64 protein-coding genes and 1 riboswitch (2 of these 65 cut by a window edge) are annotated in these 54,471 nt (G+C 55.8%); of the genes, 31 read left to right on the top strand and 33 right to left on the bottom strand.

The window, feature by feature from the left end; translation table 11 throughout:
- Together CDI07_RS04885 and CDI07_RS04880 are read right to left on the bottom strand one after the other, a co-directional pair.
- On the bottom strand, positions 1-199 hold the 5' end (the start) of the coding sequence (locus CDI07_RS04885; RefSeq protein ID WP_088180537.1) for a cytochrome c biogenesis protein CcdA. 1,097 nt of this gene lie to the left of the window's left edge; the window shows 199 of its 1,296 coding nt (coding positions 1-199); its start codon is at positions 197-199; the stop codon falls past the left edge of the window.
- A 57-nt stretch (positions 200-256) separates the two neighbouring features.
- Positions 257-817: a nitroreductase family protein gene (locus CDI07_RS04880; protein WP_088180536.1), complete on the bottom strand. Its 561-nt coding sequence runs from the start codon at positions 815-817 to the stop codon at positions 257-259.
- Between the two features lie 132 nt (positions 818-949).
- On the opposite strand from CDI07_RS04880, the gene CDI07_RS04875 reads away from it, so the two are divergent.
- The 10 genes from CDI07_RS04875 to CDI07_RS04830 all read left to right on the top strand — a co-directional run bounded on the left by CDI07_RS04875 (position 950) and on the right by CDI07_RS04830 (position 11,095).
- Positions 950-1,918, top strand: a complete 969-nt coding sequence (locus CDI07_RS04875) for a ThiF family adenylyltransferase (RefSeq protein WP_088180535.1) — start codon at positions 950-952, stop codon at positions 1,916-1,918.
- Positions 1,919-2,016: 98 nt separating this feature from the next.
- Positions 2,017-2,760 (top strand): Fe-S cluster assembly ATPase SufC, encoded by a 744-nt coding sequence (sufC, locus tag CDI07_RS04870; RefSeq protein ID WP_088180534.1) that lies wholly within the window; start codon positions 2,017-2,019, stop codon positions 2,758-2,760.
- Positions 2,738-4,165 (top strand): Fe-S cluster assembly protein SufB, encoded by a 1,428-nt coding sequence (gene sufB, locus CDI07_RS04865; RefSeq protein ID WP_088180533.1) that lies wholly within the window; start codon positions 2,738-2,740, stop codon positions 4,163-4,165. The genes sufC and sufB overlap by 23 nt, the downstream gene beginning before the upstream one ends.
- Positions 4,165-5,328, top strand: coding sequence for a SufD family Fe-S cluster assembly protein (locus tag CDI07_RS04860; RefSeq protein WP_088180532.1), 1,164 nt, complete (start codon positions 4,165-4,167; stop codon positions 5,326-5,328). Before sufB ends, CDI07_RS04860 begins: the two co-directional genes overlap by 1 nt.
- A 50-nt stretch (positions 5,329-5,378) precedes the next feature.
- Complete coding sequence (locus tag CDI07_RS04855) at positions 5,379-5,933, top strand: DUF998 domain-containing protein (RefSeq protein ID WP_088180531.1); 555 nt, start codon at positions 5,379-5,381, stop codon at positions 5,931-5,933.
- A gap of 50 nt (positions 5,934-5,983) precedes the next feature.
- Complete coding sequence (locus CDI07_RS04850; RefSeq protein WP_168169237.1) at positions 5,984-6,970, top strand: PHB depolymerase family esterase; 987 nt, start codon at positions 5,984-5,986, stop codon at positions 6,968-6,970.
- Between the two features lie 71 nt (positions 6,971-7,041).
- A complete protein-coding gene (locus CDI07_RS04845; RefSeq protein ID WP_088180529.1) occupies positions 7,042-7,521 on the top strand; it encodes a hypothetical protein in 480 nt (159 codons plus the stop codon).
- Positions 7,460-8,599, top strand: coding sequence for an SLC13 family permease (locus CDI07_RS04840; RefSeq protein WP_226996616.1), 1,140 nt, complete (start codon positions 7,460-7,462; stop codon positions 8,597-8,599). The genes CDI07_RS04845 and CDI07_RS04840 overlap by 62 nt, the downstream gene beginning before the upstream one ends.
- Positions 8,600-8,672: 73 nt before the next feature.
- Positions 8,673-9,029 carry a helix-turn-helix transcriptional regulator gene (locus tag CDI07_RS04835; RefSeq protein ID WP_088180528.1) on the top strand — a complete coding sequence of 119 codons (357 nt, stop codon included), beginning with the start codon at positions 8,673-8,675 and terminating at the stop codon, positions 9,027-9,029.
- Positions 9,029-11,095 (top strand): heavy metal translocating P-type ATPase, encoded by a 2,067-nt coding sequence (locus CDI07_RS04830; protein ID WP_088180527.1) that lies wholly within the window; start codon positions 9,029-9,031, stop codon positions 11,093-11,095. Before CDI07_RS04835 ends, CDI07_RS04830 begins: the two co-directional genes overlap by 1 nt.
- On the opposite strand, the gene CDI07_RS04825 is transcribed toward CDI07_RS04830, so the two are convergent.
- The gene (locus CDI07_RS04825; RefSeq protein ID WP_088181547.1) at positions 11,070-11,720 is read right to left on the bottom strand and encodes an N-acetyltransferase; all 651 of its coding nucleotides are present in this window, start codon (positions 11,718-11,720) and stop codon (positions 11,070-11,072) included. The two genes, CDI07_RS04830 and CDI07_RS04825, sit on opposite strands and share 26 nt — an antisense overlap.
- Before the next feature lie 51 nt (positions 11,721-11,771).
- Between CDI07_RS04825 and CDI07_RS04820 the strand changes: the two genes are divergently transcribed.
- The 5 genes from CDI07_RS04820 to CDI07_RS04800 all read left to right on the top strand — a co-directional run bounded on the left by CDI07_RS04820 (position 11,772) and on the right by CDI07_RS04800 (position 16,314).
- Entirely contained in the window at positions 11,772-12,695 is a 924-nt protein-coding gene (locus tag CDI07_RS04820; protein WP_226996615.1) for a hypothetical protein, read from the top strand.
- A gap of 86 nt (positions 12,696-12,781) precedes the next feature.
- Positions 12,782-13,267 carry a DUF302 domain-containing protein gene (locus CDI07_RS04815; protein WP_088180526.1) on the top strand — a complete coding sequence of 162 codons (486 nt, stop codon included), beginning with the start codon at positions 12,782-12,784 and terminating at the stop codon, positions 13,265-13,267.
- 252 nt (positions 13,268-13,519) lie between these two features.
- Positions 13,520-15,442, top strand: coding sequence for a heavy metal translocating P-type ATPase (locus CDI07_RS04810; RefSeq protein ID WP_088181545.1), 1,923 nt, complete (start codon positions 13,520-13,522; stop codon positions 15,440-15,442).
- Between the two features lie 107 nt (positions 15,443-15,549).
- Positions 15,550-15,852 carry an SHOCT domain-containing protein gene (locus CDI07_RS04805; protein WP_088180525.1) on the top strand — a complete coding sequence of 101 codons (303 nt, stop codon included), beginning with the start codon at positions 15,550-15,552 and terminating at the stop codon, positions 15,850-15,852.
- A gap of 147 nt (positions 15,853-15,999) precedes the next feature.
- Positions 16,000-16,314, top strand: coding sequence for a hypothetical protein (locus CDI07_RS04800; RefSeq protein WP_088180524.1), 315 nt, complete (start codon positions 16,000-16,002; stop codon positions 16,312-16,314).
- Positions 16,315-16,331: 17 nt separating this feature from the next.
- On the opposite strand, the gene CDI07_RS04795 is transcribed toward CDI07_RS04800, so the two are convergent.
- Positions 16,332-16,925, bottom strand: coding sequence for a TRASH domain-containing protein (locus CDI07_RS04795; RefSeq protein ID WP_088180523.1), 594 nt, complete (start codon positions 16,923-16,925; stop codon positions 16,332-16,334).
- Between the two features lie 190 nt (positions 16,926-17,115).
- On the opposite strand from CDI07_RS04795, the gene CDI07_RS04790 reads away from it, so the two are divergent.
- From CDI07_RS04790 to CDI07_RS04775, 4 genes are all read left to right on the top strand, one after another.
- Positions 17,116-18,273, top strand: coding sequence for a hypothetical protein (locus CDI07_RS04790; protein WP_145954976.1), 1,158 nt, complete (start codon positions 17,116-17,118; stop codon positions 18,271-18,273).
- Between the two features lie 61 nt (positions 18,274-18,334).
- Complete coding sequence (locus tag CDI07_RS04785; RefSeq protein ID WP_088180521.1) at positions 18,335-19,183, top strand: ABC transporter ATP-binding protein; 849 nt, start codon at positions 18,335-18,337, stop codon at positions 19,181-19,183.
- On the top strand, positions 19,180-19,881 hold the full coding sequence (locus CDI07_RS04780; protein ID WP_088180520.1) for an ABC transporter permease: 702 nt from the start codon (positions 19,180-19,182) through the stop codon (positions 19,879-19,881). The genes CDI07_RS04785 and CDI07_RS04780 overlap by 4 nt, the downstream gene beginning before the upstream one ends.
- Positions 19,878-20,582 (top strand): ABC transporter permease, encoded by a 705-nt coding sequence (locus CDI07_RS04775; protein WP_088180519.1) that lies wholly within the window; start codon positions 19,878-19,880, stop codon positions 20,580-20,582. Before CDI07_RS04780 ends, CDI07_RS04775 begins: the two co-directional genes overlap by 4 nt.
- A 51-nt stretch (positions 20,583-20,633) precedes the next feature.
- On the opposite strand, the gene CDI07_RS04770 is transcribed toward CDI07_RS04775, so the two are convergent.
- The 10 genes from CDI07_RS04770 to CDI07_RS04730 all read right to left on the bottom strand — a co-directional run bounded on the left by CDI07_RS04770 (position 20,634) and on the right by CDI07_RS04730 (position 29,060).
- Positions 20,634-21,284: a peroxiredoxin gene (locus CDI07_RS04770; RefSeq protein ID WP_088180518.1), complete on the bottom strand. Its 651-nt coding sequence runs from the start codon at positions 21,282-21,284 to the stop codon at positions 20,634-20,636.
- 222 nt (positions 21,285-21,506) lie between these two features.
- On the bottom strand, positions 21,507-23,417 hold the full coding sequence (locus CDI07_RS04765; RefSeq protein ID WP_088180517.1) for a molybdopterin-dependent oxidoreductase: 1,911 nt from the start codon (positions 23,415-23,417) through the stop codon (positions 21,507-21,509).
- 5 nt (positions 23,418-23,422) lie between these two features.
- Entirely contained in the window at positions 23,423-23,992 is a 570-nt protein-coding gene (locus CDI07_RS04760; protein ID WP_088180516.1) for a hypothetical protein, read from the bottom strand.
- Positions 23,993-24,028: 36 nt separating this feature from the next.
- Positions 24,029-24,778, bottom strand: a complete 750-nt coding sequence (locus tag CDI07_RS04755) for a DNA polymerase sliding clamp (protein ID WP_088180515.1) — start codon at positions 24,776-24,778, stop codon at positions 24,029-24,031.
- 2 nt (positions 24,779-24,780) lie between these two features.
- Positions 24,781-24,945 carry a hypothetical protein gene (locus tag CDI07_RS10175; RefSeq protein WP_167892235.1) on the bottom strand — a complete coding sequence of 55 codons (165 nt, stop codon included), beginning with the start codon at positions 24,943-24,945 and terminating at the stop codon, positions 24,781-24,783.
- Positions 24,942-25,274, bottom strand: coding sequence for a transcription factor S (locus CDI07_RS04750; protein ID WP_088180514.1), 333 nt, complete (start codon positions 25,272-25,274; stop codon positions 24,942-24,944). The genes CDI07_RS10175 and CDI07_RS04750 overlap by 4 nt, the downstream gene beginning before the upstream one ends.
- A 216-nt stretch (positions 25,275-25,490) precedes the next feature.
- A complete protein-coding gene (locus CDI07_RS04745) occupies positions 25,491-25,928 on the bottom strand; it encodes an immunoglobulin-like domain-containing protein (protein WP_088180513.1) in 438 nt (145 codons plus the stop codon).
- Positions 25,925-26,422, bottom strand: coding sequence for an immunoglobulin-like domain-containing protein (locus tag CDI07_RS04740; protein ID WP_088180512.1), 498 nt, complete (start codon positions 26,420-26,422; stop codon positions 25,925-25,927). The genes CDI07_RS04745 and CDI07_RS04740 overlap by 4 nt, the downstream gene beginning before the upstream one ends.
- An 81-nt stretch (positions 26,423-26,503) precedes the next feature.
- Positions 26,504-27,793, bottom strand: coding sequence for a serine hydroxymethyltransferase (glyA, locus tag CDI07_RS04735; RefSeq protein WP_088180511.1), 1,290 nt, complete (start codon positions 27,791-27,793; stop codon positions 26,504-26,506).
- Between the two features lie 70 nt (positions 27,794-27,863).
- Entirely contained in the window at positions 27,864-29,060 is a 1,197-nt protein-coding gene (locus tag CDI07_RS04730) for an aromatic amino acid transport family protein (protein WP_088180510.1), read from the bottom strand.
- A 153-nt stretch (positions 29,061-29,213) separates the two neighbouring features.
- On the opposite strand from CDI07_RS04730, the gene cobB reads away from it, so the two are divergent.
- From cobB to CDI07_RS04700, 6 genes are read left to right on the top strand one after another with little or no spacing between them, the layout of a single operon-like run.
- Positions 29,214-29,969, top strand: a complete 756-nt coding sequence (cobB, locus tag CDI07_RS04725; protein WP_088180509.1) for an NAD-dependent protein deacetylase — start codon at positions 29,214-29,216, stop codon at positions 29,967-29,969.
- Positions 29,966-30,376, top strand: a complete 411-nt coding sequence (locus CDI07_RS04720) for a DUF3783 domain-containing protein (RefSeq protein ID WP_088180508.1) — start codon at positions 29,966-29,968, stop codon at positions 30,374-30,376. The genes cobB and CDI07_RS04720 overlap by 4 nt, the downstream gene beginning before the upstream one ends.
- Before the next feature lie 35 nt (positions 30,377-30,411).
- Positions 30,412-31,143, top strand: coding sequence for a TIGR02253 family HAD-type hydrolase (locus CDI07_RS04715; protein WP_088180507.1), 732 nt, complete (start codon positions 30,412-30,414; stop codon positions 31,141-31,143).
- The gene (locus CDI07_RS04710; RefSeq protein ID WP_088181544.1) at positions 31,133-31,681 is read left to right on the top strand and encodes an ASCH domain-containing protein; all 549 of its coding nucleotides are present in this window, start codon (positions 31,133-31,135) and stop codon (positions 31,679-31,681) included. Before CDI07_RS04715 ends, CDI07_RS04710 begins: the two co-directional genes overlap by 11 nt.
- 48 nt (positions 31,682-31,729) lie before the next feature.
- On the top strand, positions 31,730-32,296 hold the full coding sequence (locus CDI07_RS04705; RefSeq protein ID WP_088180506.1) for a phosphatase PAP2 family protein: 567 nt from the start codon (positions 31,730-31,732) through the stop codon (positions 32,294-32,296).
- Entirely contained in the window at positions 32,293-32,754 is a 462-nt protein-coding gene (locus tag CDI07_RS04700; protein WP_088180505.1) for a COG2426 family protein, read from the top strand. Before CDI07_RS04705 ends, CDI07_RS04700 begins: the two co-directional genes overlap by 4 nt.
- An 11-nt stretch (positions 32,755-32,765) precedes the next feature.
- Here CDI07_RS04700 and CDI07_RS04695 read toward each other — a convergent pair whose 3' ends face one another.
- From CDI07_RS04695 to crcB, 11 genes are all read right to left on the bottom strand, one after another.
- Positions 32,766-34,046, bottom strand: coding sequence for an MFS transporter (locus CDI07_RS04695; protein WP_088180504.1), 1,281 nt, complete (start codon positions 34,044-34,046; stop codon positions 32,766-32,768).
- Positions 34,047-34,235: 189 nt separating this feature from the next.
- Positions 34,236-36,647, bottom strand: a complete 2,412-nt coding sequence (locus CDI07_RS04690) for a plasma-membrane proton-efflux P-type ATPase (RefSeq protein WP_226996613.1) — start codon at positions 36,645-36,647, stop codon at positions 34,236-34,238.
- A 96-nt stretch (positions 36,648-36,743) separates the two neighbouring features.
- Positions 36,744-38,066, bottom strand: coding sequence for a TldD/PmbA family protein (locus tag CDI07_RS04685; RefSeq protein WP_088180502.1), 1,323 nt, complete (start codon positions 38,064-38,066; stop codon positions 36,744-36,746).
- Positions 38,067-38,076: 10 nt separating this feature from the next.
- Positions 38,077-39,498, bottom strand: a complete 1,422-nt coding sequence (locus CDI07_RS04680; RefSeq protein WP_088180501.1) for a TldD/PmbA family protein — start codon at positions 39,496-39,498, stop codon at positions 38,077-38,079.
- 176 nt (positions 39,499-39,674) lie between these two features.
- Entirely contained in the window at positions 39,675-39,968 is a 294-nt protein-coding gene (locus CDI07_RS04675) for a MazG nucleotide pyrophosphohydrolase domain-containing protein (protein WP_014011770.1), read from the bottom strand.
- A 39-nt stretch (positions 39,969-40,007) separates the two neighbouring features.
- Positions 40,008-40,688 (bottom strand): aspartate/glutamate racemase family protein, encoded by a 681-nt coding sequence (locus CDI07_RS04670; RefSeq protein WP_088180500.1) that lies wholly within the window; start codon positions 40,686-40,688, stop codon positions 40,008-40,010.
- Positions 40,689-40,739: 51 nt separating this feature from the next.
- Entirely contained in the window at positions 40,740-41,462 is a 723-nt protein-coding gene (locus CDI07_RS04665; protein ID WP_088180499.1) for a MinD/ParA family protein, read from the bottom strand.
- Between the two features lie 93 nt (positions 41,463-41,555).
- A complete protein-coding gene (locus tag CDI07_RS04660) occupies positions 41,556-42,368 on the bottom strand; it encodes a mechanosensitive ion channel family protein (RefSeq protein WP_088180498.1) in 813 nt (270 codons plus the stop codon).
- Between the two features lie 58 nt (positions 42,369-42,426).
- On the bottom strand, positions 42,427-43,644 hold the full coding sequence (gene coaBC / locus CDI07_RS04655) for a bifunctional phosphopantothenoylcysteine decarboxylase/phosphopantothenate--cysteine ligase CoaBC (RefSeq protein ID WP_088180497.1): 1,218 nt from the start codon (positions 43,642-43,644) through the stop codon (positions 42,427-42,429).
- 54 nt (positions 43,645-43,698) lie between these two features.
- Positions 43,699-44,079 (bottom strand): DUF190 domain-containing protein, encoded by a 381-nt coding sequence (locus tag CDI07_RS04650; protein ID WP_088180496.1) that lies wholly within the window; start codon positions 44,077-44,079, stop codon positions 43,699-43,701.
- A gap of 4 nt (positions 44,080-44,083) precedes the next feature.
- The gene (gene crcB / locus CDI07_RS04645) at positions 44,084-44,455 is read right to left on the bottom strand and encodes a fluoride efflux transporter CrcB (protein ID WP_088180495.1); all 372 of its coding nucleotides are present in this window, start codon (positions 44,453-44,455) and stop codon (positions 44,084-44,086) included.
- A gap of 154 nt (positions 44,456-44,609) precedes the next feature.
- Between crcB and CDI07_RS04640 the strand changes: the two genes are divergently transcribed.
- Positions 44,610-45,890: a sodium:proton antiporter gene (locus CDI07_RS04640; RefSeq protein WP_088180494.1), complete on the top strand. Its 1,281-nt coding sequence runs from the start codon at positions 44,610-44,612 to the stop codon at positions 45,888-45,890.
- Here the strand turns inward: CDI07_RS04640 and CDI07_RS04635 are convergent.
- From CDI07_RS04635 to CDI07_RS04620, 4 genes are read right to left on the bottom strand one after another with little or no spacing between them, the layout of a single operon-like run.
- Entirely contained in the window at positions 45,887-46,309 is a 423-nt protein-coding gene (locus tag CDI07_RS04635; RefSeq protein WP_088180493.1) for a hypothetical protein, read from the bottom strand. The genes CDI07_RS04640 and CDI07_RS04635 overlap by 4 nt on opposite strands.
- Positions 46,306-46,608 (bottom strand): hypothetical protein, encoded by a 303-nt coding sequence (locus CDI07_RS04630; protein ID WP_088180492.1) that lies wholly within the window; start codon positions 46,606-46,608, stop codon positions 46,306-46,308. Before CDI07_RS04630 ends, CDI07_RS04635 begins: the two co-directional genes overlap by 4 nt.
- Positions 46,599-47,288: a DUF6062 family protein gene (locus tag CDI07_RS04625; RefSeq protein WP_088180491.1), complete on the bottom strand. Its 690-nt coding sequence runs from the start codon at positions 47,286-47,288 to the stop codon at positions 46,599-46,601. The genes CDI07_RS04630 and CDI07_RS04625 overlap by 10 nt, the downstream gene beginning before the upstream one ends.
- 9 nt (positions 47,289-47,297) lie before the next feature.
- A complete protein-coding gene (locus CDI07_RS04620; protein WP_088180490.1) occupies positions 47,298-48,164 on the bottom strand; it encodes a hypothetical protein in 867 nt (288 codons plus the stop codon).
- A gap of 24 nt (positions 48,165-48,188) precedes the next feature.
- A riboswitch (Fluoride riboswitch) is annotated at positions 48,189-48,263 on the bottom strand.
- Between the two features lie 93 nt (positions 48,264-48,356).
- Between CDI07_RS04620 and CDI07_RS04615 the strand changes: the two genes are divergently transcribed.
- The gene (locus CDI07_RS04615; RefSeq protein ID WP_088180489.1) at positions 48,357-49,046 is read left to right on the top strand and encodes a peptidase M54; all 690 of its coding nucleotides are present in this window, start codon (positions 48,357-48,359) and stop codon (positions 49,044-49,046) included.
- Positions 49,047-49,090: 44 nt separating this feature from the next.
- On the top strand, positions 49,091-50,137 hold the full coding sequence (locus CDI07_RS04610) for a radical SAM protein (RefSeq protein ID WP_088180488.1): 1,047 nt from the start codon (positions 49,091-49,093) through the stop codon (positions 50,135-50,137).
- Here the strand turns inward: CDI07_RS04610 and CDI07_RS04605 are convergent.
- Positions 50,134-50,334 (bottom strand): TIGR04140 family protein, encoded by a 201-nt coding sequence (locus tag CDI07_RS04605; RefSeq protein ID WP_088180487.1) that lies wholly within the window; start codon positions 50,332-50,334, stop codon positions 50,134-50,136. The genes CDI07_RS04610 and CDI07_RS04605 overlap by 4 nt on opposite strands.
- Before the next feature lie 106 nt (positions 50,335-50,440).
- Here CDI07_RS04605 and CDI07_RS04600 point away from each other — a divergent pair, with 106 nt between their 5' ends.
- The gene (locus CDI07_RS04600; RefSeq protein WP_088180486.1) at positions 50,441-50,899 is read left to right on the top strand and encodes a hypothetical protein; all 459 of its coding nucleotides are present in this window, start codon (positions 50,441-50,443) and stop codon (positions 50,897-50,899) included.
- A gap of 49 nt (positions 50,900-50,948) precedes the next feature.
- On the opposite strand, the gene CDI07_RS04595 is transcribed toward CDI07_RS04600, so the two are convergent.
- Positions 50,949-51,410, bottom strand: coding sequence for a peroxiredoxin (locus tag CDI07_RS04595; protein WP_088180485.1), 462 nt, complete (start codon positions 51,408-51,410; stop codon positions 50,949-50,951).
- A gap of 98 nt (positions 51,411-51,508) precedes the next feature.
- Between CDI07_RS04595 and pyk the strand changes: the two genes are divergently transcribed.
- Positions 51,509-52,945, top strand: a complete 1,437-nt coding sequence (gene pyk, locus CDI07_RS04590; protein ID WP_088180484.1) for a pyruvate kinase — start codon at positions 51,509-51,511, stop codon at positions 52,943-52,945.
- A 16-nt stretch (positions 52,946-52,961) separates the two neighbouring features.
- Here the strand turns inward: pyk and CDI07_RS04585 are convergent, their stop codons facing one another.
- Complete coding sequence (locus CDI07_RS04585) at positions 52,962-53,300, bottom strand: hypothetical protein (RefSeq protein WP_145954975.1); 339 nt, start codon at positions 53,298-53,300, stop codon at positions 52,962-52,964.
- Between the two features lie 206 nt (positions 53,301-53,506).
- Between CDI07_RS04585 and trmY the strand changes: the two genes are divergently transcribed.
- On the top strand, positions 53,507-54,118 hold the full coding sequence (gene trmY, locus CDI07_RS04580) for a tRNA (pseudouridine(54)-N(1))-methyltransferase TrmY (RefSeq protein ID WP_088180482.1): 612 nt from the start codon (positions 53,507-53,509) through the stop codon (positions 54,116-54,118).
- On the opposite strand, the gene CDI07_RS04575 is transcribed toward trmY, so the two are convergent.
- A protein-coding gene (locus CDI07_RS04575; protein WP_088180481.1) for a single- stranded DNA-binding family protein crosses the window boundary here: on the bottom strand, positions 54,102-54,471 show its 3' portion. 77 nt of this gene lie beyond the right edge of the window; 370 of the gene's 447 nt are visible here — the last part of the coding sequence; the start codon falls outside the window, past its right edge; its stop codon occupies positions 54,102-54,104. The two genes, trmY and CDI07_RS04575, sit on opposite strands and share 17 nt — an antisense overlap.

Genomic DNA, 54,471 nt, shown 5'->3' with positions numbered 1-54,471 from the left:
TCATGTAGTTGCATGCCGGACAGCTCTCGGAGTGGTAGAAGACGAAGAAGTACCTCCCCTCGTTCGAGGAGACCAGCTCCCGGAGTTCCTTATCGGTCGTGACGTCGTGAAACTCAAGGTTGCCGTATTTTGTTGTGCCTGCACTCACGAGGCCGGCGAAGAGTAGCAGTACCATTGCACCGAAAAGTGCTCTTCGCACCCTGTTCACCTGAAAAAAGTACCAGCGGGGCTTAAAAAACTTTTTCTGAAGCTTTTTTCACTGGACGGAACTGTCTCCTGGCTTTTTCCAAGGCTGCCCGAAGGAGTTGTGGCTTACCTTCTCCCACTCGAAAACCTCATCTCCGTGGGGAGGCTTTTTCTCCGCGGGATAGCCGACGCCTATTATGCAGAGAACGCGGTAGTTCGACGGTATTCCGAGCAGTCCCCTCACGTAGTCCTCGGCGGGTTTGCCTTCATCGTGAATCCTGTTCCTTATCTGCACCCAGAAGGAGCTCAGTCCGAGGTCGAACGCGGCCAGCTGGATGTGCTCGGCCGCTATGCTCGCGTCCTCAACCCAGACGTCGCTCCGGCTTTCGTCTGCGGTCACGACTATCGCCAGGGGTGCCGTTGCCAGACCTGAGGCGCCGAGCTTGGCCTTTGAGAGGGCCTTGAGTTTCTCCCGGTCATCGACGACTATGAAGTGCCAGGGCCTCCTGTTGAATGAACTCGGTGATAGGAAAGCCGCCTCGAGGAGCCTCTCCACGAGTTCACGCGGAACGGGTTTCTTCTGAAATCTTCTGATGCTACGCCTCTTTCTCAGGAGGTCAAAAAGCTCCATGCCATCACCTGTAGAGTTTTCATGGGGGCGTTTAATACAGTTTCCCAGCTTTGGTATTTCCCAGAACTGTCCAGAACTTTTGGTTTTCAAAAGCCTTTTTTGAGGGCTTTAGAAGTTCCCAATGGTGAGGGTATGGGGCTCGGGATTGACTTTTCGAGGCACTTTCCGATCATAGGAATCGATGGGCAGAGGAAGCTGGGCGAGAGCACCGTTGTGGTAGTTGGGGCGGGTGCACTGGGAAGCTGGGAGGTTTACTTCCTGCACAAGCTCGGCGTTGGAAGGATAATCGTTATCGACAGGGACTTTGTGGACGAGAGTGACCTTCCCAGGGCGATATATGCCAGAGAGGACGTCGGAAAGCCGAAGGTCGAGGTTCTGAAGGAGCGGTTTGGAGTCATCGGGCACTTCGAAGACCTGAACCCCGGAACGGTGAGCCTTCTCGACGAGGCGGACCTCATAATCGACGGAACGGACAACATCTACACGAGGCAGGTTGTGAACGACTACGCGATAAAGACCGGAAAGCCCTGGATTTACGTGGGTGTTCTGGCAACCTACGGCAACATAATGCCGATAATCCCCGGTAAAACCGCCTGCTTCCGCTGCCTGATGCCCAGGCTCCCGGAGAGACCCCTGCCGACCTGTGCGATAGCGGGAATAATGAGCTACGTTCCGAGCTTCGCGGCATCGCTGGCCGTTGCCCTGGCGGCAAAGATTCTGCTCGGTGAGGAGGTCGAGAGTGAGCTGTTCTTCTTCGACCTCAAAAACATGGACTTCGAGAGGATTAAGATACCGAGAAGCGAGGACTGCCCCGCCTGTGTGAGGAATGAACTCACGTTCCTTGAAAAGAAGATAAAGATCGAGCGCATGTGCGACGGTTCCATATGGATAACGCCCCCGGAGCCCATGACCATAAACCTCGATGAGTTCGCGGAGAGACTCGAGAGGCTGGGCATCGAGTATCTGAAGACAAGCCAGTTTATTCAGTTCGAGGACGGTTGCACCGAGATATTGGTGTTCAGAACTGGTAGGATGGCAATCCGCGGTGCTAAGGACGAGAAAGAAGCCAAAAGCTTCTTCGCCCGCTACCTCGGGGGTTGACGTCCCTTTACATGAATCTTTTTACCCATATTTGTGGAGAAAGGTTTTAAAGATGTGCCTTTCTACCCAGAAATGAGTAAAGAAAGGTGGTGATGCTTATGCTTAAGGCGGAAAATCTTCACGTTACGGTTGCGGACAGGGAAATTCTCCGGGGACTTAACCTGGAGATAGGAGATGGAGAGCTTCACATCGTCATGGGACCAAACGGGAGCGGAAAGTCCACGCTGGCTTTAACGATAGCCGGACATCCAAGGTACAGCGTTACCGAGGGAAGGATACTGTTTGGAGGAGAGGACATAACCAGTGCAAAGCCCGAGGAGAGGGCCAGGAAGGGCATCTTCCTCAGCTTCCAGCACCCGGTTGAGGTCGAGGGCGTCAAGGTTATCAACTTCCTCCAGAGGACGCTGAAGAACCTACGGGGGATAGACGAGGTTGAGGCCTATGACAGGATTTTCCAGGCGGTGGAGGAGCTCGGTTTTGACAGTTCAATCCTCTCCAGGGAGCTCAACGTCGGCTTCTCCGGCGGTGAGAGGAAGAAGCTTGAGATGCTTCAAGCTTATCTCGTGAAGCCCAAGCTGCTCATTCTGGACGAACCGGACAGCGGTGTGGACGTTGATTCCCTCAAGGTCATCGCGGGGGTTATAGCCAAGCTGCACAGCGAGGGGACGGCGATACTTCTCATCACCCACTACGGAAGAATCTTAGAGTATTTGAACCCCCAGAGGGTGCACGTGCTGAAGGACGGAAAGCTGGTGGTTTCCGGCGGAATGGAGCTTGTAAAGCTCATAGAGGAAAAGGGTTTCGCGGCGGTGGGTGATAATGGCACAGCAGTCAAGGCTTGAAGAGATACTCAAGGCGGGCTCCCTTGAGGAGATCCTCGGTACCGCCGTCCCGTACCCCAAGGAGATAGAGCTCAAGGGGGAACTCACGAGGGACATGGTCGAGGAGCTCTCGAGGATAAAGAACGAGCCGGAGTGGATGCTCAGGCACCGCCTCAAGGCCCTTGAGCTGTTCCACAAGCTCCCGATGCCAAAATGGGTCGTCGGTGTTGAGGAGCTAGACCTTGAGAGCCTCACCCTGTATTCCAAGCCGGAGATAGGCAATGAGGTTAAAGACTGGGACGACCTGCCCGAGAACATCAGGAGAACCTTCGAGCGCCTGAACATCCCGGAGATAGAGAAGAAGTTCCTCTCCGGCCTGACGGCAGTCTTCGACAGCGAGAGCGTCTACTCCAACCTCAAGGCCGAGTTCGAGAAGATGGGAATCATAATGCTTCCCATGGAGGAGGCGGTTCAGAAGTACCCCGACCTTATGAAGAAGTACTTCGGCAGGGTCTTTCCGGCGAGAGAGCACAAGTTTTCCGCCTTACACCACGCCCTCTGGAGCGGTGGAGTCTTCGTTTACGTGCCGAAAGGCGTCAGAATCCCCTTCCCGGTCGAGGCGTTCTTCGTCATAGGCTCGGCCTTAGAGGGACAGTTCGAGCACACGCTTCTTGTCGCCGACGAGGGAAGCTACATCCACTTCATAGAGGGCTGCAGCGCGCCGATGTACAAGGGCTTCTCCTTCCACGACGGCATGGTCGAGATATACGCCCACAAAAACGCCACCGTCAAGTTCACCACTATACAGGACTGGAGCAGGAACGTCATCAACTTCAACAACAAGCGCGCCATCATAGAGGAGAACGCCTACGTCGAGTGGATAGAGGGCAGCATCGGCAGTCAGATAACCTACACCTATCCGTCGAGCGTCCTGAAGGGCGAGGGAGCTAGAACCGCTCAGTACGTCGTCTCGCTGAGCAACGGCCCCTTCATGAAGGACACCGGGGCAAAAACCTGGCATCTGGCTCCAAACACCAGCTCGAAGATAGTCTCCAAGAGCATAAGCGCCAACGGCGGAATAAACATCTACCGCGGGCTGGTGAGGATTCTCAAGGGTGCTAGGAACTCCACTGCCACGGTCTCGTGTGACTCGTTAATCCTCGACGAGGAGAGCAAGGCCTACACCTATCCGCACAACCAGAGCGACGAGCCGAGCGCGAGCATAATCCACGAGGCGACGACCGGAAAACTCGGCGAGGACAAGCTCTTCTACATGAACCAGAGGGGCATAAGCGAGGAGGAGGCGAAGAGCCTCATAGTTCTTGGCTTCATCAACGAAATCCTCGAAGGCCTGCCATTCGAGTACGTGGAGGTCCTCAAGAAGGTCATAGAGCTGGAGTTCAGCGAGGTTGGGGGTGTTGGCTGATGCGCTCTAACGAGCTCTCTAAAGAGCGTCCTAAAGGACTCTCTAAAGAGCACCTCACGTTTCCTTCAATCACCCGCGAGGCCCTTGAGAGGCTCACCTACCAGAAGTACGGCGACAGCCCGACGATTAAGAGCTACACCAAGTGGAAGCTCTTCGAGGAGAACTCCCCGCTCAGGCTTCCAACCGAGGCGGAAGCCGGGGACGTTCCGATAAAGGGGCACGTCGTTTTATCGGGAAGCGGGGCGGAGTTCAACCTTCCGGCGGGGGTTGAGCTGAGCGAGGGAACGCTGGGCCTTTCCCAGCCCGAAGAGTCGAGAATCCTCGGCTTCCACTTCTACGCCTTCGGGAAAGCGTACAGGCTGAGGATTACCGGGGATCTGGTGGAGCCCTTGGTTATAGTCTCCCACCTCTCAAGCAAAGCCTTCATCAGCCACCACATCAGCATCGAGGCCGAGAACGTTAAAGCTCCAATAATAATCTACGACATGGCCGAGGATGGGACGAAGTCCCTCGTGGTCGAGCTTAAGGCCAGGAACTCCGAGCTTGAGGTTCTGACCGTTGGAAGGCACAAGGGCCTTTCGCACTACCTCCTCAGGGCGAGCCTCGGGGAGGGGGCTAAGGTCAGGGCCTTTACCGCCATAAGCGCCGGGGAGATGAGCCACCACCGCGAGGACTACTCCCTTGAGGGTAAAGGGAGCGAGCTGATACTCAGGGGCATGCCGATAGCCATCGGAAGGACCGTGGACTACCTCACCAACGTCCTCCAGTACGGAGAAAAAACGGTGAGCGAGACGAGGGTTCACGGGTTCTCCTACGAGAACGGCTGGACGGTCCACAGGGGAGTTGCCAAGGTCTTTGAGAGCGCCAGGAACTCGTCGAGCGGCGTCGTGTCACAGATAACCATAATGGACGAGGGTTCACTCGGCGTCAGCGTGCCGATGCTTGAGGTAGACACCGGCGAAATCGAGTCGGCCTTCCACTCCTCGGCGGTGAGGCAGTTCGATGAGGACGCCCTCTTCTACCTCCGGTCGAGGGGGCTCGACAGTGACGAGGCGATGAGCCTCTTCGTCCACGGCATAGGGGAAGCTCTCAGCAGTCACCTCGAAAGGCTCCGCGGCAAGGCCAGGGGAAACGTCGGAGAGCTCATAGAGGGGCTGCTCTGAGGTTCCTTTTTCGGAACCTTTATTTTTCCTAACGTCTAACCGCCATCATGATGAAATACCTCAAGTACTCCGGAATAGCCGGCGGGATAGTGTACTGGCTCTTCGTTGCCTGGAGCATAAGCCGAAACCCGTGGTTCTCGTTCTTTGAAAACGCCCTCAGCGACCTCGGGGCCGGTGGGGCAACGTCTCCGTGGATATACAACTACGGCCTGATTATCACCGCGGTGTTTGTGTTCGCCTTCTCGCTCTGCCTGATCCTCGCTGCAGGGAACAAGCTCGGGACGGTGGGTGGGGCATACGTCAGCATCTCCGCGATATTCCTTGCACTCATCGGTGTTTTTCCCGGCGGAACGAGGCCGCACGGATTCGTCTCGACGTACTTCTTCGTCCAGTTCTTTCTGGGAGCGCTGGTCTACGGCGCGGGTTCAGAGGATAGAGTTATCCGCTACGGTTCTGGGATTCTCTTCGCTCTGGCGGTGCTGGGAACCTTCATAAGCTGGCCGTCGGTGGCGCTGATAGAGACCTACGAGATAGCGCTGATAATGGCCTTCACCGTCATCGTCTCGGTTAGGATGCGGGATTGCGCACCAGGGCTTGGCCAGTGATTCGATGGGAAAAGAAAAGCCTCATATATCCCGAGGTTCAACATTTAATGATGAGCCGTATGCTGAATCACCGGAGGAGCGTTCTGGTCATTGTGGTGGGCCTTCTTCTGCTGATTGGAGTTGCTGGATACATATCTTTTCTCAAGAGTCACCGGCCGTATCCCGGCGATGTGAGGGGCTCCATCCTCGTCGACGGGCTGGAGCGGACGTACATAGTCCATTTTCCCCCGAATTTTTCAGAGGACGAGCATCTGCCCCTTCTGATAGCCCTCCATGGGGGCGGTGGAACCGGCTTTGACATGGAGCGCCTTACAAGGGGAGGCCTTAATATCCTGGCCGACAGGGAGCGCTTTGTCGTGGTCTACCCGGACGGCATAGAGAGGCACTGGAACGACGGCCGGAACCTATCGCGCTATCGCGCGCAGAGGGAGAACATAAACGACGTTGCGTTTATATCGGCGCTCATCGACCTGTTCGTGACGAAATACGGCGTGAACGGGAGCAGGATTTACGTTACCGGGATGTCGAACGGCGGGCTGATGACCTACAGGCTCGCCTGCGAGATTCCCGAAAGGCTGGCGGCGGTGGCGGTCGTCGGCGTCTCCATGTCCGAGAACCTCTACAACGACTGCCCCTCCGATAGCCCCCTCCCTATTCTGATGATACTTGGAACTGACGACCCCCTAGTCCCCTGGAACGGCGGTGAGCTCCACTTCGGGCCGGTTAAGCTTGGGCGGGTCGTTTCCATCGAGAAAACCGTTGGGTACTGGGCGGTCAGAAACGGCTGCACTGTAATGCACGAGAGGGAATACCTTCCGGACATCGACCCCGAAGATGGAACGCGCGTCTGGGTCGAGAGGTACTCGAACTGCACCGATGAGGCTGAGGTCGTCCTCTACGGTATCGAGGGCGGAGGGCACACGTGGCCGGGCGGCTACCAGTACCTCCCCCAGAGCATCATCGGGAGGACGAGCAGGGACATGGACGCCAACGAAATCATCTGGGAGTTCCTCAGTGCCCACCGGAGGAACGGCTGAGCTCCCAAAAAGTTATACGGCCTTTTTCCACACCCAGTATGTAAGCAGGTGTTCATTGAGGAGGTCTCGCCATGTCCCCCGTGCCGCCACCGATAAGAGGAAGATCCGACCGCTGGAGGGAGCTCACCCCGGAGCTTGCCGAGAGGGCGATAGAGACCGTGAAAAACGCCCTTCCCTTCTTTACGGCTGGAACGCCGATCGTCCATCACGCGCCCCACGGCGTTCACGTTGATGTTCCCGTGATGTACCTGAGCTTTGCCGTGGACAGGATTCACTACAACCCTGAGACGAAAACCCCTGCTCCAAAGGGCCTGCCGCCGGAGTCTATGGTGGCCGAAGTCAACCCGGAGGAGGTTAGGGAGCAAGTTCAGGCGCTATTGAGCGAACTCAGCGTTCTCAGTGGAGCCGAGTTCAGGGGGCCGGAGGATTGCTGGGTTGTGCCGGTGGCGTGGAAAAGCTTTATAATCCTGCACGTCCGCGTCTCGGCTGATGGCAAGGAGCTCATCCCGGATTACGGCCTTACAGAGGAGGTTAGGAGACACGGCGTTTGAGAGGCTGAAGGGCTTCGTAAGACGTGAGTGGTTCCTCACGGTACTCCTTGTGCTTTACCTAGTCCTGGTTCTCAACGACCCCTCCCTCCCAGGTAGAACGCCCGACCTGGTGGACTGGAGGAGCCTGGCCCTGATAACGTCGCTCATACTCGTCTCAAAGGGTCTTGAGCTGTCGGGAATCTTCACCCGCCTTTCCATTGGGCTCATATCGCTCTCCGGCGGCTCCGAGCGAAAACTGATGCTTCTCCTGATCCCCATCATAGCCCTCTCCTCAGCGGTGATAATGAACGACACCGCGATGCTCGTCTTCATACCCCTGGTCGTCATCACCGCTCGGCTCGCCGGGATAAACACTGCCCGCGCCGTCACGCTCTCGGCAATAGCGGCGAACGTCGGCTCGGCGCTGACTCCGATCGGAAACCCCCAGAATATCATAATCTGGAACACGTACGGCCTTTCCTTTCTGGGGTTCGTGGGGGCGATGCTGCTCCCCGTGACCCTGTGGCTCGTCCTCATCGTCCTCTTCACGCTCACGATACGGGAAAGGCCAATATCCATCGAGAGGCTACCCCCAGTGGCGATTAAAACGAGGCTCTTTGCCGCATCGCTCTTCCTTCTGATCGGGGACATACTCCTCGCCGAAACCGGAAGGCCGCTGTGGACCCTTCCGCTGACCCTGCTGGTTCTGCTCATCCTCGGCAGGGAAGCTTTGCTGGGCTTCGACTGGGCGTTGGTTTTGACCTTTGCCTTCATCTTCGTAGACTTCGGCGAGGTTGCCCGCCTGATTTCCGGCTCTTCCTGGCTTCCCTCTGGGGGACTGGTTCTCCTCCTCGCCTCGGCAGGTCTGAGCCAGCTCATCAGCAACGTTCCTGCGACGGTGGTCTTCATAGGCTCGCGGCCGGAGTGGCTTCCCCTCGCCCTCGGCGTGAACCTGGGTGGAACGGGGATAATAATCGGCTCCCTCGCGAACCTCATAGCCCTCCGCATCTCTGGAATCGGCATTAGGGACTTCCACAGGTTTTCGATTCCGTACTTTCTGATGGCCTTGGTGGTTTCGATTCTGATATTCCTGCTCTGATCTTTCAGAGGTCTCGAAATGGGAAGGTTTATAAGAACATTTGCACAACTGCTCAAATGTAGAGGTGAAGAAAATGACCGAGGTCTGCAAGGTGTACGAAGAGCATCTGGACAAAATCCTGGAGGCCCAGGCGAAGCTGCCCAGGGAGGAGAGCATACTCGAGGCGGCGGACTTTTTCGATGCCCTAGGGAACCCCACCAGGCTTAAAATCCTGCTCGCGCTCATGGAGGCCGGGGAACTCTGCACCTGTGACCTCTCGGCGATAACCAAGCTTTCCGTCTCGGCCATCTCACATCAGCTCCGCATCCTCAAGGACAGGAAGATAGTCGCATACCGCAAGGACGGCAAGAACGTTTTCTACCGCCTAGACGACGAGCACATCAGGAAACTCCTGAGGACTGCCCTCGAACACCTCTCGGAGGTAAAGTGATGCCGCAGAAGCTCGTCCTTGAGGGACTCGACTGCGCAAGCTGTGCATACGAGATAGAGGAGGCCCTCAAGAAGGAAGGCTTCGAGTTCGCGCTCGTGAACTTCACAACGAAGGAGCTGGTTATAGAGGGCGACGTCGAGAAGGCCAAGGAGATAGTGAAGAGGGTCGAGCCGGACGTTGAGGTTCTCGAAAAGGATGGGCATGACCACGCCCACGACCACAGTGAGACTGACTGGGGAACGGTTTACTCCATAGGCCTCTCGCTGGTTCTCTTTGCCGTTGGAATTGTGATGCGCTACCACTACGGCATTGATGACTGGGTGGTCTTCGGCATCTTCCTCGCGAGCTATCTGATGGCAGGCTGGCGTGTGCTGAGGAGTGCGGTGATCAACTCCCTCCACGGCAACGTCTTCGACGAGAACTTCCTCATAGCGGTCGCCACGCTGGGAGCCTTCGCCATTCGGGAATACCCGGAGGCAGTTGCCGTCATGCTGTTCTACGTCGTCGGCGAGTTCTTCCAGGACCTGGCGGTGAACCGGTCGCGGCGCTCCATAAAGGCACTGCTTGCGCTCAAGGCCGAGTATGCGAACCTGCTTAGGGACGGCGAGGTAGTTCAGGTGAAGCCGGAGGAGCTGAAGGCCGGCGACGTGATCCTCGTGAAGCCCGGCGAGAAGGTTCCCGTTGATGGTGTCGTCGCAGAGGGTGAATCCACCGTAGATACGTCCGCACTGACCGGCGAGAGCGTTCCAAGGGCCGTGCGGGAAGGAGAGGAAATCCTCTCGGGCATGGTCAACCTCTCCGGTCTCCTCAAGGTTCGCGTGACCAGAGAGCTTAGCGAGTCCACCATATCCAAAATCCTTGAGCTGGTGGAGAACGCAAGTGCCAGAAAGGCCAAGACCGAGAAGTTCATAACTCGCTTTGCCCACTACTACACGCCCGCCGTTGTGGGAATAGCCGCCCTAATAGCGACCGTTCCCCCGCTGATAACCGGAGACCCCTTCACCCCCTGGATTTACAGGGCTTTGGTCATACTCGTGATTTCGTGCCCCTGTGCCCTGGTCCTCTCCATACCCCTCGGCTACTTCGGCGGCATCGGAAGGGCGGCCAGAGAGGGAATACTCGTCAAAGGCTCCAACTACCTCGACACCCTCAAGGAAGCTAGCATCGTGGCCTTCGATAAGACCGGCACGCTGACAAAGGGCGTCTTCAAGGTCACAAAGGTTGAAACGAGGAACGGATTCGGGGAGGAAGAAATCGTCAGGTTCGCAGCTTTGGCAGAGGCTCACTCGAACCACCCGATAGCGAAGGCCATACGCGAGGCTTATGGGGGAGAAATCAACGAGGCCGAGATAGTCGAGTACGAGGAGATAGCCGGCCACGGCGTCAGGGCTAGGATAGACGGCGTCGAGGTCATGGTCGGAAACGACAGACTCCTCCACAGGTTCGAGGTCGAGCACGACACCTGCCACGTTAGGGGAACCGTCGCCCACGTGGTCATCAACGGGAAATACGCGGGCTACATAATAATCTCTGACGAGATAAAGGACGACGCACCCCTGGCGGTGAAGGAGCTCAAGCGCCTCGGGGTCAAGAAGGTCGTGATGGTGACCGGCGACAGCAGGGACGTTGCCGAGGAGATAGCGGAGTGGCTTGGCCTCGACGGCTTCTACGCTGAGCTCTTGCCGGAGGATAAGGTGCGGGTCATAGAGGAGCTTGAAGCGGAAGCCGAGGGAAGGGTTGTCTTCGTCGGCGACGGCATAAACGACGCACCGGTGCTTGCGAGGGCCGATGTGGGCGTTGCGATGGGTGCCCTTGGAAGCGACGCGGCAATAGAAACGGCCGACGTCGTCATAATGGACGACAAGCCCTCCAAGCTGCCCACGGGAATCAGGATAGCGAGGAAGACCCAGAGGATAGTGTGGCAGAACATAATCTTCGCCCTCGGTGTTAAGCTCGCCTTCATAAGCCTTGGAATCCTTGGGGAGGCGACCATGTGGGAGGCGGTCTTTGCCGATGTGGGCGTCGCCCTGATAGCGGTCTTCAACGCGATGAGGGTTTTGAGGTGAGGCTCCCTTTGTTTCCCCCTTTCAGCTCCTTCGCCATTCTATAGAACTCATAAGTCTTCCCTTCAAGCCCTACGGAGTGCTCCCTCTCAACGGAGTAGCCGAGTTTTTTGTATATGGCTATCGCCCTCTCGTTGCCCCTCTCAACGTCGAGGACTATTCTCTCTGCCCCGCTCTCCTTGGCGAGTCGCTCTGCTTCGAGCATAAGGGCCTTTCCGATGCCCTTCCCACGGAATTCTGGGTAAACTGCAACGTTGCTGACGTAGTAGTCTCCCCTTTCCAGTCTACCCGAACCTGATGTGGAACTTATGAACCCGGGAAGCTTCCTCAGAAAGTCGAAGCCGAGGCTCTTCATCATCAACCAGCCCGTTCTCTTCTCTTCCTTCTCCTTGGCCTCCCAGTTGTAGCTCAGGAGCATTCCTGCTATCTGTCCCCCGTAAATCGCAAAGACGACGTGCTCGTGGCTGAAAAGGTTTTGCTTTTCGAGAAAGAGCCTTCTGAAAAGCTCGGAGAACCTCGGTCCGAGCAGGGCCGGGAAGTACTCAGGCGCGGAAATTTCCATGAGTCTCGCGAAGTGCTCGGCCTCGGTTTTCTTCCCCTCTCCGGCCCTGAGAACTATCTCCATCATGGTTACTTTTATGAGGATGTCCATATAACCCTTTTTGGGAGCGGTGTGCTTATGATGGCCAAAACGGAGGTGCTCCGAAGGTTCCTCTCCACGCTTTCCCTCGGCTACATACTCTTCTTCTACTCGGAAACGATGTTCTGGGCGAGGTGGAGGCAGGAGGATACTCCCTTGGGGCTCGTAACGACATGGCTCGTCTACTCGGTTCTGGCCTTCTTCGTGCTCCTTATGGCGAACCGCTTCAGAGCCGGGGACGTTTACTCAGTTTTCCTCGTGGGGGCGGTCTTTGGCTGGCTCGTTGAGGGCGTCGTTGTTCAGACCGTTTACACGGATTTTCCCTTCGGCATCGTCTGGACGCCGCTGGCCTGGCACGCCCTCATCTCGGTTCTTGCCGGAGTCTATCTGGCGGGGAAGGCTCTGGGTGAGTGGAGCACTGCCAAGTCCGCCATGTTCTTTGCTTCTCTCGGGGCTTTCTGGGGATTCTGGGCTTCCTACTGGAAGCTCGAGGATGGCTACGCAGTGAGCCCCGAGAATTTTGCAATCTATGCGTTTCTCTCGACCCTCCTTTTGGTGGTTGCATACGCAGTCCTCCATGCCTCATCTCCCGGAAACTTTGAACCCAGGAGATTGGAAATCGGTCTCTTTACTGCCGTTCTGCTGTTTTTTGCCGCCTTTACTGTTCTGGCGGTTCCGTTTTCAATCCTTGCTCTCCCTCCGCTCATAGGGATTGCCCTCCACGCTCTGCGGCGGCTTGGAGGGGAGAACTTCTTCTCCGGCTATGGGAGAATAAAAGGGAGCAGATATTTCATGCCCCTCCTGATGCCGGTATTTGCCCTCCTGGTTTACACCCCTCTGAGGAACCTGTGGTTTGATGTCAACGTTCCGGTGGCGCTGGTCACCTCTGGAACTTCCATCGTTCTGTTTTTGAAGGCTCTTTATAAGGCTCTAAGAGGGATATCTTTTAATTTGGAAATCTGATGGTCTCTAATTTTCCATTTTGTTCATGATAACCCTATTAACGCTTCAAATTAAAAATAGGTTGACAAAAGAAAGGGTGATTGATTATGAACGACGAAGTCAATGATATGGAGAGAATGCGCGGTAAAATGGCTGACATGGAGAGAAAAGGGGGCTGCAAGGGTCACCACGGCAGGATGAAGGAAAAAGATGGTTACATGCACGTTAAAGAATCCGGAATGGGGTTTGACGAGACCGTTGAGAGAATCAGGGAAGGCCTGAATGAGGAGGGCTTTGGCGTCATCAGCGAGGTCAGGGTTGACCGGCTCTTCAAGGAAAAGCTCGGTGTTGATATGGAGCCGTACGTGATACTTGGCGCCTGCAACCCGAGGTTCTCAAGCCAGCTCATAGGCATCGACATCAACAGCGGCTCGTTCCTTCCATGCAACATGCTGGTCTACGTAAAAGACGGAAAGACCCACGTGGGACTTTTGCTTCCAACTAAAGCCATGAGCGTAACCAAGAACGACGAGCTGTTAAAGGTCACTGGTGAAGTTGAGAAGATTCTGTTGAATGTCATTGAGAAAATTTGAGGCATTTCTTTTTTGATAAATGACCTTATTGGGATTGAAATTTATAACGGTCCAGGGGTGATTCATGTGAAAAAAGATAATGAGAACAAAGCCGAACCTCGAATGACCCATTCCCATCCAGGGAAAGGTCCCACTCCCACCGGTGATCACGGGGAACACGGGGTGAACGGGCATCATGAACCCAGCCACAAAGATGGGGAGCACGGCCACGAACACGGAGGGGGTTCCCATGCAAAGCACCACGAGATGATGATGGAGGACTTCAAGAAGCGCTTTGTAGTCTCCGTGATACTAACGGTTCCGATTCTGATTCTGTCCCCGCTGATACAGAACTTCTTCGGCTTCGAGCTGACCTTCCCGGGAGACCGCTACGTTCTCTTTGGACTTTCCGCGGTGGTGTACTTCTACGGCGGCTGGCCGTTCCTGAAGGGCATGAGGGACGAACTGAAGAAGAAGTTACCCGGAATGATGACGCTGATAGCGCTGGCGATTACGGTTGCCTTCTTCTACAGCGCCGCGGTAACCTTCGGCCTGTCCGGAAAAACCTTCTACTGGGAACTGGCCACGCTTATTGACATCATGCTTATCGGACATTACATAGAGATGCGCTCCGTCCTCGGAGCTTCAAGGGCACTTGAGGAGCTCATAAAGCTCATGCCCACCGAGGCGCACCTCGTAACGCCTGAAGGAGTGAAGGATGTCCCTGTCAGTGAGCTGAAGAAGGGTGACGTGGTTCTGGTCAAGCCCGGCGAGAAGATACCCTCCGACGGCATCGTTGTCGAGGGGGAAACGAGCGTCAACGAGGCGATGCTCACCGGCGAATCGAAGCCCGTCTACAGAAAGCCCGGAGACGGCGTCATAGGCGGGTCCATAAACCTCGAGGGCGCGATAAAGGTCCGGATAGAGAAGACCGGAAAGGACACCTACCTGATGCAGGTCGTTGAGCTCGTCAGGCAGGCGCAGGAGACGAGGTCAAAAACGCAGGATCTGGCGAACAGGGCGGCTTTCTACCTCACGCTCATAGCCATAACAGCTGGAACGGTAACGCTTGGAGCGTGGCTCTACCTCGGCAAGCCCTTCGTCTTTGCCCTTGAGAGGATGGTTACTGTGATGGTCATAACCTGTCCCCACGCCCTCGGCCTGGCCGTTCCGCTGGTCGTTTCGGTCTCGACCTCGCTGTCGGCGAAGAAGGGAATCCTCATCAGGAACAGGGAGGCCTTTGAGAGGGCGAAGGATGTGAAGGTGGTCGTCTTCGATAAGACCGGAACGCTGACCGAAGGCAAGTTTGAAGTGACCGACGTAATAGCGCTGGACGAGCTCGGCGAGGAGGAGATCCTGAAGTACGCTGCTGCCCTCGAGTCCCACTCAAGCCACCCGATAGCCCAGGGAATAGTCGAGAAGGCCAAGGAGCTCGGCCTTGATCCCTACGAAGTCAGTGAGTCTAAGGTTCTTCCGGGCAAGGGTGTCCAGGGAGTCATCAACGGTAAAGAAGTCCTCGTTGTGAGCCCCGGCTTCCTGAAGGAAAACGGCCTGTGGAAAGAGGACGAGCGCGTCAATAAGGTCCTGGAGCAGGGCAAGACCGTTGTATTTTTGGTCATCGATGAAAAGCTCGTTGGTGCCCTGGCGCTGGCGGATAAGATAAGGCCCGAATCGAGGGAGGCCGTTGAAAAGCTCCACGAGATGGGCATAAAGGCCTACATGCTCACCGGCGACAACGCCAAGGTTGCAAAGTGGGTGGCTGAGGAGCTCGGCCTCGACGGCTTCTTCGCCGAAGTCCTGCCTCATCAGAAGTCAGAAAAGATAGTTGAACTCCAGAAGCAGGGATTGGTCGTTGCGATGGTCGGCGACGGCATAAACGACGCTCCAGCCTTGATCCAGGCAGATGTCGGGATAGCCATTGGAGCGGGAACCGACGTGGCGATAGAGAGCGCCGACATAATCCTCGTCAAGAACGACCCGAGGGACGTCATAACCGGGGTACACCTCGCCAAGGCAACCTACCGGAAGATGGTGCAGAACCTTGCCTGGGCGACGGGATACAACACCTTTGCGATTCCCCTGGCGGCAGGTGTGCTATACAGCTACGGAATCCTTCTCAGCCCCGCCCTCGGTGCCCTGCTGATGAGCATGAGCACGGTAATAGTGGCAATAAACGCGAGGTTCCTGAAGGTTTGAGGCCCTTTTCACTTTATTTTTTGCGAAAATTTTTGTTCGTTTCTTTTCATTTTGCCAATCATAAGCCCTATAGTCTTTACCACTGAGTAGTATTCGAGGAGATCAAAATGATGCTTGAAAACGTTAATCCGGACTTTCTGGTTCACATGGGAGAAGGAGAATGGGGGTGGCACGACATGATGGGATTCGGCTGGTTTGGCTGGTTCGGGGCGATATTCATGCTCCTGTTCTGGATTCTGATAATCGTTGGAGTGGTCTGGTTCATCAAATGGCTGGTGGAGCAGGGCTCGGGTGGAAGCACCGGGGCCTCAAAGAGCCGTGCCCTTGAGATACTCGATGAGAAGTACGCGCGGGGTGAAATAGACGACGAGGAGTACGAGAGGAGAAGGAGAAAGCTGCTTGGTGAGTAGGCATTTGTATTATCCCTTTTTCCGCGGGAATACGCTTTCTTCATTTTGAAAATTTGGAGGGGACGGGTTTCCAGAATGCCAACAATAAGCCCTATATCTCGCCGGACAAATGCATACATGAAGACAAAACCTGAGAGGTGATTGGAAATGGAGTGGAAGTCCCTGTTTATCGGACTCCTCATCGGAGCGCTCATAGCCCTTCCGCTTGGAATGGCTCACACTGGAGGATTTGAGATGGCCGAGAGAACCGGCCCGCGATGGGGCTTTGGCCCCGGAATGATGGGCTACGGTCACGCCGTGGACGGAGACATGTACGCGGAGATGGAGGAGCACATGGCGGACGGCAACTTCACCGGGGCTCACGAGGAGATGGAGTCAGCCATGGAGGGCTACATGGCCAGGTACATGGGCGCAGGCTGGGAGGAGAGACACGAGTACTGCGAGGGAGTCATGGGAGTTTGAGGAGAACGAATGAGTCTTCAGCTTCCCTCTTCCCCTTTTAGTTCCTCTTTTAGCTTGAACTTCTCGATGTTTTCCCGCGTTTTCTTAAACTCCCTCAAGCATGTCGGACAGCAGAAGAAGTAGACCCTGTTGTGGTACTTGTACACTATCGGCTCGTCCACAATCTCCTTGCCGCAGTAGTCGCATTTGAAGGGGACCTTTACCTTCGGCGGGTTCGCCCGCTCAAAGCTCTCCAGGATTGGCATTATCTCGATGACCTCAAAGCCGGCCCCCTCGATGACCCTTTTCAGTTCCCCCATGCTCTCGATGGCGATTTTTATGAGGTACTTTCTGCTCGTGAAGCGGTTTATCTCGATTATCTCCTGGAATTCTTCCATCCTCTCGGGCTCGTCCGTTTTGACGATGAGCGCAACGATGTTGTGGCCCCTTATCAGCTGGGGGTTGAGCTTGATGGTGTATCCCTGTATGATCCCCTCTTTCTCAAGCTTTTCAAGCCTAGATTTAACGGTCGGCCTGCTAACGCCGAGCCTCTCGGCAAGCTCCGAGACACTCAACCTGGAGTTGTCCATTAGGAGGTAGATGAGCTTCAGGTCGAGGGCATCGAGTTTCATCTTTATACCTCCATTACAACTTCATGCTTTCAACCTATAAAAATTGTGTTCCGATTTTCATCATACTGCCGTCTCGCGACTCTCGAGAATCAACATTCCCGTTTAATAGTGCTGGTTGGCGTCTCGTCTTTTCCTTGCCTAGAGACCAAATGACACAAGATTTATATCTCAGTTCTCCTTACATTCCATAGTGGTATGTATGGAAGCGAAAACTGCCGCTGCCGTTGTGGTGGCATTGCTTGTTGTCTCGACGGTAGCGGTTCATTCGGCCTTTGCAGGGGCCAGGCCCGCTTGGGTGACCGTTCAGTTTGAGAATTCTCGAAATGCGTACATCTTCATTAAAGTCCTCTATCCGGATGGCCTTCACGAGCTCTATTCTGGGAAGGTTAGATGGGGCGTGATTACCCTGAACCTGGCTTCGGTGAAGAGAGCCTGGAACGGGCACTACAGCCGAACGGGTATCCTCGCGGAACCACTGATTTTGATAACCCTGGTAAAGGATGGAAAGGCCTCGTTTCACGCGATTTCGTTGAACTGGGATGAGCTACCTGAAAAGGTTGTGATCACGCCGAAGTATCGAGTGACCGGAGTTAAAACAGGCTCCGAAGGGGCGTATCAGTCCTTGGAACGGTCAGTTCAGCATAACCTTTCAGTTGCACTGGCCGGGGTCATAAGCTCCGGAGACAGCTATGGAATCATCCACATGATAAAACAGCCGATTCCAGTTGGCTTTTCGTTGTATCTCCTTAGTGAGAATAACTGGGAGCGTTTGGGCTATCTGTATCTAACGAGCGATAGGGGAGACTCCGTTGAGGTGCCATTCACCCCAAACACCACCGCCATTATAGGAACCCGCCTCACCTATCGGTATGAACGGTGGAAAATAATCGCTGGCGGGTTTTCTTTCCGCGAGGAGTACCTCTATGTCATGGGCTTTGATTTAAAGTTCCGGCATGGGTTGGGGGACGTTTCTGAGGGAACCGCGGTTCTTCCCGTTGAAGAGTGGCGGCTTGCAAATCGATCGGTTGTGGGGTCGTATACCTCTCCGTATTATAGTATTGAAGCCAGTCCAGAAAAGTTCGGTATACCCCTCGGAGATTTCTTAGAGGTCCTCCGTGAGGAAGGTGTGGCATCCACCAACTCAATCGAAACGACAAAGGGCAAGGACATCACAATGGAGGTGAATGCCTCCTGGAAGGGAGAGCCTGCTTTCTCTCTCGGGATAATTGCTTACGGTGAGGTGGGGAAGGAATACTCAATCTTCGCAGGATATGGCAGAAAACCCGGCTCTGGTTGGATTCCCTTATTGGCCTTTTGTCTTGCGGAGGGCGCGGATGATTGTGAATAGAGTTTAAACGTTTCCACAATCTATAACTACTTCTGGCTCCTATCATTTGGCAGGTGAAAGCATGCCCGTCATAGAGGTTGAGAACGTTAGGAAGTACTACGGCGAAGTCAGGGGCGTTGATGGGCTGAGCTTCTCAGTCGAGAGGGGCGAAATCTACGGCTTCCTTGGGCCGAACGGTGCCGGCAAGACGACAACCGTTAAAATCCTGGTGAAAATCCTGAAGGACTACGAAGGGACCGTAAAAATCCTTGGAAAAGATCTCCGCAAGTGGGGGAAAGAGTATTACAACAAAATCGGTGTCTCCTTTGAGTTTCCGGCCGTTTATTCAAAGCTCACCGCCCTGGAAAACCTTGAGTTCTTCGCGAGCTTTTACAGAAAGCACCTCGATCCGCTGGAGGTTCTCAAACTGGTGGGGCTTGAAGATAAGGATAAGCTAGTCTCCGGCTTCTCCAAGGGAATGAAGAAGAAGCTCGATCTGGCGAGGGCTTTACTCCCCGACCCAGAAATCCTCTTCCTTGACGAGCCCATCGAAGGCCTCGATCCGGCGAGCGCGAGGAGGATAAAGGACCTGCTCCTTGAGATGCGTGAAAGCGGAAAGACCGTCTTCTTAACCACCCACAATATGTACGTCGCCGACGAGCTCTGCGACAGGGTTGCCTTCATCGTGGACGGGAAGATAGCCCTCGTTGGAAATCCGGGCGAGCTGAAGGTTAGAATGGGGAAACGCCTGATCAAGATCGACTATGTGGCCAGCGGCGATGTGAGGACCGCTGAGTTCCCGCTCGAAGGAATAGGCCAGAACGAGGAGTTCCTTGACATCCTAAGAAACTACGAGGTCGTGAGAATAAACACCGAGGAACCAACACTGGAGGAGATATTCCTCAAGGTGACCGGGAGGAGGCTCGTATGATAGGCGAGCTGGTGAAGCTCGACTTAAAGGTCGGAACTCGGGGCTACGTCTACCCGATATACCTGTTGGTGGCTTTAGCCTACGGGCTCATGGTCATGGCGTTTCCCGAGGGGTATCATTCAGTGGTGGTTCCAATTTTCCTCCTCTTGGAACCGGGTCTAGTTGGCTTCACCTTCGTCGGCACAGTCATCTTCGCGGAGAAGAAGGACGGGACGATAGGCGCCTTGGCCGTCACTCCCCTTGACTGGAGGAGCTACATCCTCGCCAAAACGCTCCCCATGGCGCTGGTTTCCCTCCTCGCGGGGGCACTTATATTCGTCCTCGGCACCCGCTCCCTTGACGGGCTGCCCTACGTTTTGGCGGGCACACTCCTGGTTTCGGCCGTCTACACTCTCCTCGGAATCGCGATTTCGGCCAAATACCGCGACTTGGATGATTACTTCGTCCCCCTCCTAGGAGTTATGGTGGTTTCCCTCCTCCCCTTCGCCCACTACCATGGCTATCTGACGAGCGGGATATGGAAGGTTCTCTACGTCATCCCAAGCTATCCAGCGCTCTACTTCTTCAGTGCCCCATTCGAAGAAATATCAACAAATACCCTGCTGTGGTCAGCGTTGGCCCTGATAATCTGGAGTGGCGTGGCATACAACCTCGCTAAAATCCGTTTTTACAGGTACGCGGTGGAGGGGTTGAGATGAGCTTTGTGCGAAAATTCGCCGCCATCTACAGGACCGACCTCAAGCTGCTCCGCAGGGACCCGATGCTCCTCTACAGCGTGGGAATGACCCTGGTGCTCCTCTTCGTCGTCCGCTACTTCAAGGACCGCATGGGGGAGCTTTACTACGGGATAGCCCTCTTCGTCCTGATATTCATTCCCATGATATTCGGCATGATCCCGGGCTTCATGATGGCTGACGAGAAGGAGGAGAAAACTATACAGGCTTTGCAGGTTATACCAATCTCCAGCGAGGCGTTTCTGGTTTACCGGCTCACGTGGGCTTCGTTAGTGACAATGCTCTTCACGGTAATAGCGCCGGGCATCCTTGGACTGGAGATTCCCCAAAAGGGAGTTCTGGCGCTGATCCTTCTCTTCCTGCTGGAGGTCTGGATTTATGGATTGCTCATTACCGTCTTCGCCGAATCAAGAATGCAGGCACTTACGGCATCCAAGGTCATCGGCTGGCTCCTGATCCTGCCGGTTGCAATAAAACTCGTCGTCCTGTGGAGGGACCTCTCAACGGACTGGAGCAAGCTGACGGCCTTCCTGCCGACGTACTGGACGTACAGGGTCTTCGAGGGTATAGCCCTGGGCGACTACAGTGACTTCCCGACGGCGGTGTTCGTGCATCTGGCTTGGCTCATCCCGCTGGTGGTGCTCTTCAGAAGAAGGGTGATTTAGCCCTTTTTACTTTTGAGAACATGAAAAGAATAGCTAAGAAGGAAAAGAGGCTCACTCGAGCTTCTTGTGGCAGAACCACCAGTCGTAGCACTCGATCTCTCCGCGGGCCTTGGCCTCCTCGCGCTCCTTGATGGCGTCGACGGTTCCGGCCGGCGGGACGATGGCGCGATCGCCGATGAGCTCGTTGTTGGGCCACTTGTGCGGCAGGGCAACGCCCTTCTCGGTGCTGGTCTTGAGGGCCTTGACGAGCCTGAGTATCTCGTCCCAGTCCCTGCCGACCTCGGCCGGGTAGTAGACTATCGCGCGAATGACGCCCTTGTCGTCGACGATGAAGACCGCCCTGGCGGTTATCGTGGCACCACTCGGGATCATGCCGAGGGTCTCGGCGAGGTCACCGCGGTCGTCGGCGATGACCGGGAAGGTTATCTCCTCACCGAGGTTCTCCTTTATCCACTCCATCCACTTCAGGTGGCTGAAGACCTGGTCAACGCTCAGCCCGATAGGCTCAACGCCGAGCTTCCTGAACTCCTCGGCGCGCTTCTGCATCGCGTAGAATTCGGTCGTACAAACCGGGGTGAAGTCCGCAGGGTGGCTGAAGAGAACGAACCACTTGCCCTTCTCAGTGAAGTAGTCGGGCAGCTTTATCCTGCCGTGGGTGGTGTTGACCTCAACCTCTGGGAACTTTTCTCCTATCACTACCATCTTCCATCACCTCATTTTTCTATGTTTTCTTCACTATAAACCTCACTGGTTCGGATATATAAACCTTTCGGTTCGTCTAACGGTATTAACTTTGTCGAATATCCAAGAATTTTAAGAGGTTTAAGGATAGGCGTGCAAAGAATGCCCATCATTGGTTGTCACAGTGAGAGATTGAAGGGGAAGGCATTGTCGAAAAGCTTGAAGAAAAAGCCCATTTTTGCCTCAAACTTTCTTAACTTCGACCCATGTTGAATGGTATGCAGAACCGTTCCCGTACTTTTCGACGGTTTCATCCCCCGTCAGAAAGTTTGCATTCCAGCCAAGGAGTCTAACCCAGAATGCCTTGTAAAGCATTACAACCCCCCGCGGAACGTTCTCCGTGAGCCTGGCCTCCGTTCTGATGCTCCCGTTGTCGTTAAAGACCTCGACGGTATCGCCGTTCGTAATTCCCCTATACAAAGCATCGGCAGGGTTGATGTAGAGGTTCGGGTCGATCATCCCATGTGTGTTATGGTACTGGCTCGTTATCGTCATCCGGTAAGTTGGGGTGAGGAGCCGGAGTGGATACTTCCCCTCGAACTTTCTGTACTCGGGAAACGGGCCTAGGCCTCTTCCAACAGCCCGCTGGGAGTAGAACTCGATCTTTCCGCTCGGCGTCTCCCACGTTCTCGGCTTTTCCGGGGCTTTGATAAATCCTCTGGCCTTTAACTCTTCCCAGCTCAGTCCGTTGAGTTCGAGAACCTTCTTTACGACATCCTCGTCGCTCTCGTAGAGGTAGGGATCGTCAATCCCAAGTGCCCTCGCGAGGAGTCGCGTAACCTCGCTGTTGCTCTTTCCGTGAAGCCTCGCGACCGGCTCGTTTAGAGCTATGTAACGGTGGTAATAGCTGTCTGCTATGTCAAGGCGCTCGAAAAAGGTGTTCGCCGGAAGGACAACGTCAGAGTACAGGGCCGTGTCGGTGAGGAAGATATCATGCGTGACCATGAAAACGTCGCTCTCCCTCAAAGCCTTCCTCAGCCGGTTTTGACTCGGCAGGCTAGCGAGGGGGTTGGAGTTGTAGACGTAGAGGAACTTTATCTCGCCCCGTTCGATGTATTCGGCAAGCTTTATCTGGGGAATTCTCTTAGCCGGTTTGGTTCGCAGAAAGGCCCCCTCGGCGTAGCTTTTGTCTATGGACTTCATATCGTAGATGAAGCCGAAGCGGTGACCTATCAGGGCCGGAAGGATGGCTATTGCCCTCACGGCCTCGCCGCCCGCCAGGGAGCGCTGAAGGCCGTAGCCTATATGGATTACTCCCCTCTTCTCGGCGAACTCCCTCGCGAACTCCTCAATCGTCTCGCGCTTCACTCCGGTCTCGCGCTCCACGAGGTCGAAGTCCAGTTTAATTACATAATTCTTGAATTCTTCAAAACCATAAACGTTCTCGCGGACGAAAGCTTCCTCGTGGAGTTCTTCCTCGATTATAACCTTCGCAACTCCAAGGGCAAAGAGAACGTCGGTGTCGGGCCTTATCTGGAAGAACCTGTCGGAGCGCTTGGCCGTTTCGGTTCTGACGACGTCAACCGTCCAGATTTCAAGACCGTGTTTCCTCGCCAGCATGAACCCGTGTAGGTTCGTCCAGAAGGCGTTTATTCCCCAGTAAACTATCAGCCTCTGGTTTTTGAGTTCCTCAGGCTCCATTCCAACTGCCGTCCCGTAGACGTCCCTCAGAGCCTCCTGACCGGCCCTGTCGCAGATGCCATGGTCGAGCATCGATGTGTTCAGGTAGTGAAAGAGCCTCAGCGGAAAGGCGTAGTTCACAACGCCCCTGTCACCGGCATATTGATAGACCAGGACGCTTTCGCTTCCGTGTTCTTCAATCGTCTTCCTCAGCTTCTTGGCAACGAGTTCAATGGCTTCCTCCCAGTTTGTCTCAATGAAGCTCCCGCTTCCCCTCTCGCCCGTCCTAACGAGTGGCCTTTTGAGCCTGTCCTCAGCGTGGAACCATTTCGGAAGAAGCGCGCCCTTCGGGCAGAGAAAGCCGGCCGTTACGGGGTGCTCCGGATTGCCGCGAACGCTTAGTTTCCCGTTTTTAAGCTCGCTCACCATCGCGCATGTGTCGTAGCAGTCGCGGGTGCAGACTGAGAAAGGCATGGGCATCACGGGGCGATCCTTATCCTCTCGGCCGCGTCCCTCTCGACGAGAACCTTCCCGAGGCTCCGGGGGATGACGACGAGGTCGCCCTCCCTGAACGGCCCGTATTCCCTCAGCTCGGGGTCGAGTATCTTCGGCAGGTCAACCTTGATTATGTAGGCCTCCCGCGGAACCCTCTTTTTTGGGGCCTCCCTCTCTGGAACCTCCTCACTCACCTCGACGGTCTCCTCGGGAACCTCGACTGGAATCTCCTCACGCTCTATAAAAGCCCTGAGTATTGTGAAAATCCGCCTCTCCTCTGAGGTCAGGCCGTAGGGGACGCCCTCAACGGCGAGGTCAACGATTTTATGGAGCCTGATTTTGATTATCTCACGCATGAGCTTCTCCGCTATGCCCAGCTGGGCGAGGTAAAGCCTCTCCTCGACATCCTCGCCCCTCTCACGGGAGCTCTCTGCACTGAGTTTTAGGGCCTTGATGAGGCTGTCGAACTCCTCGTAGAATTCTTCATCTAGTTCCGTCAGTTCCGGCGAGGAAAGCTCCGCCTCAAGCAGTTCCCTGAGCTTGACGATGTCCACGCTCCCACCAACCTAGGAAATTGAGAGAAAAAGAAATCAGTCCTCGACGCGCGGAGCGAGGAGGAATATCAGCTTGCCCTCGTCCCTTATCGGGTACTCCATCTGGAGGGGCATCTCGTTGCCGAAGCGGATTATAACCTCGTCGGCCTTCCCGATGCCCTTTATCATGTCCGCGAGGTAGCTGATTCCGTAGGCGCTCTTGGTCTCCTCCTCAACCTCGAGGTCGAGAAGTCCCTCATCCTCAAGGGTGAGCTTTATCTCGACCTCGTTCGTTTCGCCCTCGGCGCGCATTATAAACTCGTTCTCGCTGGCTATGAACTTGAGGGCGTCGCTGACGAGGGAAGCATCTTTAACGGCCTCCTTGAGGACCTCGCCGAGGACGACGACCTTGGCAGTGAACGGGAGCTCCGGAAGGTCGAGCTCGAGCTCCTCCACCTCGATGAGCGGGAGCTTGAAGGTTCTCTTGGCGGTGCCCTCGAAGATGACCTCAAGGAAGTTCTCGTCCCCCTTCCTGAGGATGAGCGTGTCCTTGTTCTTGCCACGCTTGAGTATCTTCTTGAAGTGGTCCATGTTGATTCCGATGGTTTCCTCTTCCTCCACCTCGTACTTGGAGAAGATGCTCTCCGGGAGGTTGAGGTCTATGAGAACGACCCTGCTCGGGTCCATGGCACGCATCCCAATTCCTTCCTCGGTTATCTTGAAGGCGGCCTCGTCTATGAGGTTGCTTGCGGTGGCTATAAGATCGGCGAAATCCTTGGCACCATCAAAAACTATCTCGAACGGCATCTTTACCCCTCCTTTAATATATCGAGCATCAGCCTAACCCTTTCTTTGCCGCGGAATAAATAAGCTTTTCCGTTGTCGGTGTCGGGTATCCTCCTGTAGGCTTCCTCAAGCTCCTTCAGGGCCTTCTCCGCGAGCTTTCTGAGGGTTTCACGTTCCAGTTCGTTCACTCGTACGACCTCCAGACGTGGCCGCACTTGGTGCACTTGTAGAATATCGTGCTCGGCTCATCACCGGCCCTCGTCTGGAGCTCCCACCAGTATGCGGTGTCGTTGCCGCACTTTGGGCAGGTGATCTTCGTCGTCGGCAGGGTCTTGACGTCCTGCTCAACGACGATGATTCCCTCGTCCGGCTTGTGTTCGACCTTCTGTTTTATGACGGTCTTCTCCCTGTCCTTCTGCTCGTCGAAGGGCTCCTCATAACCACATGAGCGGCAGACCCAGACCTTCCGTTTCCTGTCCGGAAGCATGAGGTTACCGCACTTTGGACAGAACTTCATCTTTCTCACCCCTTTAGCCGAGGGTTCGGTATGTGGGAGGAGAATAAAAAGTTTTGCCAGGTGGTGCCCATAAATTGGACGGAATTAGAAGCTCAGAACCTAATTTACTCAGGGGTAAATTACCCGGGAGTAAACTATATGCGGATGTGGTTGTGAGACGGCTGGTAAAAGCTTGTCGTGGGAGAGGGCTGTCATAGTCACCACTTCCACTCTCTGTTATCTCCGGTCATTTTCAACCTCGAACTCCACGCTCGCGTTCCTGCAGCCGAGGGGCAGGCCGCAAATTCTCTTTACGAGCCTGTATCTCCCTGGAGGAAGGTCCGGATAGGAACGGGGTTCTCCGGGGGATTCGTTTTCCGGCAGGTATTTCAGGGCAACACTCTGCTTCCAAGAATGGAATGGGGGCAGGTCGTAGAGTATGTCGAAAAAGAAAAATGGAGTCCTTACTCCAACCCAGCTCCCGTTCTCCCACCGGTAGATGATGTAGCCCTGGCCGAAGTAGATGGGCGCTAAACCGACGTTCCTTATCGTCAGTTCCGGCTCTTCGCCGGCTGAATACGTGCGCTTATCGAGGCTTATCATGAAGTGCGGCCCGGTGAGGCCCCAGAGGATGAGAACCAGGAGGCTTATTCCCGCTCCAACCTTCCACCTCATCCGACCACCTCAAACTCGGCCGAGAGCCTTATCTCGTCACTCCTGGCCCCGCAGCGCCCCCTGTCAATGATGACGGTTTTCTCTATCCGGTACTTCCCTGGAGGGATGGGCTCGAGGGTTCCAAAGGCACTCTTTCCCTTCACAAGGATAGCCAGCGGTATCCTCTGAGTCCAGTTGCCGCCGGGCGGTATCGTGTAACCGATCATCGTGAACGTGAAGCCCGGAGAGATTTCCTCCCACTTATCATCCTCGAGCCGGTAGAGCCGGTAAAAGGCGCCGACTAGGAGCGTCTCGCTCCCGGTGTTGATTATCGTGAGGGTGAGATTATTCCCAACGCCGTATGTGGTTCTGTCGAGAACCATGATGGCAATGCCAGTCTGGGAGATCTCATCATCTTCAGTGGGGGTGCTCTTCCTTACATTTTCAGCGTAGAGGATGCCGGAGATGATGAGAATGACTAGGATCAAAGCAACAACTGCGGCTGTGCGCCCCATGCTTCACACCGGATTAAATTCATCGACTCAGGCTTTAACCCTTCCCAACGCTTCAAAAGGGGTTGAAATGAAGAAAAGAAATCACTCCCTGAGCGGGAGTCCGTAGTCGAAGGAGTAGTAGACCTTCTGGAAGTTCTGCCTGAAGTAGAAAACGTCGCGCTCGACCTTCTTCGGGTCCTCCTTGTCTATGAGGACGCGCCTGATGAAGTGGGCGATCTCCTTCATGTCGTCCTCGAGCATGCCGACGCGGGTCATCTCCTGGACGCCTATGCGCAGGCCGCTGGGCTCGTTGACCTTCTCAAGCGGGTCCCAGGGCAGGAGGTTCTTGTTGAGGATTATACCTGCCTCCTCGAGGAGTGGAGCCGCCCAACCGCCGGCGGCAGGGTGCAGGTCGCTGACGTCGACGATGACCTGGTGGCTCTCGGTGTAGCCCTTGTCCTCGCCGATGACCTTGAAGCCCTCCTCGGCCATAGCCTCGGCCAGGGCCTTGGCGTTCTTGACGATCTGGGCCGCGTACTTCTCACCGTACTCAAGCATCTCCGCGGCGGTGACCACCTTTCCTGCCATGTGGTGGAGGTGGTGGTTGCTCAGAACACCCGGGAAGATGGCCCACTGGAGCCTGGCTATCTCCTCGGTCTCTCCGAACCTCTTGTAGATTATGACACCACCCTGGGGTCCGGGGAATGTCTTGTGGGTCGAGGCGGTGATTATGTCGGCTCCCTCGCGGAGCGGGTCCTGGAACTGCTTTCCGGCGATGAGGCCGAGAACGTGGGCGGCGTCGTACATGACGTAGGCGCCGACCTCCTTGGCGACCGGGGCGAGCTCCTTGACCGGGTGCGGGAACGGGAAGAGCGAGCCGCCGAAGACGACTATCTTGGGCTCGAGCTCGCGGATGAGCTGGGCAGCCTTGTCAACGTCGATGTTGAACTCCTCGTTGTCGAAGGGCCAGGTGTGGACGTCAAGGCCGCGCATTCCGGCGGCACCGAAGGGCATGTGGCTTATGTGGCCGCCGTGGCTGGTGTGGAGAACGATGGCCTTGTCACCGGCGTTGGTGAGTCCGAAGAAAGCGGCCTGGTTGGCGTTGGTTCCGGAAATCGGTCTGAGGTCAGCAAAATCGCTCCCGAAGAGCTTGGTGAACAGCTCGACACCGATGAGCTCAACCTCGTCAACATACTTGCAGCCCTGGTAGTAGCGCTGCCTCGGCCAGCCCTCGGCGTACTTGTGCATGAATCCGCTAGCAACGGCGCGGGTGACGCTTGGGGAAGTTATGTTCTCACTTGCGATGAGGTTTATGGTGTGGCTCCTCCACTTTTCGTGCTCCTCAACAAAATTCAGAACCCTGTCGCGATAGTCTTTGTATCCATCAGCCATGGGAAACACCTCGATGGGGATTTGAACGCGGGGAATATAAACCTTACCGAGGGAGGGAAAAATCGAAGGGTCAGCGGCGGAGCTTCGCCGCTAGCCACATCAGGATTGGGAGCACTATGAAGGCCAGCATGTCTCCAGTGTCGCCCGCGAACGCCAGCACATCGGCGAAGTTCCTGACGCCCGCGAAGTATAGAACCGCCGGTGGAATCACCGTGAGCGCCCAGGCAACCTTCCTGTCAAGCCTCACGAACTCCTCGCTGTTGCTCTGCTGTGCAAGCGCGATGCCTATGTAGCTAGTCGTTATCGCTAGGAGCGGGATGAGGTTGCCGACGATTCTGCCGAGGTGGCCGTAGAGCAGTTCGAGTCCCTGCGTTGCTATCTCCGGTGTCTCCGTTCCGAAGACGAGCAAGAACGCCGCCATGAAGACCGCATAGATGACCGTCGGGATGAGGAAGGCGAGAACGATGACCTTCTTGGTCTCCTCGTAGCTTCCGAGCCCCTTGTAGACGTCGGGGATTATGGTGTGGCAGCCGAGGGCGAAGATGGCGACGCCGGTTATGCTCAGTATTCCGCCCAGCTCCGTGTAGAGGCCGTTGCTGAGTTCCGCGTGAGGAACGAGCATCAGGGTGACGCCGATGAAGAGGGCCAGCATGACGTAGCTCATTATCAGTTCGGTCTTTCCGCTCGCCTCAAGCCCGCGGTAGACGACGAAGGAAGCCAGTACCCAGAATATCGCCGCTCCCAATGTATCGCTGACGCCGAAGAGGCTCGCGAAGACGCTTCCCATTCCGGCTATGTACGCCAGGAGCGCCCCAAAGCTCATTATGAATATGCTCAGATACATCAGCCACCCGCCTGCCCTTCCGAGTACTCTGTTGGCCATGGTGCTCATCTGCGCCCCGCCCATCTCCGCGGAGAACTTCAGCACTATGAACGCCGTCGCGAGCATGAGGAGCATGACCCCGAAGAGAACCGCCATTGCCGGAACCAGGCCAACTTTGCTAGCCGCGTACGGCAGGCCCAGCACCCCGGCGCCGATCTGGGTTCCCACCAGTATTGCCAGCGCCTCGTTTTTCGAGATGTGAGCCTTCTCCACCCTTATGGTGCTCGTCCTTATCGCCGCGACGCCCTTCCGCTTCCTCATGAGTTGAATCAACGCGGCCTTCCTTCTGAGCTTCTTCCTCCTCGCGAGTGCCACCCTCTCGGCGTAATAACGCCCGTGTGAAGTGGTGACCTTTCTCCTCGGTGTTCCATCGGTCACTGGCATTCTCTCACCCCCTGTTTCCGCAGATGTGTTCATGGATACAATTTAAACCCTCCCACGGAAACATGAAGCCCGTTTCAAAGATTCTTCGGTGGGAAGCCCGGGAACCTCTCAACCTCGGGCAGGATTTTTAAGGATGGCCGAGTAGGTGTGAACATGATAGAGGAGGCAGCCAAACTGCTGGCCCGCTCAAGGTTTGCGATTGCTTTTACGGGTGCTGGAATAAGCGCCGAGAGCGGCGTTCCTACGTTCAGGGGCTTCAACGGGCTGTGGAAGAAGCACCGACCCGAGGAGCTTGCGACGCCCGAAGCCTTTCGGAGGGACCCCCGCCTCGTCTGGGAGTTCTACAAGTGGCGCATGGACCTGATACGGAAGGCCAAGCCAAACAGGGCGCATTACGCGCTGGCGGAGCTTGAGGAGATGGGTATTCTGAAGGCCGTCATCACCCAGAACGTTGACGACCTCCACCGGGAGGCTGGAACGAGGAACCTCATCGAGCTTCACGGCAACATCTTCAGGGTCAGGTGCACCTCCTGCGGTTACGGTGAGTACCTCAAGGAGAGCGGAAGGCTGGAGGAGTTTCTCCGGGAGAAGGACCTTCCCAGGTGCCCGGACTGTGGCTCCCTCCTGCGGCCCGACGTCGTGTGGTTTGGAGAGCCGCTCCCGAGGAGTGCCCTCGACGAGGCTTTCCGGCTCGCGGAGAGGGCCGACCTCGTTCTGGTCATAGGCACCAGTGGCGTCGTCTATCCGGCCGCGTACGTTCCGCAGATAGTCAAAGAAACCGGCGGAAAGGTTATCGAAATCAACCCGGAGGAGAGCGGGATAACGCCCATAGCCGACGTTTTCCTGCGCTGTCCTGCAGGAGAGGCCATGGAGAAGCTGATGACAAGGGTTAAGGGGCTGATAGGATGAGCGGAAAGGTTCTGCTGGTGGGATTCCTGCCCGATGAAGTCGAGAGACTGCGGGAGGTACTTTCGGTTCCGGTTTTTGAGGTTCCTGAGTACTGCAAGGACTGGGCCGTGAGCGAGGTGGTTGATAAGGTGGAGGAGCTGAGCGGCTCGAGCTACTGGCACCTCAGGAAGTTCGTGATAATGCACGACGTTGGCAACGAGACGCTGAAGGAGGTAATCCACTCCGTCAAGTCCCTCAACCTGGGCAGGGTTATCTTCGCCACGACCACCGAGACCTCGCTGACCTGGAAGCTCGAGGACCTGCTCAACGAGCTGATGGCCGAGGACGAGTACTTCAAGGCCGCGCGCTGGGCTCGTGAGGAGGCGGAAAAGAGGAAGGGCCTTTTCCTCGACATCGGGAAGGGTTAAATATCTTGAACGAGTAGACTGCGGTGGGTGAAGGAATGATAAAGGTCGTGTTCTTTGACCTGGACGATACGCTCGTGGACACGAGCAGGCTGGCCGAGATGGCGAGAAAGAACGCGATAGAGAACATGATACGGCACGGTCTTCCCGTTGACTTTGATACCGCCTACCACGAGCTCCTTGAGCTGATAAACGAGTACGGGAGCAACTTCGGTAGGCACTTCGACTACCTGCTTAGGCGCCTCGACCTGCCCAGCAACCCCAAATGGATAGCCGCCGGCGTCATAGCGTACCACAACACGAAGTTCGCCTACCTGAAGAGCGTCCGCGGCGTCAGACGGCTCCTGCTTGAGCTGAAGAAGTCCGGCTATAAGCTTGGCATAATAACCGACGGCGACCCGATAAAGCAGTGGGAGAAGATAATCCGCCTCGAGCTGGACGACTACTTCGACGGCGTCTTCATCTCCGACTACCTCGGCGTCAAGAAGCCCCACCCGAAGATATTCCAGAAAGCCCTGAGGAAGATGGGCGTCGAACCTGGGGAGGCGCTGATGGTGGGCGACAGGCTGTACTCCGACATCTACGGTGCTAAGCAGGTTGGCATGAAGACCGCCTGGTTCAAATACGGCAAGTACGCCAACAGAGAACTCGAATACCTCGAGTACGCTGACTTTACAGTGAGCTCTCTGGAGGAGATTCTGGATATAGTCAGGGGGTTGAACCTTGAGGAGAGGGAAGAGCGTCCAGATAAGGAAGTTCATGCTGATTGACTCCTCATACAAGTCGAAGATTCTCAGGGGCGACAAGGTCACCACGATACGCTACGGCGACTACGAGGCCAAGCCGGGGAGCGAGGTTTACCTCGTCATAACGCCGAGCGACACGGCTATAGCGAAGGTCAGGATAACCCGCGTTGAGAAGAAGAAGGTAAGGGAACTCACCAACGAGGATGCAAAACTCGACGGCTTCTCCGACGTCAGAGAGCTTCTCAGAGAGCTGAATAAAATCTACGGCGAGCTCTACGGTGATGACGAGGTCACGATAATCGGCTTCGAGGTTCTCAAAAGATTCGACGACGGGATTCCGCTCAAGTGGCTCAAGGGGCTGAACTACCGCGAGCCGACGGAGATAGCGCGCCTTTACCTAGAGAACCAGGAAAAACTGAACCTCAACCGCGAGACGGACTTCATAATGCGCCGCATCTACAACGAGGGCCTCGGAAGGGCCGTGAGAACCTTCGGGCCAAAGAAGGTTCAGGGAGCTCTTCTCAAGATCTACCACGCCCTCTACGCGGCGGGGGTAATCTGAGTCCGGGAGAGAAAAGCTTTTTTACGGCTTCGTCTTTCTTTAAACGCCATGGAGAGGGTTAAGTTCGACGCCAAATTTACCGCACTCACGGCCGGAGTTTTCATCATTCTGGTTCTCCAGGCGACTGGTTTAATCTACGGAATAAACGAATGGGTTAATTCGCAGCTTCCCCTCATGGATACGCCCCTGATGAACCTCTTCACGCGGTTTGGTGGCGACATATTTCTCGCGCTGTTTGGGGCATTTGCCGTAATCGCCGACTGGAGGGAGAAGGGCAGGGTCTCCCGGAACACGCTGCTTTTCATTCTCGCCGTCGCGATCGGTCTCGTTGCCGTTGGGGCACTCAAGCTCATCTTTGCAGAACCTAGGCCGAGGCCGGGCTACGGAACCTACGCATTCCCCTCGGGCCACACCTTCCGTGCTGCGGTGATAGCGGCCTACGGCTCCGACAGATGGAAAAAGTATGCCCCAGCCTTCTGGGCGTACGCCGTCGGAATAGCCCTCACGAGGCTCCTCCTCCACGTTCACTGGTTCGGCGACGTGCTCTTCAGCCTGCTCTTCGCCCCCTGGCTCTACTTACTGCTCAAATCACTCCTCGGAGGGAAGTCCGAATGAACGGCTTCCTTGAGGTGTTCCTCCTCTCGCTGATTCCAACCTTTGAGGGGCGCTATGCGATAGTTTACGGCATAGGCATGGGCTACCCCATGTGGGAGACGCTTTTGGCCGCTTCCCTCGGCGTTCTGCTCCTCTCGCTGGTCCTTCCGGCGGCCCTTCCATACATAGACAGGATGATGCTCTGGCTTGAGGGAACCTTCCTGAGGAAGATAGCCCACCTCTACCTCTACTACGTCGAACGGGTAAGGAAAAAGGCTCACCCCTACGTGGAGAAGTGGGGCTTCATCGGGCTGACGATATTCGTGGCGATACCGCTCCCCGGGACGGGCGTCTGGACCGGAGCTTTAGCGGCCTATCTCCTCGCCATAGAGAAGAGGCAGACGGTCCCGGCGCTGGTCCTCGGCGGGCTTTTGAGCATGGCGATAACGTTGCTGCCGGCTCTGGGACTGTTTGGATAAAAAGGAGAAGCTCAGGTAAGGCTCTTTCCCATCGTTTCTTCTCCCAGCGCCAGGACGTCCAGCGCGCCGATTATCGCCACCACCGCAATCACAAGTACCGCCAAGGCGCTCCCGCTCAGCTCCATTATCCTGCCGGCCAAGATCGGCGCGATTCCCCCGCCTATCCTCGCCATCGCTCCTGCCCAGCCGGTTCCGGTGCCCCTGACGGCCGTCGGGTAGAGTTCCGGCGTGTAGGCGTATATCGCTCCCCAGGCACCGAGGTTGAAGAAGCTGAAGGCTATGGCACTTGCGATTATCGCTGTATCGTTTCCTGAGTTGGCAGCGAAATAGAAGCCGACTCCGGCTATTCCCGAGAGCAGGAGGTAGTAGGAGAGGGTCTTCTTCCGGCCGATTCTCTCAAGCAGATAGGCGGCGCTCCAGTAGCCGGGCAGCTGGGCGATGGCAGTGATGATGAAGTACTGGAAGCTCTTGAAGACGGTGATTCCGAGGGTCGAGGCTAAGAACTTCGGAAGCCAGATGAAGAAGCCGTAGTAGGCGAAGGCTATGCTGAACCAGGCTATCGTGAGCATAAGTGTAACCCTTCCGTACTTTCTCCAGAGATCCATTACCGAGGTTTTCTTCGTCTCCTTCGGAACCTCAAGCCTGACGCTCACACCGAGGGCTTTCCTGATGATCTCCTCGGCCTCCTTAACGTGCCCCCTGATGAGCAGGTAGCGGGGCGATTCGGGGAGGGTGAGGAGCAGCGGAAGGATGAGTATTATCGCGCCGCCGAAGAGCAGTATGCTCCTCCAGTCGGCCTTCACGAGGATGGCAACCACTCCTATGATTATCGTTCCTATCGCCCAGAAGCTCTCGAGGATTGAAATCATCGCACCCCTTATCGAGCGGGGCATGAACTCGGCGAAGTAGGAGCTTGCAACCGGTAGCGAGCCGCCGAGGCCGAGGCCGACGATGAAGCGCAGGGCTATGAGGGCGTCCAGGCTACCCGCGAAGGAGCTGACTATCGAGCCGATGGAGAATGTTGCAACCGCGAGGGTGAGGGTTCTCTTCCGCCCAATCCTGTCGGCGAGATAGCCGAAGAGCCACGCGCCGAAGAGCATACCGAAGAGCGCCGCCGAGCCGAGGGATCCGAGCTTTGTGAGGCTGCCCTGGAAGGCGGGGTCGTTCTTGAGCAGGGCTATGACAAATCCTGCCGAGATGGTGTTCACGGCTATGAACGCCCATACGGTTCCAAGGATGGCTAAAAGCGTGTAGTGGAACTTATTCAACCGGGAGTTTTCGATGGCCTCCACCTTTCACCACCCGATTTCATTTGCATGAAGAAGTTTTTAAGCGTTTTCTCGGTCGTTCCGTCTTGTTACGCATATTTGGGCAATTCTCCGGGGATTCTGGAGAGTAACGTGACTTCACGTTCTTTGATAGTGGTCCTCCCAGTCTTTTCGTCACTCAACGACCTTAGCTCCTGAGGGAGCCCTGAGCGCTCAGAGCCCCTCCATACGCTTCAGCACAATGACCTTTGCCTCGTCTATCACCAGCATCCAGACCAGCGCGTAGGCCCATATCAGCCCCGCGAGCTTCCAGCCTATCGGGGTCACGAAGATGCCGTAAACCACGACCAGTGTGGCGAGTATCTTGGTTATTATCGCCGACCAGAGGAGGAGCGAGCTTGGATAGGGCTTCTCCCACAGGTGTCCCCTTGCCCTCGTGACGAATATCGTCAGATGCCCAGCGACCGCGAGCTTGAGGAATATGAAGGACTGGATTTCAGGTCTGCTGAGGAGCAGCACCCTGTCGGCGATGTAGAACAGTATGAACGAGCTGACGACTCCGACGAAGCCAAGGAGCGTTGAGAGGATTAGAACCTTGTACATGTTCCATTTAACGGGCTTTTGCGGCGTAACGACGTTGTCGTAGGCTATCGCCAGGATGGGGGCGTCGTTGAAGAGCGCCAGGAGCACTATCATCACCGCGGTTATCGGATAGAAGTTGAAGACAAGTATCGCGAAGGTTATGAAGAAGAGCACCCTGATGGTCTCCGTAATCCTGTATATGACGTAGCTCTCCATCCTCTGGAAGATTCGCCGTGCCTCCTGTATGGCGTGGGCGATGACGGACAGTCCGGGCTGGAGGAGGACGACGTCCGCCGCTGCTCTTGCCGCGTCGGTCGCACCGGAAACCGCTATGCCGCAGTTCGCCTTCTTCAGTGCGGGGGCATCGTTGACGCCGTCCCCGGTCATCGCAACCAGATGGCCCCTCCGCTGGAGCGCGTCAACTATGTGGAACTTGTGCTCCGGGAAAACCTCGGAAAAGCCGTCCGCCCCCTCCACGAGCTTCTCGACTTCCGAGTCCCTCTTCGCCTTCAGCAGCTCGCTCATGGACACTATCCTCGTTCCGAGCCCGAGTATCTTCGCTATGTGCCGCGCTATCGCTATGTGGTCTCCCGTCACCATCTTGACGTTTACCCCAAGCCGCCGTATCTGTTTAATGGCCTTCGGGGCGTCGTCCCTTGGAGGGTCGAAGAGAGGAATTATTCCGACGAACTCCCACCTGCCGTTTCTGGTTCTGGCCACGCCGAGGGCGCGGTAGCCGTCCTGGGCCAGCTCGTCCACGGTCTCCGTCGCCTTCCTCCGAACTTCCTCCGGGACGTCACAGAGGTCGAGTATGACCTGGGGCGCTCCCTTCGCCACCTTGAAGTTCTCGTCGTTGGTTATCTCAGCCTCCGTGCGCTTTATCACCGGGTCGAAGGGGGTGAAGTGCACCTGCCTGAACCTCTTCAGAAGCTCCCCCAGATTGAACCTCTCTACAGCCCTCAGAATCGCGAGGTCTATGGGGTCGTTGTCCTCCTCCCTGCTCGCGAGTACGGCGTAGAGAACGACGTCCCTTTTGGTGTAGCCGTTGAAGGGCACCGGATCGCCAACCGTGAGCTCGTTTTTCGTCAGCGTCCCGGTCTTGTCGGAGCAGAGGACGTCAACACCCGCCAGCTCCTCTATCGATACGAGCTTGGTGACGATGGCCTGCTTCTTGGCGAGGTTCAGCGCGCCTATGGCCATCGTTATGCTGAGAACTGCGGGCATCGCCGCCGGAATTGCGGCCACGGTCAGCACGAGGCTGAAGCGCAGCGCCTCAAGGAGGCTCTCGTGCCTGTGTATTGCGACCAGAAAGACTATCGAGACGAGTATTAGGGAGATTACTATCAGGTAGTCGCCTACCTTGATCACCATCTTCTGGAACGAGCTCACCGTTTCGGCGCTCTCGACCAGCTGGACGGTCTTTCCGAAGTAGGTGTTGAGGCCCGTTCCGATTACCACCGCCGTCATCTCACCCTTCTTCACGAGCGAGCCCGAGAACGCTATGTCGCCCACCTTCTTCGTAACCGGCAGCGATTCGCCGGTCAGGGCGGATTCATCGACCGTCAGGTAGTCCCCCTCTATGAGCTTAACGTCCGCGGGTATTATGTCGCCCATCCTGAGCCTTATTACGTCGCCGGGGACGAGCTCCCTCGCCGGTATGACGCTCCACTTCCCGTCCCTAAGAACGCGCGCCTTCAGCGCCATCTTCTGTTTGAGGAACTCTATAACGTTCTCCGCCTTGTGCTCCTCCCAGAACCCAACGAGGCCGTTGAGTGCGAGCAGCGTGACGATTATCCAGAAATCCGCCCAGTGCTTGACTACTGCCGAGAGCACAGCGGCGATCTCAATCATCCAGGGAATCGGCCCCCAGAAGTAGGAGAGAAACTTGATGATGGGATTGACCTTCTTTTCGGGGATTTCGTTGGGTCCGTATTTCTCGAGCCGCTTCTTTGCCTCCTCGGAGGAAAGACCCTTTATGGAGGTTCCAAGGGCTTTTAAAACGTCATCGACACTCATATGTTTGTAATCTTTCTCTACAGGCATTTTCACCCCCAGAATGAGTCGGGCGGAATTTTTTATACAACTTTTGTTACAAAAGTCTAAGTGTCATGCAACTAAGAAAAGAAATTGGAGGGGCAATCACTTCGTCGCCCTCGTTATGCCAACATCCTCCACGAGAACGTAGGGCGTTGAAACCGGCGTGCTGACCTCCCACCAGTGGATGTGGTAGCTCTCCTTTCCAAGGGCCTTGATTCCCTCGAGGATCCTCTGGAAGTTGTCGCTGACGCGGATGTTCCTTATCGGCCTCAGCTCGCCGTTCTCGACGAGGAACATCCCATCCCTCGGGATGGTCGAGAAGTCGCCGGCGACGTAGTTCTGGAAGCGGGTGTACCAGACGTTGGTGATGTAGATTCCCCTCTTGACCTCGCTGAACAGCTCCTCCCTGGAGTAGTCGCCCGGCTCAAGGACGATGTTCCAGGCGTGGGGCATTATGAGGCCAGCGTTGGCCGTCGTCTCGGTTCCGTACTTCTTCGCCATGCTCGTGTTGAGCAGGAACGTCTTGAAGGTTCCGTTCTCGATTATCGTTGTTTCCCTCGTGGGCACTCCCTCGTCGTCGAACTTCCTCGTTCCGTAGCCGTTGGGCATGTTGCCGACGTCCTTTATAGTGACGATGTCGTTGGCAACCTTCTGGCCGAGCTTGTTCACCAAGAAGCTGAAACCGGCCTCTGCCGCGTAAGCCGATGTCATGAAGCTCATGTAGCTCAGCAGGTTCGCAAACGCTAACGGGTCGAAGATTACGTCGAACTTCCCCTCCGGCCCCTGCTCCGGGTTCTGGGCGAGCTTTGCTATCTCTCCGGCCTTCCTCCCGGCGCTTTCGGGGTCGAACTTCTTGAGAACCCTCACGGAGTTCGTTCCGTGGCCGCTCTCAAGGTCTCCGATGAAGGCTCTGACGCTTATCTCTATCCCGGTGCCCTCGTCGAAGGCCTCAACGCCGTTACTCGTGGTCAGGTAAAGCTTGTTGTGGTCGGTGTAGAGGACACCCGCTACCCTCTTCGCCCCCTCCTCAAGGGCGGCGTTGATGGCCCTCTCCACGTACTCGTTCGGCTCGTCGAGTTCGACTATGGCCTTGTCGAAGGTCTCCGGGATGTCCTTATACTGGAACGGCCCCTCAGCTATTCCGTAGTAGTCCTCCTTCGGCGCCATGCCCTTCATGTTGCTCAGGAGGGTTTTCAGAGTCCTCTCGATGTTCTCTTCGCTCAGCTCGGTGATGCTCGTTCCGGCGACGCGCTTCTCAAGCTCGACGAACAGCTCCACCTTCCTCTCGTGCCAGTTCTTGGCAACGGTTATCTCGTTGTTGGCGAAACGAACCTGGCGCCTGTCCATCTCGTAGCCCAGAACGACGACGTCGCCAAATCCAAGCTCCTTGGCCTTCTTCAGGATGAACTCGTTAACGTCGAACATCTCCACCACCTCACGGCCTCCTCAGCGGTATATCCCTGAGCCTCGCGTGCGCTCCACCCATCCAGACGGGGACGCCCTGTCCGGGTTCGCCCTTCCCGCAGGTTCCCGGGTAGTACTCGACATCTTTGCCCACGGCATCGACGCTGCTCCACAACGCTCTGGTGGTTATCTCAAGGATAGGCCTCCTGACCGGGTGCTTTATCTCGCCGTTCTCGATGAGGTAGGCCTCCCTGCCGATGTACCTCTGCTGATAGCGCCTGTCGTCGATGTTCCATTCGTTGAACGAGACCATGTAAACACCGAGCTTGATGTCCTCAATCAGCTCCTCGAATGAGTAATCCCCGGGTGCTAGGTAGGTGTTGGCCATCCTGACTATCGGCTCGCGGTTGTAGTTTATCGCTCTCGCGGCCGCGTTGGAGCGCTGGCCAAGCTTATAGGCGTACTCCCTATTCGTGAGGAACTCGGTGATTATTCCTTCCCTGATGAGGTAGCGCGGCCTCGCTTTGACGCCCTCGTCGTCGTAGAGGTAGAAGCCCCAGCTGTTCGGCAGGGTCGGGTCCTCTATGACGGTGACGGCTTCACTTCCAATCCTCTCACCGAGCATATCCGGCTTGACGAAGCTCTCTCCGGCCTGAGCGGCTTCCCTTCCGAAGATCCTGTCGGCCTCGTATGGGTGGCCGACGCTCTCGTGGACGGCTATGCCCGCCACCTCGGGACTTATGACAAGGTCAACCCTGCCCTCAGGCGGCTTCTGGCCTTCGTAAATCAGCTTCTTGAGGGCCTGGACATCCTTCACCGCCCAGTTCCACGGCTCGTCCTTCTCGATGAGCTCCAATCCGCCGGAGAACGCCCTCTGGACGAAGGGAGCCTGCTCCATCTGGCCGTTCTCGAAGACAACGAGGTTGTACATCACCGAGACTCTCGGTATGACGCTCTCGATGAATGCCCCATCGCTGTTGGCTATTATCTTGTGCCACACCTGATCGGAGTAGCCGAGGTAGCGCATGGGCACGTTTACCCCGGTTGCCTTTACCTCCTCCTCGACCTTCCTGAGGAGCTCCATCTTCTCCTCCGGGGAGACGTCCCTGAAGTCCTTGCGCATCCTGACCTCGTAATAAACCTCGTGGAAGTCCTCATCGCTGAACCTTATGGGCTCGTTTCTCACCTTGGAGGCCGCTCTGGCCAGCTTGACGGCCTTCTTGACGGCCTCGCTCACGCTCTCCTTCGTGAGGACGTTGGTGCTTGCGAAGCCCATTCCTCCATCGACCAGAACCCTTACGCCCATTCCCCTATCGGCGAGTATCTCAAGGCCTTCGGGATTGCCGTTCTTCATAGCCAGAGAAGTGCCGTTCTTCTCCTCAAAGCGAGCCTCGGCATAGCTTGCCCCCAGTTCGAGGGCCTTCTCAACCGCGAACTCTACGAGTTCATGCATGCACATCACCTCGGTTTACTGCATAGAATAGTGCGTCCGGAAGTATAAAAGTCTTTCCGTTAAGATGGCGGTCGAAAAGAGGGCACCTAAACTTTTAGACAAGTTGAAATCAACGGACAAGAGGCTCAAAATTAAACTCTATTGGAAGAAGAGGAGAACCGGAGCCCCCAGAAATTTCAAAACTTCTCCTCGCATTCACACGGCTTCTTTCCGCAGTAGGGGCAGACGCCGGGATATTTCTTCTTCGCCGCTTCCTCAATATCGATATCGAGTAGGTTGGCCAAGCTGGCGAGCCACGCTAAAACGTCGGCGAACTCCTCCTCCATGGCCTCGCGGTCGTTCTTCCTTATCGCCTCGCTCAGCTCACCGACTTCCTCTACGAACCAGAGGAAGGTTCTCTCCACTCCCCTCTTCGAGTCCTTGTGGAAGTAGATCTCCCTAATCATCTCCTGAAACTCACGTATCTCCATGTTCTCACCTGAGGGGAGGGGAAGAAAAGGGCTTAAAAATCACTCGCTAGCTACCTCGATGAGCTTCCTCATGTGGATCTCAACGGTGTCAAAGACCTCGGCCTCAACGTCCCCCTGCTTCACTATCAGCGGGAGCTCGGTGCAACCGAGGATGACGCCTTCGATTCCTTCTTTCTCTATGTAGCGGTTGATGAGGTCGATCACCCAGTCCCTGCTGGCGAAGTTCTCGAACATAAGCTCCTCTGTGATAATTCTGTTCAGCTCGTCCATCTCCTCCTCGTTCGGCGTGATGACATCGAAACCGGCCTCGCGGAGGGCGTTCTTGTAGAAGTCGGCGGTCATGGTTGTCTTCGTCCCGAGGAGGAGAACCCTCTTGACGCCTCTCCTCTTTATCTCCTCGATGAGCGCATCGATTATGCTCACCATCGGGACGCTCACGGCTTCCTGAACGTCCGGGAAGACGATGTGCGGCGTGTTGGCCGAGAGCGATATTATCTCCGCTCCAGCATTCTCAAGGGCCTTGGCGGCCTTTATGAGTATCTCCTTCCTCCCCTCCCAGCCGTTCGGGTTGTGGATGAACTCCTTGAAGTTTATCGAGTAGATTATCAGCTCGGGAAAGACGTAGGGCTCGAACTTTTCGCGGCTTATCTCCAGGTATTTCTTGTAGTAATAACACGTCGCCTCGGGGCTTGTTCCGCCTATTATTCCTATCTTCCTCATGAGAATCACCAAGAAACGGGACATCCCAAGGTTTATGAGCCTTTTGGAGCATTAGAAGAAAATTTCTTCAAACGTATAGGAAAGCCTGGTTATCACACCCAGCTCGTCACTCCACGCGCAAAGTGGGGTGCCGTTGTAGGTTCCCTCCAGTATCAGTGGGTCGTACGGTACCGTACCGAGAAGGGGGACCTCCAGTTCCTCAGAGACGAACTTTTCAAGGGCCTCCAGGTTCTTTTCTGGTATGAGTGGCTTGTTGAGAATCACCCAGAAGTCCTCGATTCCCAGGTGGAGGAACTTCCTGATCGCCGAGTCCACCCAGTCGTTTAGGTTCCTCAGGGGCACTGTGCTGGGGTCTATGACGAGCACCTGATAATCGAGCTCCGGGATGAGTGGATGGGCGTCTATCGGAAGGCCCGAGGGAAAATCTATGAGAACGGCGCCGTATGCAGGTTTGAAGTACTCGATAAGAGTCGTTAGGTTTTTGAAGGATAGTCTATGCCGTATTGGGGCGTTGGGGTCACCCAGGAGGAGATGCAGGTTCTTTATCTCCATGTACGGATACGTTAACCACTCCAGGTCCATCCTTGGGTTCTCTAGGTAGGCGTGAATCGTGTATTTGGGAGCAACCCCGAACTGGAACGCCAAGTTGGGAAAGTACAGGTCGGCGTCGACGAGAAGAGTTCTGATGCCTCTCATGGCTAGGCAGGCCCCTATGTTCGCAGTTAGGGCGGTCTTACCGCTGCCTTCAAAACCGGTTATTCCTATGACCACCATCCCTGCTCACTTTGTAACGGCTTCTGACAATAATAAAACTGGGCGGCAAGGTTCAAAAATCTTTTCTTGAAAGTTAAAAAGAGGGAAAGGGCATCACTTGGGCATCTCCCTGACGTGAACATCGAGCTGCGGGAACGGTATCTCTATGCCTTCCTTCGTGTAGAGCTCGTAGATGCCCTTCGTTAGGTCTCCCTTGACTGCCCAGTAGTCCTCGGTCTTGGCCCAAGCGCGGAGCTGTAAGTTGATGGAGGAATCCGCGAGTGCGGTTATGACCACGCTTGGCTCGGGGTCGTCGAGAACCTGCGAGTGGTTCTTCATTAGGTCCATGGCTAGCTTTATGGCCCTGTCGAGGTCCGTGCCGTAGGCGACGCCTATGTCAACGTCAACCCTCCTTGTCGGCATCCTCGTGTAGTTTACGATTATGCTACCCCAGACGAGCTTGTTGGGTATCGTTATTACCCTGTTGTCGGGGGTTTTGAGCTCGGTGCTCATAAGTCCGATGCCGCTGACGCTTCCTGTCTGACCTGAGACCTCAACGACTTCCCCGAGGTCTATCGGCCTGAGGGCGGCGATCCAGACGCCCGCGGCGAGGTTGGTGAGCGTATCCTGCAGGCCGAAGCCCAAGATCAAGCCTATGACGGCCGATAGGCCGAGGATGAGCGGGGACACGGAGATACCGACTGCCCCCAACGCCACTATTATGATGACGACGTATAGCAGTACCGCCAGGAACCTCCCCAGGAACTCAACGACCAGAGGGGGGAGCTTCGTCTTCCTCATGCTCTTCTTGAAGAGCGAGACCAGAATCTTTGCCACGATGTAGCCCACTATCAGGATTATCAGTGCCGATACCAGTTGGAACGGCGTAACCCCTATGTAGGGCAGGGGCTCATCGAAGGCTACCATACTATCACCTCGAATGGTTTTAGAAGAATTGGTTAAGAAGGTAAAAAAGGTTTTTCCCTCATAGGCCGAGAATCGAAACTATTTCGTCCCAGAGCCTTTCGGCGAGTTCTCTTTTACTCATCCTCGGAATCTTTCGTACCGACTTCTCCGTCACGAGCAGAACCTCGTTCTCCTCACTACCGAAGGCCTTCAGCGTGTTTGCCACGACGAGGTCACTTCCGGCTCTCTCAATCTGCTTTCTCGCCGCTTCGATGAGCTCCTCCTCGCTGAGGCCAGTTTCGGCTTTGAAACCGACGAGAAACGTATCGGGCTGAAGTTCCTTAACCTTGTCTATTATCTTTGGCGTAGGTTCGAGCTCAAGCGTTAAGGCTTTTCCGCTCTTTATCTTTACGCTGGCCTTCTCCCTGACGCGGAAGTCGCTTACGGCGGCGGCGAGGATAACGACGTCGTATTTCTTGGCCTTTAACTCGTTCTCTATCGCCTGGAGCATCTCCTCGACGGTCTCGACCTCAACCTGGTTCTCGACGAAGCTGGGAACGCTCCCCTTCGCCCTGATGAGCGTGACCTCCGCCCCCCGGAGTTCCGCTTCCTCCGCTATGGCGACGCCCATCCTGCCGCTGCTCGCGTTGGTTATGTACCGTATCGGGTCTATGTACTCCCTCGTTGCGCCGGCAGTGACGAGAACGCGCTTTCCTTCGAGGGTCTTTGGATGGAGCTTTTTAATGACGCGGTACACTATCTCGTCTATCGAGGCGACCTTCGCCTTGCCCTCCTCGAATCTCGGGCCTATGAACTCGACGCCGAGCCTCTTGAGCTTCTCGATGTTCTCGACAACGATGGGGTGCTCGTACATGCTGGAGTGCATCGCGGGGGCTATCATAATCGGTGTGTGGGCGAAAGCGGTGGTTACGACTGTTGTCACGGGTGTGTCGTCTATACCGCAGGCGATTTTCCCTATCGTGTTTGCAGTTGCCGGGCAGACGAGGATCAGGTCGGCCTTGTTCTCGTGCTCTCCAGCTAATTCGACGTGCTCTATGAAGCCGGTGATTTCCGTCACGACGGGATTTCCGGTGGCGAACTCCATCGCGTAGGGATGGATTATCTTTTGAGCGTTCTCGCTCATGACGGCGTGGACTTCCGCGCCGTGTCGAATAAGCTCCCTGGCAAGTTTTACACACTCAACCGCGGCTATGCTGCCGGGGATTGCAAGAACGATTTTCTTCCCGAGAAGCTTCCGGCTCTTGGTGGCGTGAATAAGCTTAACGTGGTGAAGCATGATGACACCTCCAGAAGGGGTTGCACTAACTCATATATAATACTTAGGAGGGACTCAGAGTTCCCTCACGGCGTCGTCCTCGAACTTGCTAACCTCTTCCTTGGTGCCCACCCACACGACGATGGTCGGCTCGACGGTTATCATGCCGTCCTTTATCATGGGCTTTATCTCGCCTATGGCGTTCTCGATCTTGTAGCCCCTGTCAATGACCTCAACCACGATGGGCAGGTCCGTTGAGAGCCTCATGACGTCGGCGGAGTGAACGCGGCTCTTCTTTCCAAAGCCGTAGATGCCGCGGTACACCGTTGCCCCGGCGATGCCCATCTCGCGGAGCTTCTCCACTATCGCCTTGTAGAGGGGCTTTCCATCAAAGCGGTCGTTCTCGCCTATGTAGATGCGAAGGCGAAGCGTGTTCCAGTGTTCGACTTCAACCACAAGATCACCTCCTTGCAAGGACGAACCCGAGGAATATTAGGCCTATCGTGATTATAACGTTTGCCGAGACGTTCAGGGCAGCCACGAGGTACTCCCTCTCGCGCAGGAGCGAAAAAGTCTCGTAGGAGAACGTTGAGAACGTGCTCAACGCCCCGCAGAAGCCAGTCCCGAAGAAGAGCCTCCACTCGGTCGAGACCCCGATGCCCCAGAAGAGCAGGCCGTAGAGGTAGCCGAGGATAAGGCTGGCTATGCTGTTCACGAGGAGCGTTCCAACCGGGAAGTCCCTGTAAACCGGCAGTATTCCCGAGATGTAGAACCTCGCCAGCGCACCGAGGGCGCCGCCGAGCATTATCGCGGTTACTATTCTGAAGTTCATCTTCCCACCCCTGGATTCGCGACCTTCTGCCTTCCTCCCAGCATGCATCCAGCGATCCCTACTTAAGATTTTGGGAGTCTTCCATTGAGGGATTTCCTGGGATGACGGCAATACCCTTAAATAATTCCCCGCCGCCCTATGTGATGTGGCTACTATGCCTGGTGTCCCGAGCTTTGAGTTTGGAATAGAGACAATAGCCCTCGCCTCGCTGATGGTTCTCCTCTCGGGCATACTGGCGATGCTCATCAGCAGGAAGACGAAGTTCCCTTACACACCTCTCCTCGTTCTCCTCGGTGTTCTCGTGGGCCCCGTCCTGACTCTGATCCTTCCCCAGACCGCCAGGATGCTCTTCTACTACGTCCGCGCCTTTGGGCTCTTCCTGGTTCTCTTCGCGGCGGGATTCAGCCTCAGACTCGCCGTTCTCAAGGAGCACAAGCTCGTCATAACACTGCTCGACACGATTGGCCTTCTGGGAACTGCCATCTTAGCCGGCTGGTTCTTCTCGTGGGCTTTTGACGTCCCATTCCCTGTTGGCTTCCTCTTCGGGGCGGTGGTTTCTGGCACCGACCCCGCGACGCTGATACCGCTCTTCCAAGAGCACGAGGTCCCGGAGGATGTCGAGACGATAATCATCACCGAGGCCATATTCAACGGTCCCCTCGCGATAATACTCACGATGGTGGCCCTGTTCCTCATAATTCCGGAGATTCCCGGCTACGCACCGGTCGAACCGGTCTTGGAGGGTGCCGGCCTCTACGTTGCGGCTATCATCTACTTCCTCTACCAGATATTTGTCTCGGCCATCATAGGGGCGGTTATAGCCTACATAGCGTACCAGGCCATAGTGCGGCTTGGCCTCTACAGAAGCCCTTACACGCAGATACTCGGCCTGGCGATGGCCTTCGGGGGCTACGTTGTTGGAGAGTTCGTCGGTGCCTCGGGATTCCTCGTTGTCACCATAATCGGCCTCATCCTCGGAAACCACCGCGATTTCTTCAAGAGGGAAAGCAGTAAGGTGGACGATGCGGTGGAGAGAAACATGGAGTTCAACGACGTCCTCTCGACATTCTCGGTTATATTCATCTTCGTGCTCCTCGGCGCGAGCCTTGACCTCACGGACCTGCAGTGGGGGACGATAGCTACATCGCTCTTGGTGGCGCTGTTCGTGATATTCGTCGCCAGACCGCTGGCTTCCCTCGTTGTCCTGCCATTCACTGGCTTCAAGCGGTTCCTCTTCATCTCCCTTGAGGGGCCGAAGGGTGCCGTTGCCGCGAGCATGGCGATACTGCCGGTCGTCCTCGGCAGGGCCTACAACAGTCCCGAGATGATCGCGTGGGGAGAGCTGATACTGAGCGCAGGCCTTATGACGGTTCTGCTCTCGATGCTGCTGGAGTCGGCGTGGGTTTCGCTCCTCAGGGAGAGGCTCCTGGATTAGTCCGCCCCGAAGTTCAGGTAGTAGTGTATCTTCTCCTCAACTTCACCGTAGTCCCTTTTTGGAAGTCCCAGTCGCTCCCGGAGCCTCTTGTTCTCGGCTATCATCGCCGAAAGCTGTATCGCAAGGTTCTGGTTGTCCAGGGCGATGTAGTAGGAGCGGAACTTCAGGGGAGACCATTTGCCTTCCAGCTCGTAGAGTTCCTTTTCAAGTCGGGATATCTCCTCATTGAGTCTTTCGAACGTTTCCTCGTTGGCGTTGGGGTCGTCTTCGAGGTAGCCGTGAAGGAGGATTATCCTGATTGCCTCCTCCACCCGGAAGTCGTAGCGTTCGCAGAGTTCCTTGATTCTCTCCATAGTTTCGTCCGGAATCTTGAACGTTACCCTCCGCCAGCCCCTCTTTGGTCTCACTGTAAGCTTCATCTCCTCCTGGCCTCCAGCTCCGCCCTAAGCCTCTTGTTTTCCTCGCTGAGCTCTTTTCGAAACGCCATCAGGAACTCCTTGTCGCGCTTTGCGGTCTCCTCGAACTCGGTTAGTTCGATGTAGTTCGTTCTCATCTCGACGAGCCTCTTCTCGACCCTCTCTCTCTGCTCGATGAGAAGACGTAGCTTTAGGACCCTCAAAGTCCTCTCAAGCCCCTCCAGATCCCGGAACCTCACCTCTATCTCGCGTTTGTTCTTCCTTATCCTTCCCAGCTCGTCGTTCGTGACCTCTATCTCCACGGAAAGCCCCTCCGGCTTTTTCTGCCCCGGGTTTTCCTCACCGTTACCCCCGTTTCGAGGCCCTTCAGGGCTTCTATCGCCAGGAGCAGTGACGATATTTCATCCTTCGTTGGCTTCTCCTCGGCACGGTAGTCGAACTTGTCGATGAACGACCCGAGCCGCTCCCTGAGAACCCGCAGCTTTTCCAGCTGAACGGTCTCGAGCCTCTCCGCGGCATCCGGATTCGTCCGCCGAAGGATCGACAGCAGCATCCCGTAGTGTCTCCTGCAGAGCACCGATTCCGAGTCCTCGTACACCGGAAGGAGCTCCCCGATTCTCTCCGCAAGCGCCTCCACTGTGTTGGTCTCCTTCTCTTCCATCAACTGGCAGAGGAAGCATTCTCCCTCCTCGGGAATCCGACCCCTTTCCAGCGATGATACGTAGGACGAGAGCATGTGCTCGTAGATAATCGCCACTCCAAGCGGCCCTAGGAGGGGGTCGGAGTAGGCCTCCCTGAGGGTCTTCCATGCGTGGTAGGTGCAGAGACCCAGGCTCTCCTTGAACTTCTCTCGCACCCCTGGGTCGTTCACGTGCTCGTAGAGGATCGTCTCTATCTCTGACTCCTCGTATTTGCGGAGTATCCTGCAGACGGGACAGCCCTCTCCCATTGCATCCCGGAGGTACATGCCTATCAGGTCCATTCACACCACTCAGAGGAAGCGCTCCATGAAATCCAGCACGGCCAGGGCCCTGTACGTGTTCTGGAAGTTCGAGATGCCCAGCTCCAGAGAGCGCCTGAAGCCGCCGTTGGGATTCTGCAGCTGGCGTATGAACCAGACGTGCCTCCTCGGACAGCTGGGGGCCTCGCCCTGAAGTTCCAGCCCCCTGGCCGCGTAGAAGGTCGGCTCAAGGTACGGGGGAAGGCTGTAGGGAACCTCGGTGAAGCCGCCCCAGTCGCCGCAGAGCTCGCAGTTCCTAAAGTGAGGACTCCTGGGTGGCCTGTAGCCCAGGGTGCGGAGCGTGTAGAGTGCCTGGTAGGTCATCGTCGTCGTGGGGCCCTTGACGCCGTAACCGTTGCCGTTTCTGAACTTCATAACGAAGGCCCTCATCGCTTCCTTTTCGTCGGTGCTGAACTCATAGCCTATGGCTTTGAACGCCTTAACGACCCAGTAGGTTGCCTCCAGCGGCGTCGCCGTTCCGAACTCCTCGCTCCCGCCTAGGCCGACGGCGAATTTGCCTTCCAGCGGACTGTACTTGGTAAAAACGATGTCAAGGTGCTCCATAGCAACGTCCTCTGCTCCCAATATTGCCAAGCCTTCGAAGGCCATCGCTATCGCCACCACCGCGGTCTGGGGCTGTATTGCTTTCTCCAGGAATTCGATGGTCTTTTCCCTCTCCGGAATCTCGAGCCCGAGGAGGTCGTAAATCTTGACCGCGTAGTACGTATCGTTGACGTTGGTATCGTTGAGGACGCTGACGAAGCAGTAGCCACCGTCCTCGTGGCGTCTCTCCTCTATGTACCTGATGAGCGAATCAGCGTTAATGAATCGTCCAATTTCATAAAGCTTCGAGCCCATTCTACCGCCTCCTTAAGGTTTTGACGGAGAACAGGCGTCATCAGCCCTCGACGGGCGGTTCGGCTCGAAGCCCGGGCGGACGCCATCGCCCGAAAGACCATCTGAAAGGCGTTTAAAAACGTTTGTGGTGCAATTACCTAATAACCTAAAAATTTAATAAGCATAAAACGGCCTTTCATTTGTGATGAAATCATGGAATTCATAGCCTTCACATACGTCGGGAACTTCGTGAAGGAGGAAGTCATAAGGGAGGTCGTGTTCAACGTATTTGACGAGGCCAATCATTTCTTCGAGGAGAGCGACATCCCCCTGCGGTTTCTGTACATCGGGAAGCTCAAGCTTGAGCCTGGGTACCTGATAAGCCTGAACACCCCCGAAGGCAAGGTCAGGGTTTATCCCCTCGAGGCTCTGGTCGACGTCCTCCACGCCAAGCTTCTCAACGAGATAGAGGAGCGGCCAGACATCAAGATGAACAAGATATTCGCCCTGACGACCTTCCCGCTAGTCTCTCGCAATCCCTACTTCGATTTCTTCGAAAAGTTTCTTGGGATACACGAAACGCGGATCGGCCTCAGGATTATGGTGCTCTCGATGAGGCCATTTGAACCCCCCGAACTCTCAGAACTCCTGAAGAAGCCCGGGGAGAATGGAGATAGAGAGCTTCTGAGGTCCAAGCTTGAGCTCTTCAAGAACCGCCTCCTCAAGGGGGTTCTCCATGAGGTCGGCCACAGCTTTGGCCTCGACCACTGCACCAACAACTGCGTCATGAACTCGCCATCGAGCATGGAGGAATGGGACTCCAGGATGCTCGGCTACTGTGATTCCTGCTTCATCAGCCTCAAGAGGGCCGTTGAATGGTCCGACCTCAACCTCAGGGATTGAGCGATGAGGCAAACGTTTTAGGGGTTTAAACGTACAGCATCGTGATGTGGCGCAGGAGATTTTACAGGTACGGACCCGAGGGCGCGAGGGAGGCCTTACCCCGCTACTTCTCGATCCTCGATGGGGAGGCCGAGCCTGTATTTTTCAATGCGAGAAAGGTTGCGGTGAGCTTTAGTGAGGATGCCCCTCTCGACGAGCTCTGGAACGAGCACGCCGATGGCATGGGCAGGCTGAGGGACAACGACCTCACCGAGGCCCCGGGGAAGAGCCTTCTCGACCTCAAGGCGCTCATCGCCAACAGGATTCTGGAATCGTGCACCCTCTGCGAGATAAAGTGCCGCGTTGACAGGAGGAAGAGCATCGGTTACTGCCGCGTTCGAGAGAGTCTCGTTGCGAGCGACTTCCTCCACTACGGGGAGGAACCTGAGCTGGTGCCGTCCTACACCGTCTTCTTCTCCGGCTGCAACTTCCGGTGCGTTTTCTGCCAGAACTGGGACATCAGCCAGTATCGCGTTGGGGTGGAGCACGTTCCCGAGTTCATGGCACTGAAAATTAGGGAGGCGTTCAAACGGGGCGCCAGGAACGTTAACTTCGTCGGCGGCGAGCCGACGCCCAACCTGCCATTCATTCTGGAAACCCTGAGGCACGTGACCGTTCCGGTTCCCGTCGTCTGGAACTCCAACATGTACATGAGCGAGGAGGCCATGAGGCTTCTCGATGGCGTGGTTGACGTTTATCTCGCCGATTTTAAGTGGGGAAACGACGTCTGCGCCAGGAAGTACTCGAGGGTTCCGAGGTACTGGGAGGTTGTGACGAGGAATTTCCTCCTCGCTAGGAAGCACCTTGGGGCGGAGTTCCTCATACGGCATCTGGTCGTTCCGGGACACCTCGAATGCTGCACGGGACCTGTGCTCAAATGGATATCCAATAACCTCGGGCGTGACGTGCGCCTCAACGTGATGTTTCAGTACCGGTCGGAATACAGGGCGGATGAGCATCCTGAGATCAACAGAGGGCTTAACGAGGATGAAATGCAGAAAGCCGCCGAGATGGTTGAGAAGTTCGGCTTCAGAAACGCCCTAGTGGGCTAACCCCCTGCCCTAGCGAGTCTGAGGGTCTCCATGAAGCGCTCCACTTCTTCCTCGGTTCCCTCAACAGTCACGTTCCATCGGGGCATACCGTGGAATGGCTCTGCGTCTTTTACCGTGATGGAAACCCCCGCTCCGGATTTTTTGAGTATCTCCTCCAGCTCGTGAGGTGGTATCGCGGTCGTTATCTGCAGTCTCATGGTGGTCATGCTCGACGCGGAGGGTTTTATCGTTTCCGGAACCGTAAAGTTTATAAAGAATCTCACATATGTAATATTACAATTGCACATGGAGAGGTGAAGTGACATGAAGAAGTTGCTGGCTGGATTTATGGCTTTGGCCGTCTTCGGCCTCGTGTTTGGGGCCGTTGCGGCCTATCAGGGCACTCCGGGACCGAACCCGGAAGTTGAGAGAAGCACGGCTATGGCCTACGCCAAGGGCATGGGACACGGAAACAGCCACATGATGGCCGGAGAGGGGACTCCCTACATGGGCCTCGGTGTGAAGTCGGCCAACCTAACCGAGGTGAGCGTTGACCCTGCCGAGGTAACCGACTATCTTGCCCAGGTCTCGGTTGAGGAGTTCACGAACAACCGCGGCATAACCGTCCAGAAACTCGTCTACGATGGCGATCACGTCGGGAAGGTCGTTGGCGATTACGACCTCACCCAGCTGAGCGTTTACGCCGCCTACGAAACCTCCAACGGCGTTAAGGTTTTCCTAGCCTACGACGGGGACATAGTGGGCTTCGTTTTCATGAGGTGAGCCCACTGCCTCCTTCACTTTTTTGATTTTTAGACCAGAAAGTCCTGTTCTACGAACCGTTCACCAGCTTTCTCGCTTCCTCGAGAACCTTCGCCGCGTGGCCCTTTGCCCGGACGTTGAGTTTCTTCCAGACGATTTCGCCGTTCGGGTCGAATATGAACGTGCTCCTTATCACTCCCTCGTACGCTTTCCCGTAGCGCTTCTTCTTACCCCAGGCTCCGAGGGCCTTTATCAGCTTCACCTCTGGGTCGCTGAGTAGCCTGACTTTCAGCCCGTGCTTCTCCTTGAATTTCATGTGGCTCTTCACGGAGTCCTTTGAGACGCCTACAACCTGAAAGCCGAGCCGTTCAAATTCGGAGAGAAGCTCTGTGAACTCCTTTGCCTCGGTGGTGCAGCCTGGTGTGTTGTCCTTGGGGTAGACGTAGAGAACGGTCCATTTGCCACCCAGAACTTCGCGGAGTGAAACTTTCTTCCCCTCTTCATCAAAAACCATGACTTCCAGTGGGTTCATTCCATCACCCTCCCCAATTAGGGTATCCGAATTCATAAACGTTTTGCGTGGGATAAGATTATTTAGGAATGGATTGAATTGTTCCATTAGGTGGGAACATGAAGCTTCCGTCTCACAAAACTAAGATAGTTGCCACGATAGGCCCCGCCTCGATGAACAGGAAGACCATCGAGGCCATGATTAGGGCCGGGTTGAGCGTCGCGAGGATAAACTTCGCCCACGGTGACCTTGAGCAGCATGCTAAGACTATCGAGACCGTGAGGGAAGCCTCTGAGAGGCTCAACCGTCCGGTGGCGATCCTCGGAGACCTCCCTGGGGTCAAAATCCGAGTTGGGGAGATACTCAACGGTTCAGTAACGCTGAGACGATGGCAGACGGTGGTTCTGACGACGAGGGACGTCGTTGGAACCGAGGGCGAGATACCCGTGGAGTTCAAGGAGTTTCCAAAAATGGTGTCCAAGGGGGACGTCATATACCTGAGCGACGGATTCATAGCGTTGCGCGTTGAGGACGTTCGCGGTCCGGACGTCATCTGCAAGGTTCTCGTGGGAGGGACCCTCTTCTCCTACAAGGGCATCAACGTGCCGAAGGCGAGGATGGCGATAGATGCCGTGACCGACAGGGATCTGGAGTTCATCGAATTCGCGATTGAACATGGCATTGACGCCGTAGGTATAAGCTTCGTCGGCTCGGCCTACGATGTTCTCAAGGTCCGGAGGTTCGTGGAGGAGCGGAAGGGGAGTCTCTTCATAATCGCGAAGATAGAAAGGCCGGACGCCGTGAAGAACTTCGACGACATACTCTGCGCCGCCGATGGAATAATGATAGCCAGGGGCGACCTCGGTGTTGAAATGCCCATCGAGAAGCTCCCCGTCCTTCAGAAGAAGCTCATACACAAGGCCAACGTTGCCGGGAAACCCGTGATAACCGCCACGCAGATGCTGGAGAGCATGACCGAAGAGAAGTTGCCCACCAGGGCGGAGGTCACGGACGTGGCGAATGCTATCTTAGACGGCACCGACGCGGTTATGCTCTCTGAAGAAACGGCCGTTGGGAAGTATCCCGTCGATGCGGTTAGAATGATGGCGAGGATAGCCAAGACGATAGAGGCGTACAGGGACTCCCAGTGGTCTGCGCGTATCATCGAATGGAAGATGACCCGCTGGAGCGAGAAGGGCCCGAAGAAGGGCACGATAAAGGACACGATAGCCAGGAGCATCATAGAGGCGCTTAACTCGATGGACATCAAGTACATACTCACCCCAACGAGAACTGGAGAGACGGCAAGGCTCATATCGCGCTTCAAGCCGAAGCAGTGGGTTCTAGCATTCGCCACCGACGAGCACGTTGCCAGGAGTCTGATGTTCTCGTACGGTGTCTACCCCTTCGTCGTCACCGAGACCAGCGAGGAGGAGATACTGCGTCTCATACGGGGGCTGGGACTGGTCAAAGAGAACGACCCGGTTCTCCTGACCAAGGGGACGCCGATAGGAAAGACGGTCGGCACGAACACCATCCGGATATTCACGGTTTGATGTTTTTTTATCCCCTTTAATGCCGTCCGGGGTTCTGAAGCGGCGGGAGGGGCGACGCCTTTGCCCCTGCCATCACTGTCTGTATGGGTTCTCCGTCACTGACGAATCTTTCAATGAATCCACCAAGGTTTTCCTCTGGAACCAGCAGCCTGATTCTGAGGTAGTTCCCCCACTCGTTGTAAATAACCTGAATCTCTGACATCGCATAACCCAGGATTTCCCGGAGAGTATCGCTGTGCTCGGCATTCAGCTTGCCGTAGACGTTTATCTCAAATACGTGCGCCCCCTTGGTGTCTCTCCCGAGGTACCAGAGGATCTCCCCCAAAACAATCCCAACCTTCCTCATCCTGACCACCGGGATGCCCTCTTGATGGCTATTTAATCCCATATGTTTCAATATTCTGGAAATCTTGTTTCACAGTCCCGTATCTCGGGGGTGTCGCTTAACAGAAATAGTTATGAAATCTCCAATTTATAAGATTTTCCTACAGTTATTTGGAGAAACTGCATCGCCGCCCTTGGGACTGTGAATCTTATAAACATCGATTCCTACTCACAGGCATGAGGACGTTCATAGTCAAGGCCAACAAGGCACACACCGCCCCGGATTTCAAGCTCAAGGACCTCCCGGGCACAAGCGGCAGAATAGACCTTCTGTGCAGGTTCCTAAACTCCGCTTTTCTCCTGTCCCACGGCTTCAGAAAAAACGTCAGGGTATGGCTGAGCCTCTACGGCCCGCCAAACCCGCCGAAGGCGATAAGGTTCGAGGGCCAGGAGATGAGGCCCAGGACTCTCAACCCCGATGAGCTCAGCACCGCCAAGCTTATAATCCGCGCCCTTAAGGCCGCCGAAGGCTTGAAGGGACCGAGCAAAGAGATCGAAGTTCTGCCGGGCATCTACGTGAGCAACATGACCTTTGAGGATATCGTTAGGAGAGCCCTCAAGGGCTCCACCCTCTACTACCTCCACGAGGAGGGGAGACCGATAACCGACGTGAGTTTCCCCCAGAACGTGGCCTTCGTTCTCGGCGACCATGAAGGGTTAAGAAAAGAAGACGAGGCCTTTCTAGCAGGAATAGCGCAAAAAATAAGCGTTGGGAGGAAGAGCTACCTTGCATCCCACGTGGTCGCCTACGTGAACATATTCCTTGACTCTCTCACTCCTCCGCCCTGAGCTTCAGCGAGGTGTGCTCCTGCTTGAGCTCCTCCAGCTTCTCCAGTATCTTTTCGCTGGTCTCCCTGAGCTGCAGTGCCAGCTCCTCGAGCTCCTTTATCTGCTCCTCGAGGGCCTTCTCGCGCTCCTCGATTTCCTCCATGGCCATCGCGAGCTTTTCTTCCTCGCTCTTTCTGTAAACCTCGATGTTCAGTTCCTCGTAGTCCCATTTGATGGTTCCATCTTCAATCCTGAACGGTACTGTTATCCTGACGACGTCGCTCTTCTCAACGCCGAGCTCTTGGAGCTTCTCGAAGATTTTCTGGTTCAGCTCTCCCGCCGCCCTGACGACCTCTCTTGGATCGACTTTCTTC

The organism is Thermococcus sp. 5-4 (assembly GCF_002197185.1).
GTDB lineage: Archaea > Methanobacteriota_B > Thermococci > Thermococcales > Thermococcaceae > Thermococcus > Thermococcus radiotolerans.
Note: the sequence above shows the minus strand (reverse complement) of the source record. Positions and strands in the feature narration are given on the sequence as shown.

Coding starts and splice junctions, on each gene's coding strand:
- CDI07_RS04800 (WP_088180524.1), top strand. CDS start 16,000: ATGGAGTGGAAGTCCCTGTTTATCGGACTCCTCATCGGAGCGCTCATA.
- CDI07_RS04595 (WP_088180485.1), bottom strand. CDS start 51,410: ATGAACCCACTGGAAGTCATGGTTTTTGATGAAGAGGGGAAGAAAGTT.
- CDI07_RS04785 (WP_088180521.1), top strand. CDS start 18,335: ATGCCCGTCATAGAGGTTGAGAACGTTAGGAAGTACTACGGCGAAGTC.
- CDI07_RS04615 (WP_088180489.1), top strand. CDS start 48,357: ATGGAATTCATAGCCTTCACATACGTCGGGAACTTCGTGAAGGAGGAA.
- CDI07_RS04795 (WP_088180523.1), bottom strand. CDS start 16,925: ATGAAACTCGATGCCCTCGACCTGAAGCTCATCTACCTCCTAATGGAC.
- CDI07_RS04780 (WP_088180520.1), top strand. CDS start 19,180: ATGATAGGCGAGCTGGTGAAGCTCGACTTAAAGGTCGGAACTCGGGGC.
- crcB (WP_088180495.1), bottom strand. CDS start 44,455: ATGAACTTCAGAATAGTAACCGCGATAATGCTCGGCGGCGCCCTCGGT.
- CDI07_RS04830 (WP_088180527.1), top strand. CDS start 9,029: ATGCCGCAGAAGCTCGTCCTTGAGGGACTCGACTGCGCAAGCTGTGCA.
- glyA (WP_088180511.1), bottom strand. CDS start 27,793: ATGGCTGATGGATACAAAGACTATCGCGACAGGGTTCTGAATTTTGTT.
- CDI07_RS04820 (WP_226996615.1), top strand. CDS start 11,772: ATGATGGCCAAAACGGAGGTGCTCCGAAGGTTCCTCTCCACGCTTTCC.
- CDI07_RS04690 (WP_226996613.1), bottom strand. CDS start 36,647: ATGCCTGTAGAGAAAGATTACAAACATATGAGTGTCGATGACGTTTTA.
- CDI07_RS04700 (WP_088180505.1), top strand. CDS start 32,293: ATGAACGGCTTCCTTGAGGTGTTCCTCCTCTCGCTGATTCCAACCTTT.
- CDI07_RS04775 (WP_088180519.1), top strand. CDS start 19,878: ATGAGCTTTGTGCGAAAATTCGCCGCCATCTACAGGACCGACCTCAAG.
- CDI07_RS04805 (WP_088180525.1), top strand. CDS start 15,550: ATGATGCTTGAAAACGTTAATCCGGACTTTCTGGTTCACATGGGAGAA.
- CDI07_RS04875 (WP_088180535.1), top strand. CDS start 950: ATGGGGCTCGGGATTGACTTTTCGAGGCACTTTCCGATCATAGGAATC.
- CDI07_RS04765 (WP_088180517.1), bottom strand. CDS start 23,417: ATGCCTTTCTCAGTCTGCACCCGCGACTGCTACGACACATGCGCGATG.
- CDI07_RS04715 (WP_088180507.1), top strand. CDS start 30,412: ATGATAAAGGTCGTGTTCTTTGACCTGGACGATACGCTCGTGGACACG.
- CDI07_RS04740 (WP_088180512.1), bottom strand. CDS start 26,422: ATGGGGCGCACAGCCGCAGTTGTTGCTTTGATCCTAGTCATTCTCATC.
- CDI07_RS04670 (WP_088180500.1), bottom strand. CDS start 40,688: ATGAGGAAGATAGGAATAATAGGCGGAACAAGCCCCGAGGCGACGTGT.
- CDI07_RS04605 (WP_088180487.1), bottom strand. CDS start 50,334: ATGAGACTGCAGATAACGACCGCGATACCACCTCACGAGCTGGAGGAG.
- CDI07_RS04665 (WP_088180499.1), bottom strand. CDS start 41,462: ATGGTGGTCATAGGAATAACCGGTTTTGAAGGCAGCGGTAAGACCGCC.
- CDI07_RS04730 (WP_088180510.1), bottom strand. CDS start 29,060: ATGCCAGTGACCGATGGAACACCGAGGAGAAAGGTCACCACTTCACAC.
- CDI07_RS04845 (WP_088180529.1), top strand. CDS start 7,042: ATGTCCCCCGTGCCGCCACCGATAAGAGGAAGATCCGACCGCTGGAGG.
- CDI07_RS04720 (WP_088180508.1), top strand. CDS start 29,966: ATGAGCGGAAAGGTTCTGCTGGTGGGATTCCTGCCCGATGAAGTCGAG.
- CDI07_RS04685 (WP_088180502.1), bottom strand. CDS start 38,066: ATGTTCGACGTTAACGAGTTCATCCTGAAGAAGGCCAAGGAGCTTGGA.
- CDI07_RS04835 (WP_088180528.1), top strand. CDS start 8,673: ATGACCGAGGTCTGCAAGGTGTACGAAGAGCATCTGGACAAAATCCTG.
- CDI07_RS04710 (WP_088181544.1), top strand. CDS start 31,133: ATGCTGATTGACTCCTCATACAAGTCGAAGATTCTCAGGGGCGACAAG.
- CDI07_RS04825 (WP_088181547.1), bottom strand. CDS start 11,720: ATGATGGAGATAGTTCTCAGGGCCGGAGAGGGGAAGAAAACCGAGGCC.
- CDI07_RS04840 (WP_226996616.1), top strand. CDS start 7,460: ATGGCAAGGAGCTCATCCCGGATTACGGCCTTACAGAGGAGGTTAGGA.
- CDI07_RS04755 (WP_088180515.1), bottom strand. CDS start 24,778: ATGCCGTTCGAGATAGTTTTTGATGGTGCCAAGGATTTCGCCGATCTT.
- CDI07_RS04640 (WP_088180494.1), top strand. CDS start 44,610: ATGCCTGGTGTCCCGAGCTTTGAGTTTGGAATAGAGACAATAGCCCTC.
- CDI07_RS04705 (WP_088180506.1), top strand. CDS start 31,730: ATGGAGAGGGTTAAGTTCGACGCCAAATTTACCGCACTCACGGCCGGA.
- CDI07_RS04610 (WP_088180488.1), top strand. CDS start 49,091: ATGTGGCGCAGGAGATTTTACAGGTACGGACCCGAGGGCGCGAGGGAG.
- CDI07_RS04675 (WP_014011770.1), bottom strand. CDS start 39,968: ATGGAGATACGTGAGTTTCAGGAGATGATTAGGGAGATCTACTTCCAC.
- CDI07_RS04600 (WP_088180486.1), top strand. CDS start 50,441: ATGAAGAAGTTGCTGGCTGGATTTATGGCTTTGGCCGTCTTCGGCCTC.
- CDI07_RS04625 (WP_088180491.1), bottom strand. CDS start 47,288: ATGGACCTGATAGGCATGTACCTCCGGGATGCAATGGGAGAGGGCTGT.
- CDI07_RS04855 (WP_088180531.1), top strand. CDS start 5,379: ATGAAATACCTCAAGTACTCCGGAATAGCCGGCGGGATAGTGTACTGG.
- CDI07_RS04850 (WP_168169237.1), top strand. CDS start 5,984: ATGAGCCGTATGCTGAATCACCGGAGGAGCGTTCTGGTCATTGTGGTG.
- CDI07_RS04745 (WP_088180513.1), bottom strand. CDS start 25,928: ATGAGGTGGAAGGTTGGAGCGGGAATAAGCCTCCTGGTTCTCATCCTC.
- CDI07_RS04860 (WP_088180532.1), top strand. CDS start 4,165: ATGCGCTCTAACGAGCTCTCTAAAGAGCGTCCTAAAGGACTCTCTAAA.
- pyk (WP_088180484.1), top strand. CDS start 51,509: ATGAAGCTTCCGTCTCACAAAACTAAGATAGTTGCCACGATAGGCCCC.
- CDI07_RS04880 (WP_088180536.1), bottom strand. CDS start 817: ATGGAGCTTTTTGACCTCCTGAGAAAGAGGCGTAGCATCAGAAGATTT.
- CDI07_RS04750 (WP_088180514.1), bottom strand. CDS start 25,274: ATGAAGTTCTGTCCAAAGTGCGGTAACCTCATGCTTCCGGACAGGAAA.
- CDI07_RS04810 (WP_088181545.1), top strand. CDS start 13,520: ATGGAGGACTTCAAGAAGCGCTTTGTAGTCTCCGTGATACTAACGGTT.
- CDI07_RS04660 (WP_088180498.1), bottom strand. CDS start 42,368: ATGGTAGCCTTCGATGAGCCCCTGCCCTACATAGGGGTTACGCCGTTC.
- CDI07_RS04770 (WP_088180518.1), bottom strand. CDS start 21,284: ATGGTAGTGATAGGAGAAAAGTTCCCAGAGGTTGAGGTCAACACCACC.
- cobB (WP_088180509.1), top strand. CDS start 29,214: ATGATAGAGGAGGCAGCCAAACTGCTGGCCCGCTCAAGGTTTGCGATT.
- trmY (WP_088180482.1), top strand. CDS start 53,507: ATGAGGACGTTCATAGTCAAGGCCAACAAGGCACACACCGCCCCGGAT.
- coaBC (WP_088180497.1), bottom strand. CDS start 43,644: ATGCTTCACCACGTTAAGCTTATTCACGCCACCAAGAGCCGGAAGCTT.
- CDI07_RS04680 (WP_088180501.1), bottom strand. CDS start 39,498: ATGCATGAACTCGTAGAGTTCGCGGTTGAGAAGGCCCTCGAACTGGGG.
- CDI07_RS04635 (WP_088180493.1), bottom strand. CDS start 46,309: ATGAAGCTTACAGTGAGACCAAAGAGGGGCTGGCGGAGGGTAACGTTC.
- sufC (WP_088180534.1), top strand. CDS start 2,017: ATGCTTAAGGCGGAAAATCTTCACGTTACGGTTGCGGACAGGGAAATT.
- sufB (WP_088180533.1), top strand. CDS start 2,738: ATGGCACAGCAGTCAAGGCTTGAAGAGATACTCAAGGCGGGCTCCCTT.
- CDI07_RS04815 (WP_088180526.1), top strand. CDS start 12,782: ATGAACGACGAAGTCAATGATATGGAGAGAATGCGCGGTAAAATGGCT.
- CDI07_RS04620 (WP_088180490.1), bottom strand. CDS start 48,164: ATGGGCTCGAAGCTTTATGAAATTGGACGATTCATTAACGCTGATTCG.